Source organism: Planococcus versutus (genome assembly GCF_001186155.3).
Taxonomy (GTDB): Bacteria; Bacillota; Bacilli; order Bacillales_A; family Planococcaceae; genus Planococcus; species Planococcus versutus.
The window spans coordinates 286735-344405 of record NZ_CP016540.2; the positions used below are offsets into that span (position 1 = coordinate 286735).

General features: G+C 38.5%; 57 protein-coding genes, 2 pseudogenes and 1 riboswitch (2 of these 60 only partly in view). Of the genes and pseudogenes, 39 read left to right on the forward strand and 20 right to left on the reverse strand.

Annotated elements, in window-relative coordinates:
• Nucleotides 1-526: the 3' portion of a type II pantothenate kinase gene (gene coaW / locus I858_RS01570; protein ID WP_049694080.1), read on the forward strand. The gene continues 290 nt to the left of window position 1, outside the view; 526 of the gene's 816 nt are visible here — the last part of the coding sequence; its start codon lies beyond the left edge, outside the window; its stop codon occupies nucleotides 524-526.
• A gap of 67 nt (nucleotides 527-593) precedes the next feature.
• Here coaW and I858_RS16870 read toward each other — a convergent pair.
• The 4 genes and pseudogenes from I858_RS16870 to I858_RS01580 form a co-directional block, all read right to left on the reverse strand.
• A pseudogene (locus tag I858_RS16870) lies at nucleotides 594-872 on the reverse strand (MFS transporter); the annotation flags it as partial.
• Nucleotides 873-891: 19 nt separating this feature from the next.
• A pseudogene (locus tag I858_RS16775) lies at nucleotides 892-1089 on the reverse strand (FAD-binding protein); the annotation flags it as partial.
• Nucleotides 1090-1140: 51 nt separating this feature from the next.
• Nucleotides 1141-1302, reverse strand: a complete 162-nt coding sequence (locus I858_RS17305) for a hypothetical protein (protein ID WP_239457202.1) — start codon at nucleotides 1300-1302, stop codon at nucleotides 1141-1143.
• Nucleotides 1303-1417: 115 nt separating this feature from the next.
• Nucleotides 1418-1975 carry a nitroreductase family protein gene (locus I858_RS01580; protein ID WP_049694079.1) on the reverse strand — a complete coding sequence of 186 codons (558 nt, stop codon included), beginning with the start codon at nucleotides 1973-1975 and terminating at the stop codon, nucleotides 1418-1420.
• A gap of 153 nt (nucleotides 1976-2128) precedes the next feature.
• Here I858_RS01580 and I858_RS01585 point away from each other — a divergent pair, with 153 nt between their 5' ends.
• Entirely contained in the window at nucleotides 2129-3532 is a 1404-nt protein-coding gene (locus I858_RS01585) for a protoporphyrinogen oxidase (protein ID WP_049694078.1), read from the forward strand.
• A gap of 99 nt (nucleotides 3533-3631) precedes the next feature.
• Here I858_RS01585 and I858_RS01590 read toward each other — a convergent pair whose 3' ends face one another.
• Nucleotides 3632-5098 carry a catalase gene (locus tag I858_RS01590; protein ID WP_049694077.1) on the reverse strand — a complete coding sequence of 489 codons (1467 nt, stop codon included), beginning with the start codon at nucleotides 5096-5098 and terminating at the stop codon, nucleotides 3632-3634.
• Nucleotides 5099-5295: 197 nt separating this feature from the next.
• The gene (locus I858_RS01595; protein WP_049694076.1) at nucleotides 5296-6336 is read right to left on the reverse strand and encodes a C40 family peptidase; all 1041 of its coding nucleotides are present in this window, start codon (nucleotides 6334-6336) and stop codon (nucleotides 5296-5298) included.
• 358 nt (nucleotides 6337-6694) lie between these two features.
• Here I858_RS01595 and I858_RS01600 point away from each other — a divergent pair, with 358 nt between their 5' ends.
• From I858_RS01600 to I858_RS01645, 10 genes are all read left to right on the forward strand, one after another.
• Nucleotides 6695-8251: a fatty acid--CoA ligase gene (locus tag I858_RS01600; RefSeq protein WP_049694075.1), complete on the forward strand. Its 1557-nt coding sequence runs from the start codon at nucleotides 6695-6697 to the stop codon at nucleotides 8249-8251.
• Nucleotides 8252-8302: 51 nt separating this feature from the next.
• Entirely contained in the window at nucleotides 8303-8698 is a 396-nt protein-coding gene (locus I858_RS01605; protein WP_049694074.1) for a hotdog fold thioesterase, read from the forward strand.
• A gap of 128 nt (nucleotides 8699-8826) precedes the next feature.
• On the forward strand, nucleotides 8827-9807 hold the full coding sequence (locus I858_RS01610; RefSeq protein WP_049694073.1) for a hypothetical protein: 981 nt from the start codon (nucleotides 8827-8829) through the stop codon (nucleotides 9805-9807).
• Nucleotides 9808-9832: 25 nt separating this feature from the next.
• The gene (locus I858_RS01615) at nucleotides 9833-11497 is read left to right on the forward strand and encodes a formate--tetrahydrofolate ligase (protein ID WP_049694072.1); all 1665 of its coding nucleotides are present in this window, start codon (nucleotides 9833-9835) and stop codon (nucleotides 11495-11497) included.
• Between the two features lie 120 nt (nucleotides 11498-11617).
• Nucleotides 11618-11839: a hypothetical protein gene (locus I858_RS01620; protein ID WP_049694071.1), complete on the forward strand. Its 222-nt coding sequence runs from the start codon at nucleotides 11618-11620 to the stop codon at nucleotides 11837-11839.
• Between the two features lie 26 nt (nucleotides 11840-11865).
• Nucleotides 11866-13167: a DUF4139 domain-containing protein gene (locus I858_RS01625; protein ID WP_049694070.1), complete on the forward strand. Its 1302-nt coding sequence runs from the start codon at nucleotides 11866-11868 to the stop codon at nucleotides 13165-13167.
• A gap of 40 nt (nucleotides 13168-13207) precedes the next feature.
• Nucleotides 13208-13822, forward strand: a complete 615-nt coding sequence (locus tag I858_RS01630; protein WP_049694069.1) for a PH domain-containing protein — start codon at nucleotides 13208-13210, stop codon at nucleotides 13820-13822.
• 80 nt (nucleotides 13823-13902) lie between these two features.
• Entirely contained in the window at nucleotides 13903-14304 is a 402-nt protein-coding gene (locus I858_RS01635) for an acyl-CoA thioesterase (protein ID WP_049694068.1), read from the forward strand.
• 84 nt (nucleotides 14305-14388) lie between these two features.
• A riboswitch (purine riboswitch) is annotated at nucleotides 14389-14490 on the forward strand.
• A 142-nt stretch (nucleotides 14491-14632) separates the two neighbouring features.
• Entirely contained in the window at nucleotides 14633-15220 is a 588-nt protein-coding gene (locus I858_RS01640) for a xanthine phosphoribosyltransferase (protein WP_049694067.1), read from the forward strand.
• Nucleotides 15217-16533, forward strand: coding sequence for a nucleobase:cation symporter-2 family protein (locus I858_RS01645; RefSeq protein ID WP_049694066.1), 1317 nt, complete (start codon nucleotides 15217-15219; stop codon nucleotides 16531-16533). The genes I858_RS01640 and I858_RS01645 overlap by 4 nt, the downstream gene beginning before the upstream one ends.
• A 39-nt stretch (nucleotides 16534-16572) precedes the next feature.
• On the opposite strand, the gene I858_RS01650 is transcribed toward I858_RS01645, so the two are convergent.
• Nucleotides 16573-17568 (reverse strand): alpha/beta hydrolase, encoded by a 996-nt coding sequence (locus I858_RS01650; RefSeq protein ID WP_049694065.1) that lies wholly within the window; start codon nucleotides 17566-17568, stop codon nucleotides 16573-16575.
• 252 nt (nucleotides 17569-17820) lie between these two features.
• Here I858_RS01650 and I858_RS01655 point away from each other — a divergent pair, with 252 nt between their 5' ends.
• Nucleotides 17821-18558, forward strand: a complete 738-nt coding sequence (locus I858_RS01655) for a hypothetical protein (RefSeq protein WP_049694064.1) — start codon at nucleotides 17821-17823, stop codon at nucleotides 18556-18558.
• A gap of 105 nt (nucleotides 18559-18663) precedes the next feature.
• Nucleotides 18664-19602: a ring-cleaving dioxygenase gene (locus tag I858_RS01660; RefSeq protein WP_049694063.1), complete on the forward strand. Its 939-nt coding sequence runs from the start codon at nucleotides 18664-18666 to the stop codon at nucleotides 19600-19602.
• A gap of 323 nt (nucleotides 19603-19925) precedes the next feature.
• Here I858_RS01660 and I858_RS01665 read toward each other — a convergent pair whose 3' ends face one another.
• Nucleotides 19926-20834 (reverse strand): proline dehydrogenase family protein, encoded by a 909-nt coding sequence (locus I858_RS01665; RefSeq protein WP_049694062.1) that lies wholly within the window; start codon nucleotides 20832-20834, stop codon nucleotides 19926-19928.
• Between the two features lie 267 nt (nucleotides 20835-21101).
• Here I858_RS01665 and I858_RS01670 point away from each other — a divergent pair, with 267 nt between their 5' ends.
• Both I858_RS01670 and I858_RS01675 read left to right on the forward strand, forming a co-directional pair.
• Nucleotides 21102-22511 (forward strand): hypothetical protein, encoded by a 1410-nt coding sequence (locus I858_RS01670; protein ID WP_049694061.1) that lies wholly within the window; start codon nucleotides 21102-21104, stop codon nucleotides 22509-22511.
• Nucleotides 22512-22634: 123 nt separating this feature from the next.
• Complete coding sequence (locus I858_RS01675) at nucleotides 22635-23954, forward strand: acetamidase/formamidase family protein (RefSeq protein WP_049694060.1); 1320 nt, start codon at nucleotides 22635-22637, stop codon at nucleotides 23952-23954.
• A 62-nt stretch (nucleotides 23955-24016) separates the two neighbouring features.
• Here the strand turns inward: I858_RS01675 and I858_RS01680 are convergent, their stop codons facing one another.
• A complete protein-coding gene (locus tag I858_RS01680; RefSeq protein WP_049694059.1) occupies nucleotides 24017-24577 on the reverse strand; it encodes a shikimate kinase in 561 nt (186 codons plus the stop codon).
• A gap of 131 nt (nucleotides 24578-24708) precedes the next feature.
• Here I858_RS01680 and I858_RS01685 point away from each other — a divergent pair, with 131 nt between their 5' ends.
• Nucleotides 24709-25749, forward strand: coding sequence for a lactonase family protein (locus tag I858_RS01685; protein WP_049694058.1), 1041 nt, complete (start codon nucleotides 24709-24711; stop codon nucleotides 25747-25749).
• 47 nt (nucleotides 25750-25796) lie between these two features.
• On the opposite strand, the gene I858_RS01690 is transcribed toward I858_RS01685, so the two are convergent.
• Nucleotides 25797-26126 (reverse strand): hypothetical protein, encoded by a 330-nt coding sequence (locus tag I858_RS01690; RefSeq protein WP_049694057.1) that lies wholly within the window; start codon nucleotides 26124-26126, stop codon nucleotides 25797-25799.
• Between the two features lie 3 nt (nucleotides 26127-26129).
• Nucleotides 26130-26708 (reverse strand): SCO family protein, encoded by a 579-nt coding sequence (locus tag I858_RS01695; protein WP_049694056.1) that lies wholly within the window; start codon nucleotides 26706-26708, stop codon nucleotides 26130-26132.
• 229 nt (nucleotides 26709-26937) lie between these two features.
• On the opposite strand from I858_RS01695, the gene glgB reads away from it, so the two are divergent.
• The 8 genes from glgB (at nucleotide 26938) to I858_RS01735 (ending at nucleotide 37101) form a co-directional block, all read left to right on the forward strand.
• A complete protein-coding gene (gene glgB, locus I858_RS01700; protein WP_083553642.1) occupies nucleotides 26938-28797 on the forward strand; it encodes a 1,4-alpha-glucan branching protein GlgB in 1860 nt (619 codons plus the stop codon).
• The gene (locus tag I858_RS01705; RefSeq protein ID WP_049694055.1) at nucleotides 28794-29942 is read left to right on the forward strand and encodes a glucose-1-phosphate adenylyltransferase; all 1149 of its coding nucleotides are present in this window, start codon (nucleotides 28794-28796) and stop codon (nucleotides 29940-29942) included. The genes glgB and I858_RS01705 overlap by 4 nt, the downstream gene beginning before the upstream one ends.
• Nucleotides 29939-30961 (forward strand): sugar phosphate nucleotidyltransferase, encoded by a 1023-nt coding sequence (locus I858_RS01710; protein WP_049694054.1) that lies wholly within the window; start codon nucleotides 29939-29941, stop codon nucleotides 30959-30961. The genes I858_RS01705 and I858_RS01710 overlap by 4 nt, the downstream gene beginning before the upstream one ends.
• The gene (glgA, locus tag I858_RS01715) at nucleotides 30958-32385 is read left to right on the forward strand and encodes a glycogen synthase GlgA (RefSeq protein WP_049694053.1); all 1428 of its coding nucleotides are present in this window, start codon (nucleotides 30958-30960) and stop codon (nucleotides 32383-32385) included. Before I858_RS01710 ends, glgA begins: the two co-directional genes overlap by 4 nt.
• Nucleotides 32386-32400: 15 nt before the next feature.
• Nucleotides 32401-34788, forward strand: coding sequence for a glycogen/starch/alpha-glucan family phosphorylase (glgP, locus tag I858_RS01720; RefSeq protein WP_049694052.1), 2388 nt, complete (start codon nucleotides 32401-32403; stop codon nucleotides 34786-34788).
• Nucleotides 34789-34807: 19 nt separating this feature from the next.
• Complete coding sequence (locus tag I858_RS01725; RefSeq protein WP_049694051.1) at nucleotides 34808-35617, forward strand: SDR family oxidoreductase; 810 nt, start codon at nucleotides 34808-34810, stop codon at nucleotides 35615-35617.
• A gap of 85 nt (nucleotides 35618-35702) precedes the next feature.
• Nucleotides 35703-36839, forward strand: a complete 1137-nt coding sequence (locus I858_RS01730; RefSeq protein WP_049694050.1) for an MBL fold metallo-hydrolase — start codon at nucleotides 35703-35705, stop codon at nucleotides 36837-36839.
• Between the two features lies 1 nt (nucleotide 36840).
• Nucleotides 36841-37101, forward strand: a complete 261-nt coding sequence (locus I858_RS01735) for a DUF3006 family protein (RefSeq protein WP_049694049.1) — start codon at nucleotides 36841-36843, stop codon at nucleotides 37099-37101.
• 53 nt (nucleotides 37102-37154) lie between these two features.
• On the opposite strand, the gene I858_RS01740 is transcribed toward I858_RS01735, so the two are convergent.
• From I858_RS01740 to I858_RS01750, 3 genes are all read right to left on the reverse strand, one after another.
• Complete coding sequence (locus I858_RS01740) at nucleotides 37155-37454, reverse strand: DUF3219 family protein (protein WP_049694048.1); 300 nt, start codon at nucleotides 37452-37454, stop codon at nucleotides 37155-37157.
• 24 nt (nucleotides 37455-37478) lie between these two features.
• The gene (locus I858_RS01745; RefSeq protein WP_049694047.1) at nucleotides 37479-38534 is read right to left on the reverse strand and encodes a YkvI family membrane protein; all 1056 of its coding nucleotides are present in this window, start codon (nucleotides 38532-38534) and stop codon (nucleotides 37479-37481) included.
• Nucleotides 38535-38783: 249 nt separating this feature from the next.
• Nucleotides 38784-39113 carry a YflT domain-containing protein gene (locus tag I858_RS01750; protein ID WP_049694046.1) on the reverse strand — a complete coding sequence of 110 codons (330 nt, stop codon included), beginning with the start codon at nucleotides 39111-39113 and terminating at the stop codon, nucleotides 38784-38786.
• Between the two features lie 120 nt (nucleotides 39114-39233).
• Between I858_RS01750 and I858_RS01755 the strand changes: the two genes are divergently transcribed.
• The 4 genes from I858_RS01755 (at nucleotide 39234) to I858_RS01770 (ending at nucleotide 42917) form a co-directional block, all read left to right on the forward strand.
• On the forward strand, nucleotides 39234-39968 hold the full coding sequence (locus I858_RS01755; RefSeq protein ID WP_049694045.1) for an MBL fold metallo-hydrolase: 735 nt from the start codon (nucleotides 39234-39236) through the stop codon (nucleotides 39966-39968).
• A 95-nt stretch (nucleotides 39969-40063) separates the two neighbouring features.
• A complete protein-coding gene (locus I858_RS01760) occupies nucleotides 40064-41086 on the forward strand; it encodes an LLM class flavin-dependent oxidoreductase (protein WP_157886462.1) in 1023 nt (340 codons plus the stop codon).
• A 198-nt stretch (nucleotides 41087-41284) separates the two neighbouring features.
• A complete protein-coding gene (locus I858_RS01765; RefSeq protein WP_049694043.1) occupies nucleotides 41285-41554 on the forward strand; it encodes a hypothetical protein in 270 nt (89 codons plus the stop codon).
• Nucleotides 41555-41636: 82 nt separating this feature from the next.
• Entirely contained in the window at nucleotides 41637-42917 is a 1281-nt protein-coding gene (locus I858_RS01770) for a purine/pyrimidine permease (protein ID WP_049694042.1), read from the forward strand.
• Nucleotides 42918-42969: 52 nt separating this feature from the next.
• On the opposite strand, the gene pepF is transcribed toward I858_RS01770, so the two are convergent.
• Nucleotides 42970-44805 (reverse strand): oligoendopeptidase F, encoded by a 1836-nt coding sequence (gene pepF / locus I858_RS01775; protein WP_049694041.1) that lies wholly within the window; start codon nucleotides 44803-44805, stop codon nucleotides 42970-42972.
• A gap of 688 nt (nucleotides 44806-45493) precedes the next feature.
• Between pepF and I858_RS01780 the strand changes: the two genes are divergently transcribed.
• Together I858_RS01780 and I858_RS01785 are read left to right on the forward strand one after the other, a co-directional pair.
• The gene (locus I858_RS01780; RefSeq protein WP_049694040.1) at nucleotides 45494-45973 is read left to right on the forward strand and encodes a PaaI family thioesterase; all 480 of its coding nucleotides are present in this window, start codon (nucleotides 45494-45496) and stop codon (nucleotides 45971-45973) included.
• A 32-nt stretch (nucleotides 45974-46005) separates the two neighbouring features.
• Complete coding sequence (locus tag I858_RS01785) at nucleotides 46006-46206, forward strand: hypothetical protein (protein ID WP_049694039.1); 201 nt, start codon at nucleotides 46006-46008, stop codon at nucleotides 46204-46206.
• A 28-nt stretch (nucleotides 46207-46234) separates the two neighbouring features.
• Here the strand turns inward: I858_RS01785 and I858_RS01790 are convergent, their stop codons facing one another.
• Complete coding sequence (locus I858_RS01790; RefSeq protein WP_049694038.1) at nucleotides 46235-46531, reverse strand: BTB/POZ domain-containing protein; 297 nt, start codon at nucleotides 46529-46531, stop codon at nucleotides 46235-46237.
• A gap of 129 nt (nucleotides 46532-46660) precedes the next feature.
• Between I858_RS01790 and I858_RS01795 the strand changes: the two genes are divergently transcribed.
• Complete coding sequence (locus I858_RS01795) at nucleotides 46661-47338, forward strand: hypothetical protein (RefSeq protein ID WP_049694037.1); 678 nt, start codon at nucleotides 46661-46663, stop codon at nucleotides 47336-47338.
• Between the two features lie 79 nt (nucleotides 47339-47417).
• Here I858_RS01795 and I858_RS01800 read toward each other — a convergent pair whose 3' ends face one another.
• Nucleotides 47418-47687 (reverse strand): GNAT family N-acetyltransferase, encoded by a 270-nt coding sequence (locus I858_RS01800; protein WP_049694036.1) that lies wholly within the window; start codon nucleotides 47685-47687, stop codon nucleotides 47418-47420.
• A gap of 156 nt (nucleotides 47688-47843) precedes the next feature.
• Between I858_RS01800 and I858_RS01805 the strand changes: the two genes are divergently transcribed.
• Nucleotides 47844-48749, forward strand: coding sequence for a catalase (locus I858_RS01805; protein WP_049694035.1), 906 nt, complete (start codon nucleotides 47844-47846; stop codon nucleotides 48747-48749).
• A gap of 34 nt (nucleotides 48750-48783) precedes the next feature.
• On the opposite strand, the gene I858_RS01810 is transcribed toward I858_RS01805, so the two are convergent.
• From I858_RS01810 to I858_RS01820, 3 genes are all read right to left on the reverse strand, one after another.
• Nucleotides 48784-50157: a Glu/Leu/Phe/Val family dehydrogenase gene (locus I858_RS01810; protein ID WP_049694034.1), complete on the reverse strand. Its 1374-nt coding sequence runs from the start codon at nucleotides 50155-50157 to the stop codon at nucleotides 48784-48786.
• A 107-nt stretch (nucleotides 50158-50264) separates the two neighbouring features.
• Nucleotides 50265-51755, reverse strand: coding sequence for a glycine betaine uptake BCCT transporter (locus tag I858_RS01815; RefSeq protein WP_049694033.1), 1491 nt, complete (start codon nucleotides 51753-51755; stop codon nucleotides 50265-50267).
• Nucleotides 51756-51844: 89 nt separating this feature from the next.
• Nucleotides 51845-52405 (reverse strand): SLOG family protein, encoded by a 561-nt coding sequence (locus I858_RS01820; protein ID WP_049694032.1) that lies wholly within the window; start codon nucleotides 52403-52405, stop codon nucleotides 51845-51847.
• A 177-nt stretch (nucleotides 52406-52582) separates the two neighbouring features.
• Between I858_RS01820 and I858_RS01825 the strand changes: the two genes are divergently transcribed.
• The 6 genes from I858_RS01825 to I858_RS01850 all read left to right on the forward strand — a co-directional run.
• Nucleotides 52583-53533 carry a threonine ammonia-lyase gene (locus I858_RS01825; RefSeq protein WP_049694031.1) on the forward strand — a complete coding sequence of 317 codons (951 nt, stop codon included), beginning with the start codon at nucleotides 52583-52585 and terminating at the stop codon, nucleotides 53531-53533.
• A gap of 336 nt (nucleotides 53534-53869) precedes the next feature.
• A complete protein-coding gene (locus I858_RS01830) occupies nucleotides 53870-54643 on the forward strand; it encodes an SDR family oxidoreductase (protein WP_049694030.1) in 774 nt (257 codons plus the stop codon).
• Between the two features lie 31 nt (nucleotides 54644-54674).
• Nucleotides 54675-55232: a TetR/AcrR family transcriptional regulator gene (locus I858_RS01835; protein ID WP_049694029.1), complete on the forward strand. Its 558-nt coding sequence runs from the start codon at nucleotides 54675-54677 to the stop codon at nucleotides 55230-55232.
• Nucleotides 55233-55253: 21 nt separating this feature from the next.
• Entirely contained in the window at nucleotides 55254-55652 is a 399-nt protein-coding gene (locus tag I858_RS01840) for an acyl-CoA thioesterase (protein WP_049694028.1), read from the forward strand.
• A gap of 76 nt (nucleotides 55653-55728) precedes the next feature.
• The gene (locus I858_RS01845; RefSeq protein ID WP_049694027.1) at nucleotides 55729-56703 is read left to right on the forward strand and encodes a quinone oxidoreductase family protein; all 975 of its coding nucleotides are present in this window, start codon (nucleotides 55729-55731) and stop codon (nucleotides 56701-56703) included.
• Nucleotides 56704-56741: 38 nt separating this feature from the next.
• A protein-coding gene (locus I858_RS01850) for an MBL fold metallo-hydrolase (protein ID WP_049694092.1) crosses the window boundary here: on the forward strand, nucleotides 56742-57671 show its 5' portion. 12 nt of this gene lie beyond the right edge of the window; only the first 930 of its 942 coding nucleotides appear in the window; the start codon lies at nucleotides 56742-56744; its stop codon lies off the right edge, out of view.

The window sequence follows — 57671 nt, forward strand, 5'->3', positions numbered from 1 at the left end:
GGGAACAGGAACTTCTATCCACTGCATTCAAGACAATGCGCAAGAACGATTAGGCGGCACCGGTGTTGGTGGTGGCACGTTAATTGGTTTGAGTCATTTGCTGACAGGCGTTACGCACTACGACGAAATTATCGCATTGGCAAGTCAAGGTTCACGTGACCGAATAGATTTGAAGGTTAAGCATATTTATGAAGGCAAAGAACCACCTATACCAGGTGAGTTAACTGCTAGTAACTTTGGGCAAAATTTTCTAGCGATTTCAGATGAGTTAACAACAGAAGAATTGTTGGCGACCGTTATTGGATTAGTAGGTGAAACAGTCAGTACAGTCAGTGTGCAAGCAGCTCGTCAGTGCAGAAGTTCGACTATTGTTTATATTGGCTCTTCGTTTATCGACAATCCGTTATTAAAAGAAGTGGTAACCAGTTATACAATTTTGCGTGGCTCTGTTCCTGTATTTCCGAAAAATGGAGAATATTCAGGAGCAGTAGGTGCGATGTCTGCTATAACTAAAAAGACGAAATAGTCGTGTCGTTAAAGATGTTTTGCCTGACCAATAAAACGGTCAGGCAAAACATCTTTTTACTTCCACTTTACAAGTGGTTTGTTGTCAATTTCAGTAGTAAGATTCCACTCCCAGCAAAAATTAGTGAAGCTACATAAAAAATGCTAGCAATTGTTAGACAATCGACAAGATAACCAGTAGCAATTACTGCAACTGCTGCGGCAACTGAAGTCCAAATATGATAATGGCCAATTTGTGTTCCAGCAATTTCTTTTGTGACGTAACGCGCCAAAATTGTTTTTTCTGAGTTTTTTTGAACAGCGCCAAGTATTCCCATAAGCACTTGCAAAATGTAAATATGCCACACTTAATGAGCCACCTATAGTAAAGATATTTTGTGATTGACTGACTTTTAAAGACAAGCCGTGTGGATTGATGGCTGTTTGTACATCAGCCCAAGTGGCACCGCTTTGTACAGTAACTGTTTTTGCTTGTAGATCTACTTTGTTAATCTTATTGTAAGGCTTCATATCTATCATAATACCGTTCGGATAAACTGTTTGACCGCCTTGGCTATGTTGCATACCGGCAATCGAGAGAACGTCTCCATTTTTCTTTGCATCGTAGACGATTTTCTAAAGTGCATCATCTGTCATACCGGAGGTAACGGTTTTGATTTCTACAGGGAGAAGTCGCTGATGCAGTTCAGTGTCTGGTCCGTTTACTTGTGTAGCATAAAGGTAAATAGATAAACCGAAAATACATACGTAGACAAGAGCTATCCAAGCCGTTTTCATCGCACTTCACCTCGTTCTTTATTAGACTGAATTTATTCCAACTAGTTCCTTTTATGAGCAATCGATCAACTAAAAAGAGATGCCACGGTATGCGACATCTCTCTTTCAATAGAAGTTATTCATTGATAATCGTTAATTTCTTCCGAATATCAGTGCGTTCTTTTTTTTCTGGGATGTGAGCAGGATAGCCAATCATCATAGTAGCAACAATTTTCTCTCCCGGCTTTACGCCTATTGCTTCACGGAAAACAGGATTAGAAATCCAGTCGTTAGAACGCCAAATCATCCCTATTCCACGTTCCCAAGCAGCCAGCTGGAAGTTTTGCAACATGGAAGAAATAGCGCCATAGTCTTCATCCCATCTTCTTTGCCTTGGATCTTCGGGCATAACAACGACCAAGTGAAGTGGAATGCTACGGAAATAATCTGCTTTATTAAGTACTTTAGTAGGGATTTCGCCATCAGATGTCTTCATAGCATGGAGAAAAGCTTGTACAAATTTTTCTTTTCCAGCTTCTGTATAGAGCAAAAACCGCCAAGGTTCATTAACTTTATGATTAGGTGCCCATTTAGCAATATTCAGAAGTTCGATAATTTCTTCGGTACGGACTGCATCAACCTTGAATTTCTTGATTGAGCGTCTCTCTATGATATTCTTGTCAATAAGATTCATTATTAAACGACTCTCCTTTTCGCTTGGAAATATGGATACTACTGTCTATCCTAACATGACGAAATTAGAAAGCGTATCAAAACAGACAAAAAGAACAATGTAGCGTATCAAAAAAATTGTTAGAATAAAAGCATAAGCAAGGAGTGGATCAAATTGAAAAAAATTGTGGTCATTGGTGGCGGCATCACAGGTCTTTCCACTATGTATTACTTACAAAAGCTAAGTGATCAAGAAAATTTGGGACTCGAGTTAGTATTAATTGAACGTTCGCAGCAGCTAGGTGGGAAGATCAAGACCGTAAAAGATGAAGAATTTATTATGGAAGTGGGAGCTGACTCGATTGTCGCTCGCCATGCAAGTGTAATGCCGTTTATCCAAGACCTAGGCCTAGAAAATCGAATGGTCTATAATGGTACAGGGATTTCTTATTTATATGCGAATAATGTATTACATGCAATACCAAAAGACACTGTTTTTGGTATTCCGATGAGCAAAGAATCATTAGTAAGTTCAACACTCGTTTCTGAAGAAGGAAAGCAAGCGGCATTACAAGATTTGACTAGCAATAACGAAAATTATACGCGAGACAGTTCTATCGGTGAGTTTCTCGAAGCTTTTTTAGGAAAAGAATTAGTTGAAAAACAAATTGCGCCTGTTTTATCTGGCGTTTATTCAGGCAATCTCCATGAACTAACATTGTCATCAACATTGCCTTATTTGGTAGACTATAAAAATAAGTATGGCAGTATCATAAAAGGATTTGAAGCAAACAAGGAATTTTTCCAAGGTGCTGCAAACAAAAAATTCATTTCGTTTGATGGTGGCATGGAAGTACTGATTGATCAATTGGAAAATAAGTTAGATCGTGCTCGAATTATAAAAGGTGTCGAAGCTAAGTCTGTGAATAAACAGCAAGACAGCTACCGCATAGAACTAGAGGGGAGAGAAGTGCTTGAAGCTGATTATGTGATTATGGCAACTCCTCATCAAGTAGCACAAGAGCTGTTGAATCTACCGGAGCTGGATACCGAATTTAATCAGTTTTTAACTTCTTCACTGATTAGTGTTTATCTGGGTTACGACATCCCTGATGAACAGCTCCCTGAAGACGGTACCGGATTTATCGTTTCGCAACAAAGTGATTTGCTTTGTAATGCGTGCACGTGGACAAGTCGAAAGTGGAAACATACTTCAAAAAAACAAAAATTATTGGTTCGATTATTTTATAAGAGCTCACACCCGTTTTATGGCCAGCTGAAAGATTTATCCCAACAAGAACTAGTGAAAATAGCAAGGGCGGACGTTTGTAAGAGTTTGGGAATTGAAGAAGCTCCGTTAACGGTCGAAGTAACAGACTGGAAAAACTTGATGCCTAATTATCACATGGGTCATAAAAACGCAATTACAGAATTGGAACTAAAAATGGACGAATCACTCTCTAGAGTTAAGTTGGCAGGATCGTCTTATTTTGGTGTAGGAATCGGAGCCTGCATCCAAAATGGCGCTGACTTGGCTCGAATTATAGTCAATAACTTAGCTGAAAGAAATGAAGAGTAAAAAGAAATCCGTTTGGGTTTCTTTTTTTATAGAAAAAAGCCTTTTATCCTGAAAGGATAAAAGGCTAATTGAGAAAAAGGTGATTGTGTTATCAAGCAATTATTTTGTTTCCGTAAGATCTGGAACTGAAAGACCAAGACCTTCTGCAACACGTGTACCGAATTCAGGATCTGCTTTGTACAAATGACTGATTTGAAGAAGTTTGATTTCTTCTTTATCAACACCACTTAATCCACCGACGAAAGTTGCAACAAGACGTTCCTGCTCTTCTGCACTTTGCAAGCGGTAAAGATCACCTGGTTGTGTGTAATGATCTTCTTTAAAGTGAGGCACTGAATCAGTTACGCCAGTTACTTCGAGTGGAGCCGGTTTAGCCGCTGTTGTTTCCGTCGGGCCACCGTAGCTATTTGGTTCGTAATAAACCGAACCGCCACCATTGTTGCCAAAGTTCATTTGGCCATCACGTTGGTAGTTATTTACTTGGTTTTTTGCTGCGTTAATCGGTAACATTTGGTGGTTAGCGCCTACGCGATAACGGTGAGCATCATGGTATGCGAACAAACGACCTTGAAGCATTTTGTCTGGTGATACGTCGATACCAGGAACCAAGGTACCTGGAGAGAATGTAGCTTGCTCAACTTCAGCAAAGTAATTCTCGGGGTTACGATTAAGCATCATGCGTCCAACTTCCATCAGTGGATAGTCTTTGTGAGACCATGTTTTTGTTACATCAAATGGATCGAAGCGATACGTGTTCGCATCTTCTAAAGGCATAATTTGAACGTACATTGTCCAAGATGGAAAGTCGCCTTCTTCAATTGAATTAAACAGATCTTCTGTATGGTAATCAGGGTTTTCGCCAGCAATTTTATCTGCTACTTCTTGAGTGATATTTTTAATGCCTTGATCTGTTAACATATGGTATTTTACCCACACAGATTCGCCTTCAGCGTTTGTCCATTTGAAAGTATGGCTTCCGAATCCGTGCATGTGACGCCATGTAGCAGGGATTCCACGGTCACCCATCAAATACGTAACTTGGTGCAATGATTCTGGCGACAATGACCAGAAGTCCCACACTGCGTTAGGGTTTTTCAAATGTGTACGCGGATCACGCTTTTGTGTGTGAATAAAGTCAGGGAATTTAAGCGCATCTTGGATAAAGAAGATAGGTGTGTTGTTGCCTACTAAATCGTAGTTTCCTTCTTCAGTATAAAATTTTAAAGAAAAACCGCGTGGGTCGCGAAGTGTATCCGCAGATCCAAGCTCGCCAGCCACTGTAGAAAAACGTGCGAACATATCAGTTTTTTTGCCGACTTCTGATAAGAAAGCAGCTTTTGTGTATTTAGAAACATCTTGAGTGACTTCGAAATAACCGTGAGCACCGCCACCTTTGGCATGTACAACACGTTCAGGAATACGTTCTCTGTTAAAATGAGCAAGCTTTTCAAGAAGATGGACATCTTGTAAAAGAACAGGGCCACGTTGTCCGGCCGTTTGGGAGTTTTGGTTGTCGCCAACTGGTGAGCCCCAGCTAGTTGTTAAACCTGTTTTGTTTGTACTCATAAATCGAACACCTCGTTTTTTTTATTTTGAATCAAACATTCCATATTCAATTATACCACTTTTTATATTAAAATCAATCCTAATTGATAATGATTATAATTAATTGAAAATTCTATCGTTAAGTAATTTATATAAAACCAAAAAACAGCCGCGACGATTTGATCGTCATAGCTGTTTTTTATACTTAAGAGTTAACCTTAACGCATTGCATTCAAACGTTGATACCCATCAAAATGTTTGCTCCAGTAGCTATCGTTCAAGCTAGTAATTTGAACACGGTCACCACCGGCGTGAATAAAGCTATTGTTTCCAATAAAAATGCCCATGTGTGAGATGCCTGCACGATATGTGTTTTTAAAGAATACTAAGTCGCCAATTTGGGGAGAACTGACAGGTGAAGAAATTGCATCAAAGCCTGTCGTATTGGTTCTAGGTACATTAATGCCAACTTTATTGTAAACATAATAAATGTATCCACTGCAGTCAAAGCCTCCAGGTGCCGCTCCTCCCCATACATATGGAGTACCTAGCACAGACTTGGCTACATCGACAAGTAGAGTCAAGTTTCCAGAAGTAGAAGGTACAGAAACAATTGGATTTGAAACAGTAATCACAGTTTCTGATAAAGATTTAACATCAACTTTTAGTACTTGACCAACGCGAATCGTAGTCGTTTTCAAGTTGTTAGCACTCATTAACTTTGTCACGGTTGTATTATGCTTTTTAGCAATCTTACTTAAGGTATCTCCGCCAACTACACGATAAGTTGTCGTAGTTGAAGCTACTGGAGTTGTTGCTGGCGCAGAAACTTGAGGCTTGCCATTGACGACTAGCTTTTGACCAGGGTAAATGTTTGTGCCTGATAACCGATTTAATTGCTGCACCGAACTGACACTAGTATTATGCACTCGTGCAATTTTAGATAAAGTATCACCAGCTTTTACTGTGTATGTATTCGTACTAGTAGAACTTATAGGGGCTTTTGCTGTTGTTGTTTTTTGTGGAACGGCAACTGTCGCTGAAGTAGCAGCGACTTTAATTGTCTGGTTTGGATAAATTGAATTTGATGCTAGTTTATTCCATGTAAGTAATTGATCTACTGAAACTTTATTGCTTGAAGCAATTTCCCATAAAGTATCTCCCGGTTTAACTGTATAACTACTCGCTTCTGTATCAGAAGTTCCAATAGCAAGTGATAGTGCCGTAGCTGCAAATAACGTGAAAATAATCTTTCTCATCCTCAAGCCCCTTTTTCATTATCTTATTCACCAATAATTCAATCTTTTTTAACAACTGTTTTAATTCTATATAAACAATGATATATAGGCAATAAGCTTTATATTACAGTTGTGTTACAAAGATGATAGTCCTGAAAAAAAGATAAAATATGTTTTATAAGAAAAATAATGATTTTTTTTCAATAGTTTATGGTCTTTGTATAAACTATATCGGTAGTTTTGGTCAAATGTTAATAGCTATTTGCAAATAGCTAGTCAATGCACAATCGTATTGGCTTTTATGGTTATTGCAATATTTAATTTTTTCTGACATTATTGAGTCATATGAAAATAGTTCCATGAAGAGGAGGAGTCGAACATGTACGCAACAATTGGGAAAATTTTTGATCAGACAGTAAGCATGTATCCAAATAAAGAAGCACTAGTTGATATGAGAAGAGATAAGAGGTGGACTTATTCCGAATGGAGTGATGATGTTTACCGGTTAGCCAATGCGTTTGTCGCTGCAGGTATTAGCAAAGGAGATCGTGTTTCGAGCTTTTTGTTTAATAATAGTGAACTGCCTACTGCTTTGTTTGCATGTGCAAAAATCGGAGCTATTTTCAATCCAATCAATTTTCGCTTAAAACCAGAAGAGTTGGCCTATATTCTAGATGATGCGACTCCTGAGATTGTGCTCTTTGAAGAAGCATTACGAGAGACTGTCGAAAAGGTAGCACCCCAATTTCCGAGTATTCAATTTTGGTTTATAGATGATGAAGTGCCAGAATATGCTGTGAGCTATCAGGATCAAATCAAGTGCGCACCGACGTCAGACCCACTTGTTCATGTAGATGAAATGGATATTTATGCCATCATGTATACGAGTGGAACGACAGGACGACCAAAAGGAGTTATTCATCTCCATCGCAACATGGCTGAACAGAGTATGACGTGCATCGCAATGCTCAACTACACGAAAAACGATGTAGGGCTTGTGATTGCACCGATGTTTCATTGTGCAGAATTGCATTGCAACATCATTCCACGTGTCCAAGCTGGAGCTTCAAGCATCATCATGCACCAGTTCGATCCTCAAGTAGCGGTAGATACCGTTGAAAACGAGAAAGTTTCAGTTATGTTCGGCGTGCCTACAATGTGGAGTATGATGACCACGATAAATGATGCCAATGAAAAAGTTAAAACGTTAAAACGCGGCTTGTATGGTGCAGCACCAATGGCACCTGTACTGGTTAAACGAGTAAAAGAGATATTGGGTATCGAGTTGATTCAAGCATATGGTCAAACAGAGATGGGTCCAGCCATTACGTTTCTTAGTGAAGACGAACAATTGATAAAAGCAGGATCTGCTGGAAAACCTGCCTTTAATCATGAAATTCGAATTGTCCGACCTCAAGATAGCGGTCCTGCAGAACCAGATGATCAAGTAGGTCCCTTTGAAGTAGGAGAAATCATTGTTCAAGGACCAAGTATGATGGCTGGTTATTTTCATAGGCCACAAGCAACAGCACGTGTAATGTACAAAGGATGGTATCATACGAGTGACTTAGGTTATATGGATGAAGATGGTTATTTATATGTATCTGATCGAGTGGATGACATGATCATTAGTGGTGGCGAAAATATTTATCCACGTGAAGTAGAAGATGCTCTTCATGAACACGAACTCATTCAAGACGTTGCTGTTTTAGGAATTCCCGATGAAAAATGGGGTGAGTCAGTGATGGCGTTCATTGTTGTAAAAGACGTATTGCTAACTGAAAAGCATTTAGAAGAGTACTGTCTCAACCATGAAAACCTTGCCCGTTTTAAACGGCCTAGAAAATATTGTTTTGTTGATGAGTTACCACGCAATGCGAGTGGAAAGATTCAAAAGTTCTTATTGCGCGAGCTTTATACTGAGCAAAATGAGTAAGATATAACTGAGAAATAAAGAGACTTACAAGTCAAAAAGGAGAATGCTACCGTGGAGATGAAACCGCTAGAAGATACGATTATAGGTGTATTGGGAATTGAGTTAGGTGAAATTACTCCAGAAAAAGTCATAGCTACAATGCCTGTACACGGTGCTACTCATCAATTGTTCGGACAACTTCACGGAGGAGCATCAGTGGTTTTGGCTGAAACTGTAGCAAGTGTTGGTACATGGCATTTAATCGATCAAGAAAACGAGCTCGCAGTAGGGTTAGAAATCAATGCCAATCACATGCGAGGTAAACAAGATGGCATCGTAACAGCTATTGGCACACCACTTCACAAAGGACGAACAACGATGGTGTGGGATATTAAAATCGTTGATGAGGCTGAAAAACTTATCTGCGTGTCGAGATGTACAGTAGCCATCGTCAAAAAGAAAAAGTAACAACTCCGAGCAAACTTAACCCCTTACTCTATTGTTCGAGTGAGGGGTTTTACTGTATTGATTATGGGATTTTCGTCAAAAGACATGTTAGTATAGGCATAACAAAATGCAAAGAGAGAGTGGTTACTATGTTCAATTCTTTAACAGAATTAATGGATAAAAAAGGTTTGAAAGACAAGCGTTCAGTCTCTTGGAATCAGATTTGTCAGGAAGAACGTCTATCAGAGAAGTTTATTAAAGAAAATCTGGATCAAGTAAATTGGAAATTAATCTCGGGTTATCAAGAATTATCAGAAGGCTTTATCCAAAAGTATATAAATCGATTGTTCTGGGATGACATTATTAAAACACAGGAACTTTCTGAAGATTTTATTGAAAGATATGCAGATAAAAAGAAATGGCATCCAATTGATGCATATGAACTGAGTAAAAAGCAACAAAAAATATTCGAAAAAGAAGGCACACCATTTGATGCGGCAGATTATTGGAAGTTTGTTTCAACAAGGCAAAACTTAGCGAATGCTAAAGGGTTATCCCCTGCATTTATCGAAAAACACCAAGACCAATTAGGCTGGACAGAACTTAGTCGCTATCAGTATTTGCCAATGCCGTTAATTCATCGTCATGCACGCCAAGTTGATTGGCTTCTCGTCACACGTCATCAAGTATTATCCGAGCGTTTTATCGAAAAGTACAGCAACGACGTCGAGTGGGAAAAAATTACGTTTTATCAATCTTTATCTGAACGTTTTATCAACCGTCATCAAGCAAAAATGAGTTGTATTTCAGCGGAAGAAAAACGGTCGGAGGCTTTTCTTTATACTCATTTTGATAAGTTGGATGCAGCCTCGGTTTTAGCACATCAAAAATTGCTTGAAGTGAAAAAATACAAACCTTTTGATGTCTACGTAGTAACAAAAGATGCTGGGAAAAAATACATTCTAAACTTTCATGAAGATGCGCTAGGTTTGGAGAAAACGCGCAAAGTAAATGGAGAAGAGCTGCATGAGTATTTGGAAGAAAATCATTTACTTGCAACAATTGAAGAAGATTTTCCAGAATTAATAGTCGTTAAAGATTTTTCAGAAGAAACAGAGTATACTAAATAAAAAATTGAAAGTTGGGATTACCTTCATGGCTTTTACAGACTTATCGATTGCGAGCGAAGCGACAATCTTGCCGATTCTAGAAATTGCAGAGAAAGCAGGTATTTCAAAAGATGCGTTGGAATTATATGGGAACTTTAAAGCGAAAATCAATGTAGATCAACTGCGTCCGGTTCAAAAAATGGGTCAAGTGGTGTTAGTAACGGCGATCAGTCCTACTCCAGCAGGAGAAGGTAAGTCTACAGTAACGGTTGGGCTTGCCGATGCGCTTAAACAATTAAAAGAATCAGTAGCGGTGGCCCTTCGTGAACCTTCATTAGGTCCAGTTATGGGCATGAAGGGCGGAGCTACTGGTGGTGGGTTTGCGCAAGTTTTACCAATGGAAGATATTAATTTGCATTTCACAGGTGATATCCATGCCATTACTTCAGCCAATAATGCGTTAGCTGCATTAATCGATAATCATTTACATCAAAAAAATGTTCTCCATATCGATCCACGCCGTATTACGTGGAAGCGAGTATTGGATATTAATGATCGATCGCTACGCCAAGTTACAATTGGATTAGGTGGACCAGGTCAAGGAATACCACGTCAAGATGGTTTCGATATTACAGTGGCCTCGGAAATTATGGCTGTGTTATGTTTGGCTACTTCACTAGCTGACTTAAAAGAGCGATTAGCTCAAATGGTCATTGGTTATACGTATGACAAAGCGCCAGTGACTGTTAGAGATCTTGGTGCAGAAGGTGCTTTAACCTTATTGTTGAAAGAAGCATTTAAACCGAACTTGGTTCAAACAATTGAAGGAACACCTGCAATCGTACATGGCGGACCTTTTGCAAATATTGCACATGGCTGTAACTCGCTGATTGCCACAAATACAGCACGACAACTAGCAGATATCGTAGTAACAGAAGCGGGATTTGGTGCGGATTTAGGTGCCGAGAAATTTATGCACATTAAGTCAAGAAAAGGTGGATTTAATCCAGATGCTGTTGTGATTGTTGCCACTATTCGTGCGCTTAAAATGCATGGCGGTGTGACAAAAGACAGTTTGTCTGCAGAAAATGTAGATGCTGTTGGACATGGCATGGTCAATTTAGCGAAGCATGTGGACACCATTCGACAATTTGGCATTGAGCCAGTTATAGCACTCAATCGCTTTTCTGGAGACAGCGACGAAGAGCTATCAAATGTACTAGCGTGGGCTAAAAAAGAAGGTATTGCAATTGCTTTGACAGAAGTGTGGGAAAAAGGCGGCAAAGGTGGAATTGCACTAGCTAAACTAGTAAAACAAGAACTCCAGCGCCCAACAAATTTCAATTTTCTTTATAAAGAAGAAGATTCTTTTGAAGAAAAACTTCGCACAATTGTTCAAAAAGTTTATGGAGGAGCAGATGTACAGTTATCTGATGTTGCACAAAAACAACTGGTAGAATTGAAAAACTTCGGTTGGGATTCATTACCTATTTGTATGGCAAAAACACAGTATTCCTTATCTGATCAACCCAAACTAATGGGACGTCCAGAAGGATTCACTATCACAATTCGTGAAATTATTCCAAAATTAGGCGCGGGCTTTTTAGTGTGCTTAACAGGTGATATCATGACGATGCCAGGTCTACCTAAGAAACCAGCTGCCTTGAGTATGGACGTAACTGCTGATGGAAATGCAATCGGTTTATTCTGAACAATAAAGACTTGGGCAGCAGCTCCAAGTCTTTTTTAGTTACATAAATGGTGGAATGTAGAGAGTTATTTTAGTCAAAACAAATAAAATGACTTTGCTGAAAATGTAGGAGGAACGACTATGAAATGCCACATCACCGTCACTGACTTTGTAGAAAAAAACACAGCCATTTACGTGCAAGTTACTGTTTACGATGAGCAAAAAAATCAATGGTATCAAGAAGAATTGCGATTTTTGGATGAACGATTATATGGGGATTTAGTGCACGTAAAAAAATCTCCACTGACTGAGCAATGTCGACTAGAAACTATTACGTATTTAAAAAAATATTTTAATCGGTAAAATGTGCACGTAAAGGAGAGAATAGCGTGAGGTTTCAATCAAAACGTCAACAACTACTAACTCAAGGGTTAACCATTTACCAAGATGGATTTGGATCGGTTAAAGAAACACGCTGCATTCCCGCAAACGAGGACGTAACTGAAATTGAATTCATGGATGTCTCTCCAAAAGTGGAGGTAGCTTCTATTTTGTTAGAAGGTATACACGTACTAGAGCAAAGTTACAATACCAACTTAATCAGCAAAAAAAGCCTTCTAGAAAAGTATTTGGGTAAAATAATTGTCGTGGGGAACGAAGAATTGAGTCAAAAACGAGAAGTACGCTTAGTAAGCGCCTCTGCTGAAATTATTGTCGAGCGAGTAGATACAAAACAAGTAATTATCAATCCAGAAGGGCAACTCATTTTACCTTCCTTACCAGACGGCTTGTTAACAACACCAACATTGGTATGCAAAATAAAACCTATCCCAAAAGACGTAGAAGCAAAAATTTCTTATTTAACGAGTGGATTAGAATGGCAAGTAAACTACGTAGCAAAAATAAGTGATTCGAAATTAGATTTCATAGGCTGGATTCAACTTTCCAATAATACTGGCATGGATTTTTTAACTAGTCGACTAAAATTAGCTTCTGGAAAAATTTATCGGCAAAAGGATGTGCACTCGCTAATTCCGCAAACTCGAATGCTTTCTATAGCAGATCAAGGTGATTCGGTTTTTGAAGCGCATGAATTTGCAGATACTCACATATACACTATAGATCGGCAGGTTGATCTCCCACAGGGGCAGATGAAACAGATTAGTTTTCTACAACTAAAAGATGTCACTTTCCGTAAAGTATATAAACTAGAAGCGCATAGTGAACGAGCAAAAGTAGTCGTTGAATTCGATAACACAGAAGCCAATCAACTTGGCATACCATTGCCAATGGGAACCTTGAAAGTATATGAGCAAGATCAAGATGGCGAAATGGAGTTTATCGGCGAAAATACAATTAATAGTACAGCCAAACAACAAAAAATATCGATAGGGATAGGTGAAGTATTCGATATTATCAGTCAAAATCGGGAAAAAAAGCGCGAAAGAAAAGAACGGTTTGACTATGTCACACATGTCTACACCTTGGAAAACCGGAAATCAGATTATGCACGTGTTGTCGTTAATCACCAAATTTTTGAACAGGTTTGGAAAATGGAATCATCCAGTCATGACTATGAGATGAAAAGATCGAATGAACTAGAGTTTCGCGTTCATATCGCTGCAGAGAAAAAAACAGAAGTGGAGTTTACTTACAAAGTAGACAACAGTGCTAGAATAAATGGTCACTAAATAAAAACTAGTATTTTATATGTAAAGGGGAATGAGTTGTATGTTTAAAAAAATGGCTTCAGAAGCACTTGGTTTATCAGATATTGGAAAAATAATCGATCCACAAGACTTTGACAAGACAGACTCAGATGACTATGTCATGCATGAAGATGACGAGAAAATCTATTTTCTAATTAAGACAAAAGCGGATGAATACTGCTTTACAAACCTTGCGATCATTCATGTTGATGGTGAAAGTGCGATCTCGTCTAAACGGACATTAAAACGTTTTCCGTATTCTCAGCATACTATTTCAAATGTTGTACTCGAAACTGCTGGAAAAATAGACTTGGATATTGAACTTGCCTTTACTGTAGGAATAATACCTTTTAAAATTGATGTTCAAAAACAACAAGCAAACCGTTTAACTGATCTTTATAAATCTTTATTGAGGATTGCAGAAAGTACGCATGAAAATGAGATTGTGATTAATATGGCAACTGATAGCTTGAACAAAGCTGTGACAATTTTGCAAAACTCACGAGTTGGCGATGTGTCATTAGGTGATGAATACTCGAAACTGACTGATTTTGGTTTTACTTGGATGACTTCTGTACGAAATCAGTATCATGTAAAAGATTTTGGCGATGTATTTGAAAAGTATATCAATAATTAAAATGCTACTTGATAAAGATGGACGCTTTGTTGGCGCCGTTTTTTTCTTTTATTTAAAACAAATTGGGAAGGGGAAGGACTATGTATAAAACGACTTTAACGCCGAGAGTGTCAGAAACAGACGCAGTTGGTCATATTAACAACACAACGTTGCCTGTATGGTTCGAAGCTGCTAGAAATCCATTATTCGACTTGTTTACACCAGATCATGATTTTGCAAACTGGAAACTGGTAATTGTGAAAACTACACTAGAATTTATCGGTCAACTTTATTTTGGTGAAGATGTTGAGATGCGTATTTGGGTTGAGAAAATTGGGAAAGGCAGTTTAGAGTTGCATGAAGAACTGCACCAAGCCGGAAACCTTTGCGCTCGAAATAAAGCCGTGTATGTAAACTACAATTTAGAGAAACAGCAGTCTGAAAAAATTCCAGAAGCAATCCGTCAAGAGTTGTCGAAACATTTATGGGAAACAAGCAACTAGTGAAATCAATAACTATCTGAATAAGTAGAATACTTTTTTAACTTTTAGCTCTCTTGAAAAAGTGAGACAGCGTGCTATAATTAGACCATTCAAATACGATTCACTCATATAATAGCGAGAATAAGGCTCGCAAGTTTCTACCGGTTTACCGTAAATAAACTGACTATGAGAAGCAACGAAGCAGAGAAAGCGCGCTATTTAGCGTCCGTTTTCTGTTTCCTTTCGAATTCAAGCTCGAAGGACATTGCTCCACTCATGGTATGAATGGACGCACGTTCTGAAGGCTTTTTTTATTGCCTTCAGTCGTGACAGAAGAGGGGCTGACAGCATGAAAAAGTTACAAGATAAAATTTTATCGGACGGCAAGGTCTTGTCGGAATCGGTATTAAAAGTAGATTCATTTTTAAATCATCAAATCGATCCACCGTTAATGCAAGCGATTGGAGAAGAATTTGCATCGCGCTTTAAAAACGCGGGCATCACTAAAATTCTAACACTCGAATCATCAGGAATTGCGCCAGCCATGATGACAGGTCTTGTTCTAGGCGTTCCGGCTGTATTTGCAAGAAAACGTAAATCACTGACATTAGTTGATCATATGTATACAGCGAGTGTTTATTCGTTTACTAAAAATGAAACAAATGATATCTCGGTATCAAAAGATTTTATTCAACAAAACGATGTTGTATTGGTTATGGATGATTTTCTCGCGAATGGACAAGCAGCACTTGGATTACTCGACATAGTCGAACAGTCAGAAGCCAAGTTAGCAGGTATTGGCATCGTTATTGAAAAAGGATTTCAACCAGGTGGCAGCTTGCTTCGCAAACAAGGCATTCGTGTAGAAACACTGGCAAACATTGCGTCTTTAGAAAATGGGCAAGTGACATTTTTGGAGGAGGCTGACACGCAATGAAAAAGATGTTAGGTGAAACGGCTTTAGGATTTCAACATGTACTAGCAATGTATGCAGGAGCTGTATTGGTACCGTTAATCGTAGGCGACGCACTTGGGTTAACGGCAGAGCAATTAACGTATCTTGTAGCGATTGATATTTTGCTTTGCGGTGTAGCAACAATTCTCCAAATTGTCAGCAACCGTTTTTTCGGTATCGGACTTCCCGTTGTGCTGGGCTGTACATTTACTGCTGTTGGACCAATGATTGCCATTGGTGGGCAATATGGAATATCTGCTATTTATGGCGCTATTCTTGTTTCAGGATTATTTGTCGTGTTAATTAGCGGGTTTTTTGGTAGTTTGGTTCGTTTTTTCCCTCCTGTCGTTACCGGCACGGTTGTTACAATTATCGGAATCACGTTGATTCCTGTTGCAATTAACAATATGGGCGGAGGACAAGGAGCCAGTGATTTTGGTTCACTTAGCAACATTGGCCTGTCTTTTGGGACTTTGCTGTTTATCGTTTTTGTATTTAGATTTTCTAGCGGTTTTATGAGAGCTATTGCAATATTACTCGGATTAGTTGGTGGAACAGTAGTAGCAACTTTTCTAGGAAAAGTAGATTTTTCTCCTATCGCGGATGCATCTTATTTCCATATGGTTGAGCCTTTTTATTTCGGCATGCCAACATTTGAATTACCTGCAATTTTAACGATGATTTTAGTGGCCATGGTATCATTAGTTGAATCTACAGGTGTTTACTTTGCGCTTGGAGATATCACAAAAAAGAAAATCGCAGAAAAAGATTTGGCTAAAGGATATCGTGCAGAAGGCTTAGCCATTTTGCTTGGCGGTATTTTCAACTCTTTTCCATACACTGCTTTTTCGCAAAACGTTGGTTTGATTCAGATGTCTGGTGTGAAATCACGCAAAATTATATTTATCGCTGGAGTAATGTTGATTACTCTTGGGTTTGTTCCGAAAATCGCTGCTGTAACAACCATTATCCCACCTTCAGTTCTTGGGGGAGCCATGATTGCAATGTTCGGTATGGTTATCGCACAAGGCATTAAAATGTTAAGTACTGTTATTACCGACTCGCAAGACAACTCGATGATTATTGCTTGTTCTGTAGGTATTGGACTTGGTGTTACAGTGGTGCCTGAATTGTTTGTTCAGTTGCCATCGAGTATTCAAATTTTAACCAGTAATGGAATCGTTGCTGGTAGTGTTACAGCTATCGTATTAAATATCTTGTTTAATATGTTGCCTTCTAGAAAGCGCAAGCACAGTTTAGCTTCGATAAAAGAAAGTGTAATAAACGAAGGATAACCAAAACGAGCAAGTCGCATATGCGACTTGCTCGTTTTTTTAGTTGCTATGAATTGAAAGGAAATCGAGCGTTTTTTGAAGTGTTTCACGTGCATCATCCGTACTTAGATCATATTGATATTGATGTTTGAGATTTTTTTGAGTGTCTTCAAAAAAGACAGAATTGACTTGTACGTTATTAGCTTTCAATACCGTGACCAATTCAGCAGATTGCGACACAAAAGGGTCAGCATCTCCAACTGTGATGAAAGCAGGCGGAAAGTCAGCGTTGATGTGTTGGACTGTAGAAAGTTCATCAATTTCTGAAAAAGATTCGAACGGTTTAGCACCAGTATAGGCAGTTAAGAAAAGTTCGATGTTTGGAAAAGCTGTCGCTCTCACTGAGTCCATATTATATAGGCCGCAAAACAATAAAGCGCCTTGAAGTTGATCGCTAGAAATCGCAGGTTGAATCGCCATAGATTCAGCTAGTTCTGTGTTCGTTATGAGTGCTGCAACTTGACTAGCGATTTGTGCTCCCGCTGAGTCGCCACCAATGAATACACGGTTCATATCATTTCCGTACTTGCTAGCGTGAAGTTGCATATAAGCAAGCGCCTCGTTTGCTTGCGATATCGGACCGGGATACAACGATTCTGGAGCTAATGAATAATTTATATTCGCGACTACGTAACCTGCGTCTGCAAGCGCCATTGCGTAATCTTGGCGACTGTCTTTAGAGCCGCCGATATAGCCCCCACCATGAATCCATAAAATCAAGGGCATAGATGCAGTAGCTTTTCGAGGAGTATAAATATCTAAAAGGCTATTATCAGTCTGGCTATAAGATAAATTCTTAACAACAGCCACTCGTTCTTTAATTTCATGAATTGTCGGAGGTGGACTAAATGCTGCAGAACCTGAGATTTGTATAGAGGCTGATACATCAGGAGAAGTTGCAGTTTCTTCGAAAATGACAATAGCGCCGAAGAGCATGATAAAAAAAGTTGAAATTATCCACTTTTTTTGAGTCTGTATTTTTGTTTTTACTCTCATCCTGTTCATCCTTTAAAGTGAATTCTCATCTACAAAAGGTTATTAAAACTCTGTCTATTAGGGTATAGATGGATTGAACAACACTATATCTACTTTTTTATGTTTAATAGCTATGCTAACACGAATTATCTCATTGACCAATAGATGAACTCATCAAATTGAAATATATTTGTAACAAACAAAGTATGAGATTGCAATACAAGTCGGGTACACCAAGAGGTAGACTTTAAGCGATAGAATGGGAGTGGAGAAATGTTCGGACTAGCCGATTTGATTTCGTTAGTCATTTCAGCATTTATTATTTTGCCTGTCGTTGTATTTTTACGAGAATCGGGTTATTTGTTGATGAGTTTGATTTTAGGCGTTAAGAACCCAAGAATGACTATTGGGTCAGGTGGCAGAATTATTAAAATCGGAATGTTCGATATCCGTAAATACTATCACTTGTATAGTTGGTTTTCATACGATTCGTTAAAACGAGAAGGCAAGTTTGCTTATATCTCTCTTTACGCAGGCCCAATTTTGGTGAATATAGCAGTAGCATTCACGTTAAATGCGATGATTGCAAACGGTATGTTTGAAGACAATGCGACGTTTTGGAATCGCTTTGTGTTTTATGCATTCTACTATGTATTATTTGATGTTATTCCAATGAAAACAGCAAACGGCATGCCGAATAATGGACTGATTATCTATGAAATGCTGCGTTATGGAAAAAGAACGGATTTTAACAACGAACCGTTTCTTCCTTCTACCACAGAAGTAGAAGAGCAATATCATGAAGACATAGAGAAAATAGAAGAACATAAAGAAAATCAAAAAGATCAAATAGAAGAAGAACGAGAAAAAGAAAATATCTCTAAAACTCAAGAAAAAGAAATAAAAAAAGAAATCGAAAAAGATAAACAAGAAAGTAAGGAAGATCTAGAGGACATCAAAAATCAGAAACAAGACCAGTTAGAAAAACACGAAGACAATATGCCAAAATGAAATACGTGCACCAATAGGACGTAAGTTTGTGGTAAATATCTTTAGTTCGAGATAATGACATGCTAAGATAGTCGAGCAGATCAACAACAAAAGGAGTGCTGTAAAATGTCGAAGAAATCAATGGGAATCCACCACATCACTGCAATTGTCGCAGATCCTCAAGAAAACGTGGACTTTTATGCAGGAGTACTCGGACTGCGTTTAGTAAAGAAAACGGTAAATTTCGACGATCCAGAAACCTATCATTTGTATTTTGGAGACGAGACGGCAAAACCAGGCACAATTATCACGTTCTTTCCATGGGGAGATGCATATAAAGGAAAAATTGGAGATGGCCAAGTAGGGGTCACAACTTATGTAGTTCCGGTTGGAGCGCTGGCTTTCTGGGAAAAAAGATTAGAGAGATTCAACATTTCTTTTTCAAAAACAACTCGTTTTGAAGAACAGTCTTTAACATTCGATGATCCACATGGTTTGCATTTGGAGCTCGTGGAAAGAGAGCAAGGCGAAGCAAATACATGGGAAAAAGGAGAAATCACACCAAATCGTGCTATTAAAGGATTAGGCGGAGCTACTTTATACACAACCAATGCAGAAAAAACAGCCCAATTATTACAAACGGTCATGGGATTTGAAAAAGTTGGCGAAGAAGGAGATTTATTGCGTTTACGTGCAGCAGGAGAACTCGGCAATATAATTGATGTAAAGTTGACTCCGGTGGGAATTGGTCAAATGGGTGTTGGAACGGTTCATCATATTGCTTGGCGTGCAGAAAATGATGCTGATCAACTTGATTGGAAACAACAAGTGGAAACTTATGGACTCGGCGTAACACCCGTTCAAAATCGCAACTACTTTAACGCTATCTACTTCCGTGAATATGGAGATATCTTATTTGAAATCGCAACAGATCCACCAGGATTCGCAATAGACGAATCTTTTGAATCTTTAGGGCAAGCATTGATGCTTCCAGAACAATACGAACAACACAGAAAAAATATTCAACGTGCACTGCCACCCGTACACGTAAGAAACTTGGATTGAGTATAGAAAAGCGGAAGCGACCGTGTAGATTCGACGGGCATAAGACGCACTGGCGAAGTGGCGTACTTTGCCACACAGCCAGAGCGGCGTATGACCCTAGAATCTGGTCGCTGGAGTCTGGACAAAGAAAAGCGGAAGCGACCGTGTAGATTCGACGGGCATAAGACGCACTGGCGAAGTGGCGTACTTTGCCACACAGCCAGAGCGGCGTATGACCCTAGAATCTGGTCGCTGGAGTCTGGACAAAGAAAAGCAGAAGCGCCTATCCATTTCTAACAAGCATAAAAAAGCAACTCTGAATTTTTCAGAGTTGCTTTTTTTCTTTATTTAGAAATCATACTCTGCAACGCCAAAATAATGTTTTGAGGACGTTCCGCTAACCTTCTCATATAATATGCGTACCAGTCCTTGCCAAAAGGCACATACGTAGTGAAGCTAAATCCTTCTTTCGCTAAGTCTTTTTGCATTTCTGAGCGGAAACCATAGAGCATTTGGAACTCGAAACAGTCTCGTGAGATCTTTTTCTCTTGTACAAATGCTTTTACTTGTTCAATAATATGATGATCGTGTGTAGCAATGGATGTATAGCCAGGTGATTGAAGGTGAATCTTGATGAGTTTTAAGTAATTATCGTCAATTTCTTTTTTCTCTTGATAAGAAACTTCTACGCTTTCTTTGTAAGCACCTTTAACAAGACGGAGTCGAACATGTTGTAGGTTTTCTAAATCTTTTTCAGATCGATATAAATAAGCTTGAATAACAGTACCTACGTTTTCATAATCTTTAAGTAAAACATCTAAAATATCAAGTGTCTGTTGCAAGTGGTCATAGTCTTCCATATCTAAATTTACAAACGTATTGTAGTTGGCAGCAGCTGCAACAATTTCCTGAATGTTTTTTAAACAAAACTTAGGATCTACATCTAATCCGATTTGTGTTAATTTGACAGACATATGTCCGTGAACATCATGAGATTGTATAGCTTGGAGTGTTTGTAATATAGCCTCTTTAGCTTTTGTCGCTTCTTCTTTTGTATGAACAAACTCGCCAAGACTATCAATTGTTGCACTAATTCCATCGGCATTCAGTTGTTCTACTGTCTGCATCATGCTTTCAATATCAGTTCCAGCAACCATTTTTCCAGCGCCCAATTTTAATCCCCATTTTTTAGCAGCACTGTTTAGAGGTTGATTTTTGGACAATGCAATAAAGAAATTTCTTGTTATACTCACTTTAATTCCCTCCCATACGGTTAAACCCCTTATACAAAAAACGAATATAGAATAAGTGTTATTTTACGAAATATAGACTATATCATTCATTATTCAATCAGAGCATATCATATATAGACAGAAAACAAAAAAAATTAAAACAAGTAAAAGCATTCCAGCTTTTCTTACAGTCACTGAGAAAGCTAAGTAGAAAAAGATAGCAAAGTATATTAGGATACAAAAGAGTGTAGAATAGAACAGATAACAAAGATTGTCAGGAGGACTAGAATGAATCGGAAAGTCGCTGTAGCATTTACTTTTTCAGTTTCATCATACGCCTCGCTGCATTTTATTACTTATTTTTATCATGCGAGTGTGTTATCTGCGATGCTTTCGATTACGGGTGTTTTAACATTGCTGTCAGCCTTGCTTTTACTACCCATTAAAAAAATTCAATTGCAATTATGTTTAATCATTACAGCTTTAAGTGTGTTGTTTTTTACAAGCCATTCTTTTGGAACAGATCTCATTCAAGCTTTGCAGCAAATGAGAAGTTTAATAGGTTTGCTATTGATTGTGCCAATCATTAGTTGGGTTTTAAAAGAAGAACCTTATATAGAAGAAATCATGAGTTTTGCACACAATTTTTTAAACAAAAGTCAAAAATTTTATTTGGGATTAATGGCAATGACTCAAGTGATTTCTCATTTCCTATTGTTTGGTGTTGTTCCGATGATGTATCAGTTTATCGAAACTTTTTTAAAAGACCATAAAGGAGAAGCTTGGGAAAATTTTAAAGGAACAGCTATTTTGCGTGGCTTTGGCTTGTCTACTTTGTGGGTTATTAGTATCCCGAGTTTCATTTTTGCTGTAGAGGCACTAGACGCAACTCTTTGGAAGTCAATCACACTTGGTTTTGTTTTTGCTTTTGCGGGAACTCTACTTTCTGTAGTTTTTTCGTATTACCAAGAAAAGAAATACGATGTGGATTTTTCATCCATTTTAAGACAAGAAGTTGAAAAAGCGATGATGAATTCACGTAACCAAGGAAAGTGGAATAAAGATGTAGCAGAGTTCTTTTTTTTGTTTCTTTCTTTATTTGGAACGATTTTCCTAGTTCACGAACTAACAGGGCTAGAATTTCTATTGACCATTCCACTTGTAATACTTGTTTGGACATTTTTTTACTTCCTACTTAAAAGAAGAACGGCTAGTTTGGCTGTCGAAACTCGTTTTTATTTTTCTGCAGGGATCGCTAAACAAGCACAGCAATTTAGTATTTTAATGTCTGCAGGTTTACTGATTTACGCACTCAATCAATCGAGTGTAGGCGGCTACGTTATTAACGCAATGAATTTTTTAACAGGAATTGTTCCGTTCTTGAATATTTTATTCTTAATTCCGTTCATTGTTATTTTGTTAGGATTTATCGGGTTGGGACCTTTGCCGGTAATTGTACTAGTGACCGGCGTCTTAGAAGGTATTTCTTTTCCTTACCCACCCGAATTGGTTGTTTTGGCAATAACATCAGGAAGTGTCATTTCGATTATTTTATCTCCGTTTGTCATGCCGGTCATTATTTTAAGTAGTATCAATGGCTTGAGTGGAATTCGAAATGGCCTTCAATTTAATTTGAAGTACGCGATTGCTTTTTATATCATGGTTCAACTTTTTATTCAAACAATTATTCTGTTATAGTAACGTTTTAAAGTGTGTGCAAAACTTGTACACGCTTTTTTAGTTAGTACGAAGAAATTGAAAGTAGTGAACACGTAGCGTATAATTATAAATAACTGAATATTAAAAATGGGAGGAACTATAATGACTAAAAAGATCCAGACGGAAAAAGTAGCAGTGGATACGCTGATGGTTAACCGCTATGTAAATGGTGTTCTAGATCCTGGAAAAGAAATGCTTGGACCTGTCAAAGATGGAGGGCATATTATTGCGCATACTGCTCCTGGATGTTGGGGTCCCATGATCACACCATGTATTCGAGGAGGACACGAAGTGACGCAACCGGTTTATGTGGAAGGTGCAGAACCAGGAGACGGAATTGTCATTAAAATCAAATCTGTTGAAGTCACGTCGCACGCTACTTCTTCAGGAAATGATAGTCCAGTTGAAGGTCGTTTTCTGGGAGATCCTTTTATTGCAGTAAAATGTCCTGGTTGTGGAACGATGTATCCAGATACCGTAATTAAAGGAGTTGGCAGCGAGGCCATTCGTTGCGCTAACTGTGATGCAGATGTCACACCTTTTGTGTTTACCAATGGTTATACTATGTTTTTTAGTGATAAGGGAGACGTAGGGATTACACTTTCCAAAGAAGCAGCAGAGACAATTGCAGAAGACGGGCGTGGGTATATGAAAACGCCCGAGAACTCTGTTCAAAATCCAATTGTCACATTTGCACCTCATGATTTAATCGGCACCATCGCACGCATGCGTCCTTTTTTAGGGCAATTAGGAACAACACCTTCACGTCCAACTCCAGACTCGCACAATGCAGGAGATTTTGGATCGTTTCTTGTAGGTGCTCCGCATGAATATGCGAGCACACAAGAAGAATTAGACACTCACCGAACAGATGGTCATATGGATATTAGCCGTGTGCGCGCAGGATCTGTATTGATTTGTCCAGTGAAAGTTCCAGGCGGTGGTATTTATTTAGGAGATATGCACGCGATGCAAGGAGATGGAGAAATTGCGGGACATACTGCAGATGTTTCGGGTATTGTTCATTTGGAAGTCCATGTGATTAAAGGATTAAATAACGCTGGACCTATTCTTTTACCGACTATTGAAGATTTACCATACACAGCTAAACCCTTTACAGAAAAAGAAAAAGAAACGGCTCTGCAACTCGCGAAAAAATGGAATATCGATAAACTGGAAGAATCGCTACCCGTTTCTTTTGTTGGGACAGGTCCAACTTTGAATGGTGCAACTGACAATGGGTTGCAGCGTGCAGCTGATTTGTTCGGAGTGACAGTACCAGAAATTATGAATCGAGCAACTATTACAGGATCTATCGAAATTGGACGACACCCGGGTGTCGTAACAATTACTTTCCTTGCACCAGAACATTACTTAAAAAAAGCAGGGCTTCTGGAATTAGTTAAAGACCAATATTCTTGAAACAGAGCTAGGAAGATGTAGATACAAAAAAACCGTCGCAGCAATTGGACGGTTTCCTTTTTTTAAGTTGATTGTGGAGCGTGAATTTCCCAAGATAACTTTAAGGCACCCGCTAAATAGTCAGCAGCTTCTTGAGCTTTGAAATCGTCGACGATAAATGCAGAATGATTTAATGAATAAATACTTTGTCTTTCGAGAAATAAGGTTTTAATATCTTCAAGAGAACGATCTTTTAGTAAAGGTCGATTATCCGCGAGAAGCTGAACGCGTTCTTTCCAGGACTCCCATGAAATATCAAGAAATAAAACAATACAATTTGTCATGCAAATATCTTGAATTTCTTTTTGCAAAAAAGCACCCCCGCCAACAGAAATAACGTTGAGTGGTTGTTGACTGTATTTTACAATCAAATCTTTTTCTTTGGCTCGAAAAGTTGGTTCACCATAGAGTCTAAAAATTTGAGAAATCGGCATGGCAAATTCTTTTTCAATTTCCACGTCGATATCAACAAAGTTACGATAAAGTCTTTGCGCCAGCAATTGACCGACAGTTGTTTTTCCAGCTCCCATAAAGCCAATGCAGACGATGCTTTTTTCACGGATAGATAAACCGAAGTTCCTCATGGACAGCCTCTTTTCTTTAGTAAGGGTTAATGGGGTCTATCGTTTACTTTACCTTAACCATATTGAAAATTCACGGAGATTATTGAAGAGATAAAAGTATCAAAAAATAAAATCCATTCAGGGGTGATTTAATGGTAGCCAGCTATTTGCTAACAGGTTCATATGCATCTAAATCAGAACCAGGAATTAAACTATGGGAACTGGATAATATCACGGGAGAATTAACAGAACTAATCGGCATAGCGGGCATCGAACGACCCTCTTTTATTGCTGTTCATCCCAATGGCACAAGCTTTGTAGCTACGAGTGAAGTAGGAAACGGTGAATTAGTGAGTTATTGGGTTCATCCTGTTGCTAAAAAAATGGTTGAAATCAATCGCCAACGTTCAAATGGAGACCATCCGGCGCACGTTACAATCGATGAAACGGGTCAATGGTTGTTATCGACGACGTATTCAGGAGCCACGATTAATGTTTACCCGCTTCATGCAGATGGCGCAATTGGAGAAATAGCGTTTTCAGTAAAGCATCACGGCTCTGGTCCAAACCAGGATCGGCAAGATGCAGCACATCCGCATTCAATTATCCAAGTTCCGGGTAAAAACTTGTTTTTAGTATCCGATTTAGGAAATGATACCATTTCTACGTACAAACTAAATTCTGATACGGGTGAGCTAACGCTACAATATACGGCATATACCGAAGCGGGAGCAGGACCGCGCCATTTGAGCTTTCATCCATCTGAACCAGTTGTTTACTCGGTCAATGAACTCAACTCGACATTAATGGTTTATAAAATCAGTCGAGAAGGTCGACTGGAATTTTTTCAATTATTACCTTTAGTGCCAGATAGCTATAATGGAGAAAACACGAGTGCAGAAGTGGCGGTATCGAGTGATGGTCTTTTCGTCTACGCATCAAATCGTGGTCACGATAGTATTGCCTCTTTTTCTGTACAAGCTAATGGTACATTAGAGAATTTGGGACTAGCAGGATCAGGTGGAGAAGGCCCAAGACATTTTGCTCTAGTGCCTGGTAACGATAGATTGATTGTAGCGAACGAAAATTCGCATACCTTAACAACTTTGAAAATAGGTCATTCCGGCACACCTTGTATTATTGAATATTTCATCGAAACGACTGCGCCTGTTTGCGTTAAAGTAATTAAATAAAAAAACTCAATAAAAAACAGGCAAAGAAAGTCTCTGTCTGTTTTTTATTACCAATCTGGCGAGTTTTTCTCAGTAAGTCCAAGTTCTTTCATCAAGCGAGTAAAACCGCTGTCTCGGTTTCCTTCGAATGCTTTTTCTGTACAGTCGGAATGAGGTGGATAATTGAGATCTTTAGCTTCTCCCAATGTTGCTTCTTCTAGAAAATTAGTAGCATCAGCTTGTTCAAAGCAAGAAGGTGCAATATACGTTCTGAAAGAGTGTTCCAGTACTACGCGACTCTCAGGTGCCGGTTCATTTTCTCGTGGTAAAAAGAACCAGAAGATTAATGCAGCCACTAGAAGCAATAAGACCGTCATCCAAATTTTTTTGAGCTTCATAAATTATTCCTCCGTCAACAAAATTTTTGCATCTGACAGAATGTCTTCTACTGGTGGATTTAATCCGTTATAAGACTTCATGATGACACCTTCTTGGTTAACCAAGAAGAAATAAGTACCATGAATCACTTGATCATCATTTTCAGGCTTTCGAGCTAAAGTTTTAAAATTATTCATCGCAAAATCATCGATTTCTTGCGGTGTATAGCCCGTCAATAAATTCCAAGACGACAAATCAGCTCCGTAATTCTCTGCATAAGATTTCAAAATTTCGGGTTTATCAAACGCAGGATCTACACTAAAGGAGACAAGTTGAACATCTAGCCCCTTTTCTTTTAACTGCTCTTGAATATTTGTCATGTTCGCCATCATTGGCAGGCAAACAGTTGTGCAATTAGTAAATACAAAATCAGCAAGCCATACTTCGCCTTCCAAATCTGCTAAACCAAAATCTTCGTTATTATGATTTGTAAACGTAAAGTTTTCTATTTCTAATTCGAGCGGGTCTTCAATGCCTTGATTGCAGGCAACTAGAAAAATGCTGAAAAACACAGCTAGTACTAACCCTCTATATTTCCGCAAACATACCAGCCTCTCTTTCGTTAAACAGTCTCCCATAAGCGTAGTGGAAATTTTACTTTCTAACAAGAGCGTAAGTAGAAAGAAATGTGTAGACATTTTGAACGATATGCTTGTTTGTTTTTTAATTTAACTAAATTTTTGAATAATTTAGTGCTTTAACAAGGTATTCATGAGACCTGTGTAGAATTTAGAGAAGATATAGAGCTGGCAAAATTAAGGGGGGATGTAAATGAAAAACCTGAAAAGCCTCTTGACTCAAGCCAAACTGGAGGCTTTCCATATGGGGTTGATGAAAGATGCTTATCTTTACTTTGGGGCACATGTAACCAACGATCAAACCAAATTTACTTTATGGGTTCCAAATGTCAATAAAGTAGCGGTAGCATGCACATATCCAACTAGTTTAATAGAAGAGGTTTTTCAAATGAAACAACATCCGCTTGATGAAACAATTTGGCAAGTAGAAATCCCACAAAAGCTAACTGACTGTGCATATGAATATATTATTGAAACCACAAGTGGAAAAACTATAAAAAAGTCGGATCCTTACGCACGTGCAAGTGAACTCAGACCGAATACAAAATCAATAGTCGCTACACAAGCAAACCACAAGTGGTCAAAAGCAGTGTTGCAACAAAAGAAAGTTCAAAATTATCATCATTTTGAGAAACCAATGGTGATTTACGAACTGCACATTGGCACATGGAAACGCGACGAACAAGGTGACTTTTTAACTTATCGTGAGCTAGCCGATATATTGATTCCCTATGTAATGGAAATGGAGTTTACACACATAGAAGTGATGCCAATTACAGAACATCCACTTGATGAATCGTGGGGTTATCAGGCGACTGGTTACTTTTCTCCAACGAGTCGCTACGGAACGAGCGAAGACTTGAAATATTTTGTTGCGAAATGTGCAGAACATAAAATAGGAGTGATTTTAGATTGGATTCCTGGACATTTTTGTGTAGATGAACATGCATTGGCGAATTTTAATGGCAGTCCTTTATATGAATACACACAGGAAGAACGACGCAACAATCCAGAATGGGGCACGCTGAATTTTGATATTCAAAAAGGAGAAATCGTTAGCTTTCTTTTATCCAGCAGTCATTACTGGATTCAAGAATTTAAATTTGATGGCTTTCGAATGGATGCATTAATTTCGTTGCTGTTTATTCCAAATAGTAAAGAGCGTCTGGTCAATCAGCAAGGAATAGAATTTCTACAAAAACTGACGAGTCGTTTGAAAGAAAACTTTCCAGGCATCTTATTAATTGCTGAAGATGCATGGAACTTTCCAAAAGTGACGCATGAGGTGGCAGATGGGGGCGTTGGTTTTCACTATAAATGGAATTTTGGATGGATGCGTGACACGCTAGATTACATGGAAACGCAGCCTCCAAAGCGTTCAACAGTCCATGGCAAAATGAATTTTTCGCTAATGTATCAATACGAAGAGCGGTATCTTTTGGCTCTTTCGCACGATGAAGTGGTAAACGGACAAAACTCATTGTTAAACAAACTTCCAGGGACTTTGGATGAACGATTTTCTCAACTAAGATTACTTTTAGGATTTTGGATTGCGCATCCAGGAAAAAAATTATTGTTTATGGGACAAGAATTTGGTCATTTTGAGGAATGGACCTTTAAGCCTTCGCTCGATTGGTCTTCATTAGAAGTAGAAAATCATAAAAAAATGGCGAATTTTACAAAAAAACTACTAGCTTTTTATAAGTCAGAACCTGCGCTTTTTGAATTAGATGATCATCCTGACGGTTTCTCGTGGATTGACGCAGATAATTATGAACAAAGCATTGCTACCTTTATTCGAAGAGGGCATTTGCCGAAAGATGATTGCATCGTCATCTGCAACTTTTCTGAAAACGATCATAAAAAAATCGCGGTAGGAGTTCCAACAAACACGGTTTACGAAAAAGTATTTACAACAACGACGGATCAGCAAAAACCAATTATTTATGCTATAAACCATCCAAGTAATAACTTGCCTTACTCGATCCTACTGGATTTACCTGCATTTACAATGAGTATATGGAAAAAAAAGAAAGGAAGTGAAGCACAATGAACAAAAAAGTAGTTGCGATGCTTTTAGCAGGCGGACAAGGAAGTCGGTTAAAATCATTAACTTATACAATAGCTAAACCTGCACTTCCGTTTGGAGGAAAATACCGAATTATCGATTTCCCTTTATCCAATTGCACCAATTCCGGAATCGATACGGTCGGTGTCTTGACTCAATATCAACCACATGTCTTGCATGCATATATCGGACTCGGAACCCCGTGGGACTTAGACCGACATAATGGCGGGGTGACTATGTTACCACCTTATGCTGAAATTGATGGGAACAAATGGTATGCAGGGACAGCCAGTGCCATCTATCAAAACATGTCTTTTCTTCAAACCTGTGAACCCGAGTATGTTCTTATTTTGTCAGGAGATCATATATATAAAATGGATTACGAACTGTTGATTGATTATCATAAAGAGCATGACGCAGACGTAACCATTTCTGTGTTAGAAGTTCCTTGGGAAGAAGCAAGTCGATTTGGTGTTATTCATGTGGATGACAAAATGGGCGTTAATGAGTTTGATGAAAAGCCAGAAAAGCCGAAAAGTAACTTAGCTTCCATGGGCGTTTATGTCTTCACTTGGAAGAAACTAAAAGAATATTTAGAATCAGATAATAGAAGTACAGCGTCTTCTCATGATTTTGGAAAAGATATTTTACCGGCCATGCTAAGCAATGGTGAAAAAATGGTGGCTTATCCATTTAAGGGGTACTGGAAAGACGTTGGAACGGTTGAAAGCTTATGGGAAGCTAATATGGACTTACTTGACTTAAACTCGGGTTTAAATTTACATGATCCAGATTGGCGGATATATTCTTCAAACCCACAATTACCACCTCAAGTCATTAATGAAACGGGAACAGTGGTGGGGTCTATGGTAAACGAAGGTTGTGTTATTTCGGGAGAGGTTGTAAAATCGATTATTTTTCAAAACGTCACCATCAAAAAAGATGCGTCAGTCTCAGAAAGTGTCGTTATGAGTGGTGCAATCATCAACAAAGGAGCGAAGCTTCATCGCGTAATTGTGCCACCAAAATTAGTAGTTCCTGAGGGATTTGAAATTTGTAACCAGCAAGGTGAAGTGATTCTCTTAACACAAGAACAGCTGGATGAGTGGAAGGAGAGTGTCCGTAAATGAACTTACTTGCAGTAGTAGATGCCTCTGTTAAAAAAGAAGGATTGCAAGATTTAACCATGCAACGGACGGTGTCGTCTGTCCCATTTGCTGGAAGATACCGGTTGATTGATTTTACTTTATCAAATCTAGTGAATTCGGGTGTAAGTACGGTTGGCATATTTCCTTCTTACCCACTAGCATCATTATTGGATCACATTGGTGTCGGAAAGAGTTGGGATTTAGATCGAAGAAAAAACGGGCTGTATTTCTTACCGGTTACTCAAAGAGATGGTGGGTTATCGAGTGTAGGTGCGTTTGCTGCTTTAGAAGAACATATTCAATTTTTTACTAAAAGTAACCAGCCCCATGTGGTGGTAACGAATAGTTTCGTTATTACTCAACTAGACTTCAAAGATATGCTAGAACAACACATTGACTCAGGTGCGGATATCACAGAAGCTGTCAGTCAAGGTGTGTCACTAAAAAATTATATTTTATCCAGAGAGCTATTATTGGAATTGATCCAGACACATCAAGATAAAAAAGTAGTGAGTGTAGAAGATGTCGTTAACTTGAAGAAAAGTCCACATGTATTCAATGAGTATGACTATAAGGGTTATTTCGCTGTGATTGATTCAATTCAAAGCTATTTTGAAGCTTCCTTTGCTTTACTAGACGAGGAAAATAGAGAGCAATTATTTCTTAAAGATCGTCCGATTTATACAAAGGTAAAAGATGAACCACCTACTCGTTACATGAATGGTTCTAAAGTGAAACGAGCTCTAATTGCCAACGGAAGCACCATTATGGGGGAAGTAATTGACAGTACGATTAGCCGAGGAGTTTATATTAAAAAAGGTGCACGCATTGAAAAGTGCATTATTATGCAAAAGTCCAGTGTCGAAGAAAACTGTGATTTAAAATATGTGATAGCTGACAAAGACGTATTTATTGGTGAAGGCGTCGTTCTACACGGAACTGCAGAACACCCCATCGTTTTGCGTAAAGGAGAAACAGTTAGAAAGGAGGATTTGCGATGAAGATTGTAATGGCAGCAGCAGAATGTGCGCCTTTTGCAAAAGCTGGCGGACTAGCAGATGTAATGGGAGCTCTGCCTAAAGAACTCAGCAGACTGGGCCATGAAATCATAGTAATTATCCCGAAATACAGTATCATTTCGTCTGAATATACAGCAGAATTCATCTTAAAAGAAACGATTGAAATGTCCTTTAAAGGACAGCGACATTCCTTTCGGGTTTTTGAATTCGAACAAGCGGGCGTAACTTATCTTTTTGTTGAAAAAGACGACTATTTTAAAAGAGATCACATATATGGTCAATCAGATGATGCGGAACGTTATGCGTTCTTCAATCGCTCCGTGTTAGAGATTATTCAGCAACAACAGCAACAACCAGATGTCATTCATGTACATGATTGGCATACGGCAGCTATTCTTTTTTTACTAAAAGAAGACTCACGCTATGCTTCTATAAAAGAAATGAAGAGCGTATTGACCATTCACAATTTGCAATTCCAAGGGCAATTTTCGAAAAAGACATTTCTAGAAAATTTTGAAGTCGATGAACGTTTTTATGACGATGGCTTTGTTGAATGGAATGGAAACTATAACTCATTAAAGACAGGGCTTTCTTATGCTGATGCAATAACAACAGTAAGCCCAACGTATAGAGATGAAATTTTAACAGATATCTATGGTGAAAAACTGAATCGCTTTTTGCAGAAAAAAGAGCAAGATTTAGTGGGCATTTTAAATGGTATTGATACAGAAGTTTACAATCCTGCAACTGACTTGTTTATCGAACGAGAATTTGATGCATTAAGCATAGAAGGAAAACAAATTAATAAACGGGCAATTCAGCAAAAAGTCGGGTTGCCAGATCGTGGAGATGCCCCATTGCTGACGATGATTTCCAGACTTGCAGGACAAAAGGGAGTAGACGTTCTACAAAAAATACTGCCAAAATTATTGACAGAAGAAGATGTTCAGTTTGTCTTATTGGGTTCCGGAGAAACACAATATGAACTGTTTTTTAAAAAGTTAGCTGAGGATTTTCCTGAAAAAGTAGCGGTCTATATTGGATTTGATGAAAAATTTGCTCATTTGTTATATGCCGGAGCTGATATTTTTCTTATGCCGTCGCATTTTGAACCTTGTGGCTTAAGTCAATTGATTTCAATGCAGTACGGGACTGTGCCAGTCGCTAATAAGACAGGTGGACTAAAAGACACCGTCATCGAATACAATGAACAAGACAAGTCTGGAAATGGCTTTCTAAGTAATTTTTTAACAAATCAACCTTTTGATTTAGCGCTACAGCGTGCTTTAAGTTTTTACCAACAGCCTGAGCATTGGAAAACTATTAAGAAAAATGGAATGGAAGGCAATTATTCCTGGTCGCGTTCTGCGGCAGAATACGCCAAACTTTATGAAAAGCTAAGCTAAAGGGGCGTGCCGATAATGTTTTCATCAAAAGAAGAGTTTAAAAAATTTTTCATGAATCGTATAGCAGATAAAAGATCACAAAAAAGTCTAGAGATGGCTTTTGAAACGCTTTGGGAAATGACGCATGAATGGATTCAAGAAAATTGGAATCGAACAAATCAATTATATGAAAAAGAGCCTGAGAAACAATTGTATTATTTCTCTATTGAGTTTCTTATTGGCCGTGTATTAGGACAAAACCTCGTCAATTTAAATTTTTACGATGTCGTCAAAGAAGGTCTAGATGAACTAGGCCTTAAACTATCCGAAATTGAAGAACTTGAAGACGAACCAGGTCTTGGTAACGGCGGTTTAGGAAGACTTGCTGCTTGTTTTATGGATTCTTTAGCTTCACTTGCATTGCCAGGACACGGTTATGGATTACGGTATAAAGGTGGACTTTTCACACAGCATTTCGTCAATGGCAATCAAACCGAACAACCCACAAAATGGATTAAAGAAAAAAACAATGCAGATGCCCGACAAAAAGATTTGGCGGTTGAAGTTGCTTATTATGGAGATGTTCAATTGGTAGTAGGGACAGCAGGAGTAAAAAGAACAATAGAAAATCCTGTATGGGTCAAAGCGGTGCCTTATGATTTGCCAATTGTTGGAGCAAACGGTGGTACCATCAATACGCTTCGTCTTTGGCAGGCAGAAGTATCAGAACGTCCATTTCCTAGCACTAAGGACCATACCGTATATGAGCACGAAACGGCTAAAATCACAGATCGTCTTTATCCAGACGATTCGCTCGAGAGTGGAAAAATTCTTCGTTTGAAACAGCAATATTTGCTTTGCAGTGCATCGCTCCAGGATTTATTAAGAAATCCTAGTTTTCCCGTAGAAGAAATACCAGAGAATATTGCCATTCAAATCAACGATACACATCCTGCACTCGCGATCCCAGAATTAATGCGGATCCTCATAGATGACCACTCTCTTGGATGGGAACAAGCATGGGACATTACCACGCGCACTATTTCCTATACAAATCATACAATTTTAACAGAGGCTATGGAGAAATGGGACTGTCATTTGATTCAATCCTTGCTTCCGAGAATTTATTTAATTATTGAGGAAATTGATTTGCGTTTTAAAGAAAGTTTGCAAAATCAAGGGAAAACCGTGGATGTCCTCCGTAAATTATCGATTATTGAAGAAGGTGTCATTAAGATGGCTGTCTTAGCGGTAGTTGGTAGTTATAAAGTTAATGGCGTTGCCAAATTGCATACAAACATATTGAAAAAACGAGAAATGAAAGAGCTAAATGAACAATTTCCGAATAAGTTTCATAATAAAACCAACGGCATTACACACCGAAGATGGTTGATCAAAGCCAATCCCGAGTTATCGGAATTGATTACGGAAACAATTGGTGCGCGCTGGGTAAAAGAGCCTGAACGGTTAGATGAATTGCATAGTTTTGCGCAAAATCCATCATTTCTTCAAGATTTTCAAGCCGTAAAAAAGTTGAAAAAAGAGCAGTTGATTTATCATTTGCAGCGAGATCAAAATATTGTTGTGGATTCGGCTTCTATTTTTGATATTCACATCAAGCGTTTTCATGGCTACAAGCGACAGTTGATGAATATTTTACACATTCAAATGTTATACAACCGGATTAAACACGATTCAACTTATCGTCCTTATCCTAGAACATTCTTTTTTGGAGGCAAAGCAGCACCGACTTACCATTTTGCAAAACAAGTGATTAAAATGATCAATACAATCGCATCAAAAGTGAATAATGATCCTTTAGTAAGAGAGCATTTGCACATTGTATTTGTTGAAAATTACAATGTGACGCAAGCGGAATACTTAATCCCGGCAGCTGAAGTAAGCGAACAAATATCTACTGCTTCAAAAGAAGCTTCAGGTACGGGTAATATGAAGTTGATGATGAATGGAGCATTGACCATTGGGACATTTGATGGGGCGAATGTTGAGATGTTTGAACAAGTGGGAGAAGAAAACGCATTTGTTTTTGGGATGCGCGCTGAAGAAATCATGCAATATGAAAAAGAAAAATCTTATAATCCGAAAGAAATAATTGAAGGAGATCCAGAAATTGCAAAAATGATGCGACAACTAGCAACAGGAAAGTTTACAGATGGAAAAATAAATGCTGATTTTATTGTAGAACAATTATTGGAAGATAAGGATCCTTATTTTGTGTTAAAAGATATTCATAGCTACGCAAAAGCTCACGAAAAAATATTGAAAGCGTACGACAACCCAATGAAATGGGCAGAGATGAGCGTTAAAAATATGGCTGCTTCAGGTATTTTCTCGAGTGATCGTACGATTCAGCAATATTCAGATGATGTTTGGCATTTAAGCAAAGTTCCCAGTATTCACTAATTGCTGAAGGAGTGAAGATATGGCAGAAAATGCATTTGATAATACGGATTTAAAAGCTTATAAAGCTAGTGGAGTACTCGCTGACAAAGTAGCGATTGTTACAGGAGCTAGTAGCGGAATCGGCCAAGCTGTAGCAATTGCTTATGCTAAGGAAGGTGCAAAAATAGTCATCGGATATCTGGAAGATGAACCAGGCGCTCAAAAAACCATTTCGTTAATTGAGTCTTATGGCGGGCAAGCTAAAGCTTTGGCTGGCGATTTAGGCAAATCGGAGAATTGTGATAAACTTGTACAATTTACTTTAGCTGAATTTGGTCAAATCGATATTTTGGTTAATAATGCGGGGTATCAATACCCACAAACCTCACCACTCGATATCACGGATGAACAATTACTCAAAACGTTTGAAATCAAAGCATTTGCTATGTTTTATTTAACGAGAGCGGCTCTTCCTCATTTAAAAAAAGGGGCTCGCATTATTAACACAGCATCGATCAATGCTTATCGAGGTCATTCGGATTTGATCGATTACTCTGGTGCAAATGGTGCGATGGTAGCTATGACACGAGCGCTTGCCCGTCGATTAGTACGGGAGGAAATTGCAGTAAACGGCATCGCCCCTGGACCGATTTGGACACCGCTTATTACCAAAACGTTTGGTGAGTTAAATCCAAACGTAGCGGACGATTTTGGTGAAGATGTGCCAGCAGGACGACCGGGTCAACCTTATGAGTTAGTAAAGGCGTATGTGTTTTTAGCAGACTCGCAAAATTCCTATATGACAGGTCAATTTTTGCATATGAATGGCGGAGACTACATGTCTACTTAACGTGCAGACCAAGGGAATTTCCTTGGTCTGCTTTTTCATCAGTGCTGACCTATGGTAAAATTCACTGAAGAATAGGAGTGAGTTTTTGAAAAAGAGCATAGTGTTCTTACTGCTAGCCATCATGGCATTTGTTGTGGTAGTAGTTTTTTACATGGGAGATGAACAATCATCAAAAGAAAAGACTGTTAATCAAATCAATCAACAACAAAATCAAAAAAAATCTGAACAGTCGACTATCGTTAAAGACGATGAAGATGAAATGCGTGTGCATTACATTGATGTTGGACAAGGAGACGCCACCTTGCTAGAAGTTGACGGGTTTTCGATTTTAATTGATGCAGGGAATTGGAAGTCAAAAGAAGTAGTGGATTATTTAAAAGAACAAAATATAAAAGATATCGATATTGTCGTCGGAACGCATCCAGATGCCGATCATATTGGACAGCTGGCGCAAGTTATTGGTGAGTTTGAAGTTGGCGAAGCATGGATGTCTGGTAATTCAAGTTCTTCTGCCACATTTACGAATGCTTTACAAGCAATCGAAGCCAGTGGAACAGAATATGTTGAGCCGAGAACGGGAGACGTTTACGATGTAGGTCCTCTTGAAATTAAAGTGCTCCATCCAAAAGAAATTACGGGTGACGCGAACGAAGAATCTGTGTCATTGAAAATCACTTATGGAGATATTGACTTTATTTTTACAGGAGATGCAGGTGTTAAAGAAGAGCAAGAAATGATTGATACAGGAATTGACTTGGATGCGGAAATCTTACATTTAGGACATCATGGTTCGAACACTTCGACAAGTTCAGCCTTTTTACATGCAGTAACTCCGGAAGTTGCTATTTATAGTGCGGGCATTGACAATTCATATGGTCATCCGCATGCAGAAGTTATTGCAACCGTTGAAAACACAGGAGCAGAAATTTATGGAACAGACGTTAATGGAACGATTATTGTGGAAACAGATGGAGCAGTTTACAGTGTGAAGATGCAGCAAACAGGAGTTCCAATTGAAGGGCAAAATCGGTGTATTGATTTGAATATAGCTTCCTCTTCAGAGTTACAGGAAATCTCAGGGATCGGCGAGACTTACGCTAAAGCAATAGTGGAACAACGACCATTTAAAAAAATAGAAGAACTCACTGCCATTAAAGGAATTGGTCTAGGAACAATAGAGGTTATTCAAGAACAAGGATTGGTTTGTATAGGAGGGGAATAAGATGAAAGGGATTTTAGACAGGATCGAAGATTGCAGACTCGCAGTCATTTTAGTAGAAGACGAAGAGCTTGAATTGATTTTGCCTGCTGATCGATTGCCTGAAGGAAGCCAGATCCATTCTTGGTTTATCATTGGTTTAGAAAACGACCAATTAGCCATAACGTTAGATACAGAAACCTCTTTTATCAAGGCTAAACAAACGCAAGAATTAATGACACAGCTGAGAACAAAGAAAAAAAAGAGTCGCTTTAAGCGAAATTAAAAAGGCCTGGAATCTTTTAAGGATTTCAGACTTTTTTAATTATAGACGTAGAGCTAGTTTTGTTCGATCAATTCTAAATGATAATCAGCTACTTGATTGGGTTTGTACAAATCTGTAATGGATGTAGAATAATCAACGATTGAAGCATCAAATTCTGCCTCTAGAGTAGGTATGCGTATGTGGAAATGTATTTTATAGAGCAATGTTGCTATGTCGTAATAATCTTCGCTTGTCACTTTAAAGTCAAAAATAATTTTTCGTTTTTTCTGTTGAGTATCAGATGCCTCAAGCCATTGTTCTTTAAAGTTTAAAGCATGTATTTGCGTGTCATTAATCCAAATGTGCATTGCCATTCTCTCATTCACCTCTGTTTTTGATTATTGAGTAAGGCGTAAAGGATTTTTTCGGATGTCGGCTACGATTAAAGCCCCAACTAGGAATAAGCCAAGAAAGCCAATAGTTGGATACAAGAGACTGACAAGTTTAGTAAAACCAACAAAGCTTAATATGTAAGCGACACTAACTGTTATGATAATAAAAATGCGCGATTTTACTGTACCCATTACAATAAACCGTGCCGAAAATGAGTAAAGCATGCTAACCGCTGTGTTGAAAATCATTCCAAAAAGAATGAGTGACATGATAATGCCAAGCACAGGTGAAAGGTTGTCAGCAATCTGTAGTAAAGGCATTTCTGCAGTCCGTACAACATCTACTTTAGAGAAAATGGCTAAATGACTTAAAATAATCAATCCACCTAGAATAAGGCCGCCAATAAGTCCGCCGCGTGCAGCTACTTTCTCATCTTTTTCAGTACCTCCCATTACGATAGCCATTGAAGCTCCCACCGCAATATTAAAGGAAACGTAATTGATAGCAGACAAAAACCAATTTGATAAAGCCGAATCTTGTTTGTTAGCAATAGAATCTAATGCTGTAAAAGTAGTATCCATTGTCATTAAGCTATAAACAGCTAATACAACAACGGCAATGATTAAAAATGGTGTTATGCTTCCAATGATTGAAATTACTTTGTCTACATTTAGCATAATCGTCAAGATGACTAAAATTGCCATAACGGTACTGCCAAGAGGTGCAGGTAAATTAAACTGTTGAGAGAAGATAGAACCTGCTCCAGCAATCATCACAACGCCTACGCCAAACAACGTTAAGATAATAATGTAGTCAACGATGGTTCCAATTATTTTCCCGCTAATACCGAAAATGGCTTCTTTATGTGATGTTGTTTTCATTCGACTTCCAAGTCGTGTTAAACTCATTCCCAAATATGCGAATAAGGCGGTAGCAATGATAGCGGCGATAGTCCCCATAGACCCGTGACTAGTAAAGTACTGGAGAACTTCTTGTCCAGAAGCAAATCCTGCACCTACAATAATACCAACAAAAGCACTTCCCATTTTTAAGCTTTTCATGTTGTTCCTCCTTGATGCAAATTGTTTCTGTGATGAGTTTTTTAAAAATTTAAAATACCTTATGTGAATATAACAAAAAATAGAGTAGCACTCAATCGAAATCAATGCGACTGCGTATAGTTCACTCTATATACCTATAAGTAAGAGACAGAGTAATCAAGATAGGAAAAGAAGGTCAATTACATTGTCTAGTATACTATTAATACAAAAAAGCATCACCGAAAAAATCGGTGATGCTAGTGTGATCAATTACTTTATATCTTTGTTTGCGATAATAACCAATTTGCCTTTGTCAAGTTCTTCTTCATACTGTTCTGCTTCTTGGTCAGATAAACCAGCTGCAGCCATTTTAGCACGCAACTCGTCTCCTCTTGAGATAGTCATGTTTTTCATGCTATCCAAGAATCCCTGTTCTTTAATCCCAACATCTTCCGTGTCTAATGCTTTCGTGATATCTTTGCCACGTTTTTTATCGTGTGCAAATATATAAATATCATCGTGTGTAAATCCTTGTGTTTCTAATTTTTCGATTTCTGCTTTAGCTTGTAGTGCATTTTCGACTGTCATTTTTAAAGTCAATGTAATCCCTCCAAGTAATTTCGTTCTTGTTATATATATACCACAACGAATAGGAGCTTAAACAAAAAAGCCAAGAACAATCCGTTATACTAAAAGAAAAGGGAGAGAAGGAGTGATTTTTTGAGGGTTATACCGATTGGTATTTGGGGAGGATATCCCAATAAAAACGAAGCGACATCAGCATTTTTAATTGAACAAGATGGCTTCCGCTGTTTGGTCGATTGTGGCAGTGGCGTATTAGCAGCTGTTCAAAATTATGTAGAGTTGCGTAATTTAGATGCAGTCGTCATTAGTCATTATCATCCTGATCACATAGCAGATATCGGCGTGCTTCAACATGCAGCGATGGTCGGCATGCAACTAAAAGAATGGAACACACCGTTGATTATTTACGCCCACGACAAAGATTTAGAAGAATTTAAGAAGTTATCTTATAAAGGCGTCACCGAAGGTCGTGCAATACGAGCAGCAGAAACGCTAGAGCTGGGTCCGTGGCAAGTTTCTTTTTGTGAGACGATTCACCCGGTCTATTGTTTAGCTATGAAATTTACTGCGGACGGAAAGACTGTGGTATTTACAGCAGATACTAGTTGGAAAAAAGAACTAATCGACTTTTCTCGAGAGAGCGATCTTTTAGTGGCAGAAGCAAATCTTTACGAAAAACACCTTGGTATCATCCAAGGACATATGAGCGGTAGTCAAGCTGGCAAACTTGCTGAACTCGCGAGTGCGAAGCAATTACTGTTGACCCACTTACCGCAATACGGAGAACTTGAAGAAGTTTTAGAAGCCGCCAAGTCTCGTTACACCGGTCAAGTTGAATTTGCTGTTATCGGAAAAACGTATGAAGTTTGACGCGTGACAGCTATGACGTAACAGGCAGATAGTTTGTATATCAACTATTTTCCTTTTATTCTTAAAGCTGTATATAGAATGAAAGGAAGATGAAAATGTTACAACCCATAGATACATTTCCAGTTTCAGTTCTAGATCTTGTGCCGGTTCGCGAAGGAGGAACAACTAAAGACGCCTTGGAAGAGATGATCGCGATTGCACAGCATGTGGAAAAGCTTGGCTATAAAAGATTTTGGCTTTCAGAGCATCACAACACAGCCACTCTAGCAAGTTCTGCTACAGCAATCTTAATTTCAAAAGTACTTGACCATACAGAAACAATTCAAGTAGGGTCAGGTGGCATTATGTTGCCCAACCATACACCGCTTGTTGTTGCAGAACAATTTGGTACGTTGGAAACCATGCATCCTGGTCGCTTAAATCTAGGTCTTGGGCGAGCTCCAGGAACGGACATGCAAACAGCGCATGCACTTCGCAGAACCACTCAAGAAACAGCCTTTGCATTTCCACAAGACGTAGTAGAATTGCAAAATTATTTAAAGCCAATTGGAGAACAAGGACCTGTAAGAGCGCATCCAGGTGTGGGAACTTCAGTGCCTGTTTATATCCTAGGGTCTAGTACATCTAGTGCTCAGCTTGCTGCGCGTATGGGACTGCCCTACGTATTTGCTGCCCATTTTGCACCGCAACAAGTAGAGCAAGCGCTACAAATTTACCGAAGCGAGTTCCAGCCTTCTGAATATTTAAGTGAACCATATGTGATGGTTTGCGTAAACGTCATTGGGGCAATGACCAATGAAGAAGCGGGAAAATTAGCTACTTCTAGTGACCAGTTCTATTTAAACGTCATAAGAGGAAGTAAAGAGTTATTAAAAGCACCGATTGAGACGATGGATGGACAATGGAGCTATCGTGAAGAAATGATGGTACGCGGCATGTCGCAATATACATTCACCGGTACTGAAGAATTAATTAGCGAACGCTTGGGAAAATTTGTTTCTCGATTACAGATTGACGAAATTGTTGCAGTTTCTTATATTTACGACCAAGAAAAAAGAAAGCGTTCATTTGAAATTCTAAAACAAGCGACCGCTCATTTCAAAGTGGCAACTCGTTAATTGTCTTTCGACTAAGGTTTCTCTTAATGCATTTAGAAAGTAGAAGCTGGTCCTTTACAGAACTAGCTTTTTTACTCATGTGTCGTTGTAGATAGTAGAAAAGAATTGCCATGAAATGTTCACCTTCCATAAAAGTATAGAAGCTTGAATGATGTATAATGAAATGAAACTTGAGGTTTAAAGGTGGGAACTAACGAAATGGATTTTTTATATTTTCCTGAAGACAAGTCAGAGTATATCCCTGGGATTATTTCTGTCGTTATTATATTTATTTTGTCCATACTGATTGTGCGGTTATTAACTAAAGCTTCCCGCAAGCAAGTGAAGAAGTTAGAAGAGCAAGGATATCCAGTTGTTTACAAAGATGGTTTGGATGTTAAAAATGTAGATGATAACAGTTCAGAACTAAAAAAAACACAAGCTAATGCAGATGAGCAAAAACGGATGCACGATAACAAAGAGACCTGACAACTGTTGGGTCTCTTTTTATGTTGTCAAAAGGTATATACTTAAACCAATTGATAAGAACAAAAGAGTGGAGACTGGGCTTATGAAAAATATTTTCGGTGGTTTGCAATGGGCCGTTTTTTTAATCGCTTCTTCTATTGCAGCACCAATCGCAATTGCTAGTATCTTTGAAATGGGCACAACAGATACAGCTTTATTTTTACAACGAACGATGTTTGTATTAGGGATTGCTTGTTTAGTACAAGCATTTATTGGACACCGCATGCCAATCAATGAAGGACCTGCTGGTTTATGGTGGGGAATTTTTATTGTTTACGCAGGGTTAGTTGGAGTTATGTATTCAACTATGGAAGAATCTCTTCAAGCATTGCAAAGCGGTTTGGTGTACAGTGGTATTTTATTTATTGTCTTTGCTTACACGGGATTGGTGGACAAACTAAAAACACTGTTTACTCCTACGATTACTTTTGTTTACTTGTTGCTCTTGGTGCTTCAAATTTGTGAGTCGATTATTGCTGGGTTACTGGGCATTGTTTCAGAAGGAGACCCGGTAGACGTAACCATCTTATTTGGCAGTTTGCTCGTCATCTTATTGACGTTCTTTTTTATGAGCCACCAAGTGCCCTGGATCAGCCGGTATTCAGTCTTATTTGCAATCGCTGCAGGTTGGTTTATTTTCTGGGTTCTTGGTAAATCATCGAAACCCGCAATTGTTAGCGAGTCATTAATATCGTTTCCAAAAATACTTGTCTTTGGACCACTAACTTGGGATACTGGCATGTTTGTCACTGCATTGTTTTTAACCGTTTTGTTGCTGGCTAACATGATGGCATCGATTCGAGTAATGGAAAGTTTGTTGAAAAACGCGTTTTCGATAAAAGTACCTGATCGTGTCAAGCAAGCATCTGCGGCATCTGGCATTAATCATATTCTTGCAGGCTTATTTTCTTCAATCGGCCCTGTACCTATTTCAGGAGCAGCAGGATTTGTCAGCGCGACTAAAACGCCTGCGCTTAGACCTTTTATTTTGGGGGGACTGATTATTGTACTAATTAGCTTTTTTCCTACGCTTATGGCAATTCTTGCTTCATTACCAGTTGCAGTTGCGTATGCTGTTATTTTTGCATTGTTTACAAAAATGGTGGAAATGGCTTTTGTTGAACTTGAAAATGAAAAAAATCGACAACATTCCTATAAAGTAGCTGCATTTGGATTAATGACTGGTATCGGAATTATGTTTATTTCTCCAAAAAGCATGGCGAACTTACCTTCCGTAGTGGCAGCTACTTTATCAAATGGATTAATTACTGGAACAATTCTAGCGATTATTGTAGAACAAGTATTATATATCCGTAAAAGGTAAAGTAAAAAGTCGAGTGCATTCATATGCACTCGACTTTTTAGATAGAAAGATGTTAGGATTGTGAAATTTCAACGCCATCGGCTTTTTCTATTTCGTCCGTTAAGTAAACCAGTTCGTCAATAAGTTCACCGATATAGCTAATCGTATCACGCAAAGGCTGTTCTGTTGTGATATCAACTCCAGCCATTTGCGCGAGTTCTGTTGGCGATTGGGTGCCTCCGGCTTTTAATACTTCGAGCCATTCATCTACAGCGGGCTGTCCTTCTGATAGAATTCGTTTGGATACTTGAGTTGAGATAGTCAGTCCTGCACTATACGTGTACGGATATAAGCCCATATAGTAATGAGGTTGACGCATCCATGTTAACTCAGCACCATCATTTATATCTACAGCATCTCCCCAAAAATCTTCTAAAACGCCTCGCTTAAGCTCATTTAAAATACCAGCATTAACGCTTTGTCCAGCATCGATTCGTTTATATACTTTTCGCTGATAAGCGGCTTCAAGTAAGTGGGTGACAAAGTTATGGTAGTAAGTTCTAGCGACAATTGATGAAATTACCCATCGTCTGAATTTCAAATCACTCGAATCTTTTAATAAATGATTCGCTACGAGCATCTCATTCATGGTCGAAGGAGCCTCAATAAAATAAAGAGAGGGTCTGCCGTTAAAGATGTTCTGTTCTTGGTGAGCGTGGTAAAAATGTCCGGCATGTCCAAGCTCGTGGGCTAATACAAAAACTTCATTCATTCGACCCGTCCAAGAAATTAAAATATAAGGGTGGTCTCCATAAGGACTTGAGCAAAAAGCCCCTGTGGATTTTCCTTTGTTTTGCGCAAAATCAATCCATCTTTCAGAATAAGAACGATCGACCATTTTAATGTAATCAGGTCCCATAATTGCAAGAGCATCATCTATATATTGTTTGGACTGGGCTACTGTAATTTCTGGTTCATAGCTTGGATCTAAAGAAATTTTCAAATCAGCAAAAGTCATTTGATCAAGTCCGTGAACTCTTTGTAAAAGTTTCGCATATTTTTGCATATGTGGCGCAAGTTCACTTGTGATCAAATCAATTTGGCGATCGTAAAGAGAGCGATCTACTTCTTGGTCGAATAATAGATAGTCGAAAATACTAGCATAGCCGCGTAGGTCAGCAGTGGTTTTTTCTGTTTGTAATTGCATATCATAAGTTTTAGCGGTTGTTTGCTGATATTCTTTGAGTTTCGTTGAAAATGCATCAAAGGCTGCACGTCGGAGTTTTGTATTGGTTTCTACTTCCCAATCGCCTTCAAAAGAACCGTAGCTCAGCGGATATTTTTGACCATTTACTTCAAAATCTCCGAAGTTGATATCAGCCATTTTGGTGGTGTTATAGAGGCTGTAAGGTGCGTTAAAAGTCGATGAAAAGGCTGCTAAACTTTTTTCTGCTTCTGGATGCAGTTGATAGGGTTTTTGGCGAAGTAAGTTTTTCAAAAATACTCGAAATTCCGTGGATTCTTCCATTGCTTGCTCCAGAGTTTCTGTAGATAAAGAAAGCAGTTCACTAGTGATGAAGGATAATTGACTACCAATTTTTGCTGCAGTAGCTCCAAATTTACTCGCTTGTAATTGTGCTTTGTCGTTGGTTTGATCCGTGCTTGCTGTTAAATTAGCATGAGTACTTACTAAAACTAGTTTTTCAGTAAAAAGCATATAATCTGTTAAAACTAAAATGACCATTTTTGAATCATTGATTGTTCCTTTAAATTTTTTATTTAAAGCCAGCGCTTGCTTTTCTAGGTTAGTTAACTCTTCATTAAAATCAGTAGAACCATTAAGTAGACTTGATAAATCCCATGTTTCTTCGACAGGAACAGCTGAACGTGCGGGTAAAATATGGACCAATTTTATCTCTCCTCTATGTATTACGGATTTTGAACTAATTACCAGTATAATAGGCAAATATGAAAATGTAAAAATAAACTATCAGAATTTATTAAAAAATTTTAAAAATAGGTTTATTTGTATGGCAAAGGTGGGTACTCTATAAATACAAGGCGGAATCACCGTCAGAAGAATACGACTGGATTTAATCCAGAATCGCCTTCCGACGAGAAACTGCACAGCCTTGGCGGGAAATTTGCTTTACTGACGATATTTACTCTTGTCAGGAACCATCGTTATTCGGGTTTCTATCCGGTAAGTGTTTTAAACAGTAAGTCGTAAGTTTTTTGTGGAAGTGCATTTGAAAGCCTGGCTGCAGAACCAAAAACTCACAGAGAAGTAGATGTGAACAGAAGTGCCTTACAGGCAAGTGACAGTCAGCGTAACTAAACTGCAATGACGAGAGTTTCGTATTCGTCAGAAATGTACAGTTTGTAGAAAGAATTTAATAAGATTTTCCGCGTGCAAAAGATCTCTCGGAATTTTCGAGAGAAGGAAAAAGGAAAAGCATAATCCGATGAAAAGGATTATGCTTTTCCTTTTCGGTTTTGAAAAATCAGTTTTTTTAGTGTAGGCTACAAGTATAGACTTTCATAAAAAATGGAGTTTATGTAACATATGAAATAAAACAACCAAAGGGGAATGGGCTATGAAAAACCAATCGGAAATCGCAATACAAGATGAATATGCGGATAGTTTTGCTTGGTGTTATGGTTGTGGTCGATTAAATAAAGAAGGACATCATTTCCGTACCATGTGGAATGGAGAAAAAACAGTTACGTTATATAAACCAAAAGAAGCACACACCGCTATTCCAGGATTTGTTTATGGTGGACTGATCGCTTCGTTTGTTGATTGTCATGGAACGGGTTCAGCGTCTTTAGCGCTTCACCGAAAAAACGGTTTCGAACCAGGTAGTGGGAAAGAGCCACCGCGATTTGTAACAGCTTCTTTGCATGTGGATTATGTAAAACCTACACCTCAAGGTATTGCATTAAAAGCAATAGGTGTTATTGAAGAAATTCATCCGAAGAAATTCAAAGTAAAGACAGAAGTCTACGCGGGTGATACGCTGTGTGCAACAGGTGAAGTAGTGGCAGTAGTTATGCCAGCTTCTTTTGCTAAATAACTAGTATGAGCTTATAGAAGGAGTGCTTGAAGATGGTGGAAGATAAAAAAAAACAAGAACAGGTTGAGCAGCCAAAAATTGTAGATACAGATGAAGTTGAAAAAGGTGAGTCTGTAGAAACGGAGTCAAAGTTCGATAAAATTTATAGCAATGTGGCATCTAATCGATATGAAAATCTTCGGACGAGTTACATTGAAATTAAAGCAAAAGAATTACGAAAGCGTAAAAAATAAGAGCACCAGTGCTTATGCACTTGCGCTCTTATTTTTTTGGGAGTTTTTCGATTGCCTGTGAAACCACAAACGCTAACTCGTCATTTCCAAAAGATTGAAGGATATCCAATAATGTATCGTGATCAATATCGAGTATTTCTGTATCTGCTTGTTCAATCGCATCGATTAAGACAGCACTTTGCAATTGATCGGGATATGCTCGTTGATAAAGAATAGCAGGATCTAATTGATGGTTTGTGCACCATTGAACAAAAAGTTGAATCATAATTTGTTCATCCTGTTGATACTTTTTAATGATGTACTCATCTCTATTTTCGTTATCCATAGATAAACGCCTCCTGCAGTAATAGTTTGGTGGTAGTAGCATACCAAAAAAATGGGGTACTTGCATGGACTTCTGGTTGTTTTTCCTCTAGAATAAAGGCAAGGCAATGACAGTATCGGAGGGTAAATGATGAAATTATTACAAGTACGAAAAGGACAGTTTGTTTATTACAAAAATGAGTTACACAAAGTATATTCTGTAAAACCATTGGCTAAAAAGTCGGTATTGATGTTCCGTGTGAAAGATATGGAGCAAGTAGATGCTAAAGCTGAGGAAATTACCTTCTACAAACCCAAGCACATGGATTGCTTCTTGTTTTTCGGATCTAAGTATACTTTACTTGAGAAACAACCAGCCGAAGAAGGCGGGTATATTCTGATTACTAAACCAGATCCAGACTATATGGACCATTACTCATTGAACGAATTCGAAAAAGTGGAGTCTGTTGAAGGTAATAATGTAATTACAACACGTCAAAACACTGTTAAATCAAAAGAGTTTCTAGTAATGGCACCAGGTGAAATATCAGGTAGCAACGACATTGCTTACTTTAAAATAGCGGATGTTCCAGCAGAACAGCTGGAAGAAGATGCTAAGTTGGAAGAAGTACTGCGTGAGAAAAACGCAATCCGCCCTTCAATTGGCGATGTTTACTTAAACTTAGATAATACAGGAACAGCAATGGTAGTAGCGATTTTTGGTGAAGAAGTGACTTTAGGTACAGGAGACCGACTTACTTTCCACCAGCTCTATAAAGCAGATAACTGGAGCTACTTATACAATGTTGCTGACGGTGATTTCAGATAATCATGAAAAAGACGACCTATGGGTCGTCTTTTTTGATTCCATTTCTTAAAAGATGCTGCTTTTACGAATTTCACATGACTCATGTGTTTAATACATCGTGTAATTCAGGTGTTTTGTTAATAATGCTAGCTGCAAAAGGACATTCAGGGTTAATTTTTTTGTTTTCGCTACGTGCATATTCAACAATTTGCTCGACTAATTTTTTGCCGATGCCTTGCCCTTCAAGTTTTGAAGAAACTTCAGTATGGTCGACAGTTAATACATCATCGTTTGATGTATAGCTAAGAAATGCTAGCTCTTCAGCATTTTCTGAAACTGAGATTTTATTGTCTTTATGTGTGAAATCCATTTTGAATCCCCTCTCTAATTTGAGTTACTTTGTCTTTTCTTGTATTCCCATTATTACTATAGCTAGTCAACCATTCACAAAGTTTTTAGTTATTTGTTACCGCAGAGTAGTTAAAAGTGAAAAATGGGGTATGACAAAGAACAAGAGGTGATGATAATGGAACAATTAGCAAAAAAAACGATTGATCAGATTGAAAAAGTATTTGATATTCCTTCTGGATACCGGAGAGCACATGCGAGAGGAAAGAGTTATAAAGCAAAGTTTACCGCTACCGGTTCAGCTGAACAGTTTACCATCGCTTCGCATTTTCAAAAAGGAGAGACTAGAGCGTTTGTACGGTTTTCACATTTTTCTCCAGACCCGATGTGGACCGATGCAATGTCTCCAGTTAAAGGAATGGCTGTCCAATTTCATTTATCAGACGGTAGAACGACGAACATTGTTGGAGTTACTTCTCCGATTTTCTTTGCTAAAACACCTGAAATCTTTAGTGAGATGATTGGCGTTGTGAAATCGTTTAAAAAAGGCAAACCGAATTTAAAAGAATTAGGTAGTTTGTTAATGGATTATCCTGAAAGCGGTGCAATGATAAAAAATATCCGAAAAATGCAAGCTCCTTCTAGTTTTACGACAGGACAGTATCATGCGATTCATGTTTTTTATTTTATAAATCAACAAGGACAGAGACAACCGATTAAATATGTGTGGGAACCCGAAACAGTCGCTACTTTATCTCCTTTAGATGTGGTTAAACTGCCTATTGGATCTTTTGAAGCAGATTTGGAAGACAGAATGGCAGAAGGATCGGTGAATTTCAGGCTAGATGTCATCTTGGGACAACCTAATGACCCTACAGATGATCCGACAGTAGAGTGGCCACAAGATCGTGAACGACTCACAATAGGCTCTTTAACGCTTACAGAAGAAGCTGCAGAAATAGATAAAATTGTTTTTGATCCAACATGTGTAACTCAAGGAATTGAGTGCTCAGAAGATCGAATTTTAAACTTTCGTCATCATGCATACCAAATTTCTCATCAACGACGAATGTTAGAAAGTTAAAAAACACAGCTCCGAAAAAAAGAGCTGTGTTTTTTTAATAAAGTTTTCCTTGACGATACAATACGGTTGATAAGCGTTGAACAGCGTGTATAAAACAATTTTGACGCAGTGCAAATGGATCTCCGTAATATTGCGGCAACATCATGTCCATTGTTTCCTTCATTTTGTCTATCAATAAACGATAAACTTCGGCTTCATCATAAAATTGGGTTTCACGACCCTGTAACCATTCAAAGTAAGAAACAATAACGCCACCAGCATTTGCTAGAATGTCGGGAATGATAACTACCCCTTGTTCACTCAAGTATTGATCAGCTTCTGGTGCGGTAGGTGCATTTGCGCCTTCAATGATAATGCGGGCCTGGACGTCTTTCATATTATCTTCTCGAATTTGATTTTCTAGCGCTGCAAGAAGTAGAACGTCGACAGGCAACGTAACGAGACTGTCTCGTTCTTTAACATCAGCCTTAATAGTGGCATTTTGCAGTTGCTCTTCAGTTGAAGGTAAATCCCCTCGATGTGTTTTGGCAAATTCGGCTAGTGCGGGTATATCCAATCCGTCTTCGTTATATAGAGTGACGTTACGGTCACTGACAGCCACAATTTTGTGATTGATCAAATGACAATGGAAGGCTTCAAGAGCTGCAACGGAGCCCACATTTCCGAATCCTTGGACAGCCATTTTCAGTGGACGGTCGTACAGCTCTAGTGTCGTTTTTGCAAAAGGATTGTCGCTATTGGCAAGCATTTGCTTGTTAGCCTTCACATAATCATAAAGCAAGTAGCGAAAAGTAAAGTATACACCTTTACCGGTTGCTTCGCGTCTGCCAAGAGAGCCACCATTTACAACACTTTTACCAGTAAAACTTCCTAAGTATGGGGTGCCGTCATTGATTTCCTTGTATGCTGCCATCATCCAATCCATTTCTCGTTCTCCTGAACCCATATCCGGTGCAGGAATGTCTTTATCAGGACCGATAACATCCGCAAAATAACGAACATACTCTCTAGAAATAAGATGTAATTCTTTTTCTGAGTAATTCCGTGGATTGATAACGATCCCACCTTTGCCCCCACCAAATGGTACTTGGTGAAGTGCATTTTTTAAAGTCATCAAAAAAGCAAGGTTGATGATTTCATCTTCATTGACGCTTTCGTGAAAACGAATTCCCCCTTTATAAGGACCCATTGCATTATTGTGTTGTGCACGGTAAGAAGGGATTCGCACCACACTTCCATCATCCAAAGGAATTCTCAGAAATGACTTATGGATATTGTCGGGTGTGGAAAGAATGGCACTTAGTGAAGTAAATGCCTGTCTGCGATTTTCTAGGTCGGGTAAAAAAGAGTCATTTTCTAGTAAGGCATCTAATGATTCCTGTATGACTTTTTGAGTTTCTGTCTGCATGACTAGAACACCTCCGAATATATAGTTTATTATCCTATACCCCAACCTTCTTGATTTAATCAATAAAAAAAGTCGTCTTCGAGAGTGTTTCTCAAAGACGACTTTTCTTATTTTTTGTTTTTTATCATGTCCATTTCAGAGTTTAACGCTTTGAATAAAGAAATGACCATTAAAATAATGACGAAAGAGAAAGGCAATGCCGCAACGATTATGGTGTTTTGCACTGCAGTTAAACCACCTACAGATAATAGAATTGCAGCTACCGTAGATTGAGCAATTCCCCATAAAATTTTGATTTGATTGCTTGGTAGTAGCGAGCCGCGTGTTGATTGCATTCCCAACACAAAAGTAGCTGAATCCGCTGATGTGATAAAGAATGTGCTGACCAGTAAAATGGCGACGATTGACATGATAAACCCGAGAGGCATCTCATTGAACATCGCAAACAAAGTTTGTTCAGCTGGGAAAGAAGCTAAATCTATACCACTTTTTTGAAAGTTGATTGCTGTTGTTCCAAAAGTGGCGAACCAGATCGATCCAAAAATCGTTGGCGCAAGTACGACACCCGTCAGAAACTCGCGAATGGTACGGCCTTTAGAGACCCGCGCGATAAACATACTGACAAATGGTGCCCATGAAATCCACCATGCCCAGTAGAAAATAGTCCAGCCGTCCAACCAGCTACGGTTTTCCGCATCTAATGGAGCAGATTTGAAACTTGTACTAATTAGATTTTGAATATATTCTCCGAAATTTTCCGTGAACATGTTCAAGATTAACAAAGTTGGACCTAATATTAACACCATTACTAGAAGAACGACGGCTAAAACCATATTGGTATTAGACAAATACTTGATGCCTTTGTTAAGTCCTGACCATGCTGAAATGATGAACAGAATGGTGACCACGCCGATAATCGCCATCTGTACCCAATAAGTTTGAGGTGCGCCAAATAAATAAGCGAGTCCACCATTAATTTGAGCAGCACCAAAGCCAAGCGAAGTTGCTACACCAAATACTGTAGCAAAAACAGCAAGTACATCAACAAGCGTTCCTAAAGGACCGTTCATTTTATCACCAAAAATGGGCTTTAACGTTGATGAAATTAATGCAGGTTGGCCTTTTCTAAATTGGAAAAAGGCTAAAGACAACGCAACCATTCCGTACATCGTCCAAACGTGAATTCCCCAATGATAAAAAGTTCGTTGCAAGGATTCCTTGAATGCCTCATCCGTTCCTGGAACAGCAGTTGCCGGTTGAACGGCAAAATGAGACAAAGGTTCAGAAGCCCCATAAAAGACTAGACCAATCCCCATTCCTGCAGAGAATAACATAGAAATCCAAGTGAATGTTGAGAATTCTGGTCGATCTGAATCTTTTCCAAGCCGGATCTTACCATATGGACTAACAATGATGATAACAACAAAAATCATTAGAATAGCCATAATCAATAAATAATACCAACCAAATGCTGTATTGATAAAATTGCGGATGTTTCCAGTAGCAGACTCAAAGGCTTCAGGCGCGATAACGCCAAAAGCAACAGTTAAAATAACTAGTGCAAATGTGATATAAAAGACTTTCGAAGCTTTTTTCATAAATCCTCCTTTAAAATGTTTTTAACATAGTTACTAAGGTTACCTAAAAGCTTCAAAGTAGTCAACTAGAGAAGTAGTCATATGGGTGCTTAGTTGTCCCAATTCTCCATTTGTTCTTCTTCTGTTACAACTCTTAAATCGTCGCCAGTTATGGTTAATACTTCATAATTCGATTTTTCTGCATAACGTTCTGCTTCTTTTTTTATAAATTTAGGCGAGCCATCTGTTTCTTCATCGTAAAGGATTAAAATGCCATCTGAATTACGTAAGAAAAACTTGTTTTTCTCGATAAACTGCCAAGGGGCTTCGTAAGGTTTGCTCGTTAAACTACGATAAAAATCAGCCTTCTCGACAATCAGTCGATAGTTTTCTTGCTTTGTTTCGTTCCACCTTTTTTCTTGATCAAGAAATGGAGGTAACAAAGCATATTTCAATTGAGGAAATTCTTCTTTTAACTCTAGAACTACTTCCGCAGCCCAGGTTTCCACTCCTAGCTGACCACTTAAAATAACCCATTCTAATCCTTCATCTAACAACGTACGAAAGCGATTTTCTAAGGTTTTTTTAATAAAACGAATGCCTGGGTTTTTTTCGTCAAATATACCGAGTTCGTGTTGTTTATAGCCTGTAACAACTAATCGTTTCAACAATAGCGACACTCCTTTTAGTTAGTCACTCCTTAGTTTACAGGAGAAGAGATAAATTGAATACGTTCATAAAGTGTTAAAAATCTATTCTTATTTATTTGAATAATTAAATTTCAATGGCTATTCATGATAAGATGAGAAGCATCTAGTAAAGCAATAAACAACAAAGGAGGGCATCATATGATTAGCTTAAACGAAATGAAAAAAGCACTTCAAGAAATACGCAGTAGCATTCACTTAACGCCAATATTGACTTCTTCTCAATTGGATAAGCAGTGTGGAATGAACGTTTTTTTAAAAGCAGAGCATCTTCAAAAAACAGGGTCTTTTAAAATACGCGGAGCTACTAACGCTGTCAAGCAGGCATTTGCGAAAGGAGCGCGTTTTGTTACAGCTGCGTCGTCGGGAAATCATGGACAAGCTGTTGCTTACGTTGCCAATCAGCTAGGTATACCAGCAGTAATTGTAGTGCCGGAAGATGCCAATCGTGTAAAAATTGCCGCTATTAAAGCATACGGCGCAGAAGTTGAGTATTGTGGACTAACATCTGCAGATCGAATACCAAGAGCCAAACAGTGTGCACAAGAAAACAACGGGGTATATATACCGCCCTACGATTATCCTGCAATTATCGCTGGGCAAGGAACAGTAGGGCTTGAAATTTTAGAGCAAGTAACGAATATTGACGTAATTGTCGTACCAGTGGGGGGAGGGGGATTGATTGGTGGCATTTTATGCGCAATCAAAAACATAAAGCCAGAAATTAAGGTAATTGGTGTAGAACCCGAAACTGCAAACGATACGTTTCTATCCCTTCAAAACGGGAAAATCACTGCAATTTCTGGAACCTCAACCATTGCAGACGGACTCCGCACCTCACAGCCTGGAGATTTGACTTTTCCAATTTTAAAAGAACACTTGGACGAACTGGTTTTAGTGACAGAAGTCGAAATAAAAAAAGCATGTCAATTTCTCTTAGAACGCACGAAGCAACTTGTAGAACCATCAGGTGCAACTGCTCTCGCTGCAGTCATGTCGGGCAAAGCCGGCAAGAAAAATGATAAAGTCGTAGTTATATTGTCTGGTGGGAATATCGATTTACAGCAGATTTCAAGTATTATTGAAAACTGAACGATTAGACAAATTTAAAGCGTAAACTAGCGATAACAAAATAGCGTGCAATAGATAAAGAAGATGAAAGTATAAATACAGAAAAAAGACCGCATGAAAAATTAGCTGATAAAAAACTAGATGTAACTTCAGCGCAAAAAGTTCACTAAAGGAATGACTTTAAAAAAGCTAACGAAATTTAAAAAACAGGCTGACCATTATTTTATGGTCAGCCTGTTTTTTTTATGAAAAATGCATCCTTGCAATCCAAAATTAGAAGCTGTAACATTAAATTTAATTATTCTGAACATACCGACTAGTTAGTGTAAAGTTTATCATGAGTCAGGAGGATGAAAAATGAATGTAATGGATTTGTTTGCATTAAACGGTAAGACAGCCATTATCACAGGTGGTGGAAGAGGATTAGGGGCAATAATGGCTGAAGCTTTTGCAGAAGCAGGAGCCAATGTAGTCGTGTGCTCCCGAAAAGTTGAAGCGTGCCGAGAAACAGCAAAAAAATTAGAAGAAATGGGTGTAAAGACGTTAGCGTTGGCGTGTGATGTAACCGATGAAGAAGACGTAAGAAATGTCATTCAAAAAACACTCGAAAAATTTGGATCGATAGATATTTTAGTCAATAACTCGGGAGCCACATGGGGGGCGCCTGTTGTGGATATGCCTCTTGAAGCATGGAAAAAAGTGATGGATGTTAATGTGACGGGCACATTTTTAATGAGCCGTGAAGTTGGAAAAACAATGATTGAGCAAAAGAGCGGGAAAATCATTAACATTGCATCAGTTGCAGGACTAGGTGGAATCGATCCAATGTTAATGGATACCATCGGCTACAATACGAGCAAAGGTGCGGTGATTACATTTACAAAAGACTTAGCTGCAAAATGGGGGCAACACAATATCAATGTAAATGCAATCGCCCCTGGATTCTTTCCGACAAAAATGTCAAAAACGGTGATGGAAAAAGGACAGCAAGGATTGTTATCTAAAACGCCTTTAAATCGTTTTGGAACAGAAGAAGATTTGAAAGGAACTGCTTTGTTTTTAGGATCTAGGGCATCGGACTATATAACTGGAGATGTCGTTATCGTCGATGGTGGCATGCACGTCCTTTAACTTCAAGGACAATGAATGGCGGTGGAAAATTATGAAAAATGATATCAAACAAACGAGCATTCTACTATTTGAAAAGAAAGGTTTTAGTGATACCTCCATACAAGACATTGTTGAAACTGTAGGGGTTACTAAAGGGACTTTTTACTATTATTTCATAAGTAAAGAGCAATTACTGATGGACATACATATGGGCTATATCGATGATTTGCTAGAGCGTCAAGGGAGAATTCGTCAAAATCAGCTTAGCAATCGTCAAAAAGTAGAAGAGCTTGTTGCGTTATTGATCACAGATATAGCAGACTATGGACCGAATGGCAAAGTGTTTTTTAGAGAAATGCGCCACCTTCGCGAAGATCATGTGATACAAGTAAAGCAAAAGCGTGAAAAATTTCGAAAAAATCTAGAAGATATTATAAGTAAAGGCATCGCTCAACAGGAATTTCGAAAAGAACTTCAACCTGAAATAATCGCGTTTGCCATTTTAGGCGTTACCAATTGGAGTTATCAATGGTTTAATCCATCAGGAGAAATTTCAGCAGACCAACTAGCACATGTATATTGTGACTTAATTTTTAATGGCATTGTTTGAGACGTGAAAGGAGAAACCGAAATGGTATATGAAATTCCAGTAAAAGTACGGTTTTGTGAAACAGATGCATTGGGGCATATTAGCAACATTAGCTATTTTATATACTTAGAAGAAGTGCGTACTGATTTTTTTGCGGAATTGGGTTTTGGACGCGACCTTAATAATTGGAAAATTATACTCGCTTCAATTTCCTGTGATTTTATCAGTCAAGGGTATTACGACCAAAAATTGATCGTTCTAACAGAAGTTAGTAGAATTGGGAATTCGAGTTTTCAGTTAGTGCATAAAATTAAAGACGTGGAAAGTGGACAATTGATTGCAAAAGGACAAGCAGATGCGGTCCACTTTAACTTCGATACGCAAAAAAGTGAAGATTTGCCTGAAGACAAACGTCAGCAACTTGAAAGGTATTTGATTTAAATGGACTCGATAAAGGAAAGCGACACGGTACAAAAGCGTATTAAAAGCAAAAAATATTTTTTTAGGAGGAGCAAGAATGAAAATTATCAAATTTGAAGAATATGGCGGTCCTGAAGTTTTACAATTTGTTGAAGCTGAGAAACCTGATTTTTCCGATAGAGAAGTCATCGTTGAAGTAAAGGCGATTGGTATTAATTATGCAGATACAGCAAGGCGCGAAGGAAAGTATGTCGTACCAACGGAACTGCCTTATGTTCCAGGATCTGAAGTAGCTGGAGTCATTGTAGAAGTAGGGCGAGATGTAACGAAGTTTCAAAAAGGAGATCGAATTGTCGCCTTAATTGGTTCGTCAGGCTACGCTGAATATGCAGCAGTTAATGAAAATGTACTAACAAAAATTCCAGAAGGTGTCGACTTTGACCAGGCGGTAGCGTTGCCACTTCAAGGCTTAAGTGCATATCATATATTAAAAACAATGGGACGCATTGAAAAAGGAGAAACAGTGTTGATTCATGCAGCAGCCGGTGGGGTAGGTGCTATTGCTGTGCAATTGGCACGGATTTTTGGAGCTGAAAAAATTATTGCTACAGCCAGTACAGAAGAAAAACTTTTTCATGCACAGAAAATGGGTGCTACTCACCTAGTCAATTACACAGAAGAAGGGTGGGTCGAAAAAATAAAAACGCTAACTGACGGAAAAGGCGTTGATTTAGCACTCGAAATGGTTGGTGGAGAAGTATTCAATCAAACCTTAAAGTGTTTAGCTCCATTCGGTCGTCTCGTTGTATTTGGGGCTGCTAGTGGTGAACAATCTTCTTTTAATCCAGGACAATTGATGCGTAAAAACCAGTCAATCATTGGGTTTTTCCTACCACAAATTATGCGTTATCCAGAGTTGTTTCAAAAGAGTTTTGGTGAATTGCTGGCTTATATGAAGAGTGGAGAACTCGTGCTAACGATTGGTGGGATTTATCCGTTGTCAGAAGCTGCAAAAGCACATGAATCGCTTCAAGGAAGAAAAACCATTGGCAAGTTGGTTTTAAAACCATGATGCGAGCTCCGTCCAATGAAAATCTCGCCGCTAACGCGATGTTAGAAAAACTAGGCGTTGAACGGGTTCGGATTGATTTACCATTTCGTTTAAATCATGTCAACTGCTTTATGGCAGAAAAAGAAGAAGGATGGACCATCATTGATGCTGGGTTGAATAATAAGGTTACAAGAAACTTATGGGGCAAAAAATTGATTGATAAAAAAGTTGCCGATATATTAGTTACTCATTATCATCCAGATCATTTTGGCTATGCTGGGGGCTTACAAGAAAAAACAGGCGCTAAAGTATGGATGTCAGAAATTGATACGCAATTAGGGATGAATGCTTGGGAAACTTCTTTTTTAGAAACGATTCCTGCTAATTATCGTGCATCTGGAATACCTGAAGAACAGATATTGAAGATGACAAAAAACGTAGAGGAGTTTCAGGCGCTTGTTTCTCCATTACCCGTGATTGGTCAGTACTTAACAGAAGTAGACACTGTGCAAATAGGAGAGTTCGAATACCAAGTGATTCGTACACCAGGTCATTCAGACGGGATGGTTTGCTTTTACAGTGAAGAACAAAGTACTTTGTTTGCCGCTGATCATATTTTACCGAAAATCACGCCGAACATTTCATATTGGTTTCACGGAGATTCAAATCCTTTAGCATCTTATATCAAATCTTTGAAAAATATACGAAAGTTAAATGCAGAATTTGTTATTCCGTCTCACGGAGACCCATTTTATGGATCGAATCAGCGGATTGATGAACTACTGGCTCACCATGATGAACGGTTAAATGAGACGGTAAAAGTCATCAAAGAGCCACTTACGGTTTATCAAGCATGCCAAGAGTTATTTAAACGACCTTTAACAGTGCATGAACTGCGTTTTGCTGTTGGTGAAACACTATCTCACTTAGAATATTTGCGATACGAAAATGAATGTACGCGTGAACGAGTCAATGGCATTTGGCAGTAT

Excerpts from the sequence above, each read along its gene's own strand:
- I858_RS17305 (WP_239457202.1), bottom strand. The coding sequence starts at position 1,302 with ATGAAAACGGCTTGGATAGCTCTTGTCTACGTATGTATTTTCGGTTTA.
- I858_RS01580 (WP_049694079.1), bottom strand. The coding sequence starts at position 1,975 with ATGAATCTTATTGACAAGAATATCATAGAGAGACGCTCAATCAAGAAA.
- I858_RS01590 (WP_049694077.1), bottom strand. The coding sequence starts at position 5,098 with ATGAGTACAAACAAAACAGGTTTAACAACTAGCTGGGGCTCACCAGTT.
- I858_RS01595 (WP_049694076.1), bottom strand. The coding sequence starts at position 6,336 with ATGAGAAAGATTATTTTCACGTTATTTGCAGCTACGGCACTATCACTT.
- I858_RS01600 (WP_049694075.1), top strand. The coding sequence starts at position 6,695 with ATGTACGCAACAATTGGGAAAATTTTTGATCAGACAGTAAGCATGTAT.
- I858_RS01610 (WP_049694073.1), top strand. The coding sequence starts at position 8,827 with ATGTTCAATTCTTTAACAGAATTAATGGATAAAAAAGGTTTGAAAGAC.
- I858_RS01615 (WP_049694072.1), top strand. The coding sequence starts at position 9,833 with ATGGCTTTTACAGACTTATCGATTGCGAGCGAAGCGACAATCTTGCCG.
- I858_RS01620 (WP_049694071.1), top strand. The coding sequence starts at position 11,618 with ATGAAATGCCACATCACCGTCACTGACTTTGTAGAAAAAAACACAGCC.
- I858_RS01630 (WP_049694069.1), top strand. The coding sequence starts at position 13,208 with ATGTTTAAAAAAATGGCTTCAGAAGCACTTGGTTTATCAGATATTGGA.
- I858_RS01635 (WP_049694068.1), top strand. The coding sequence starts at position 13,903 with ATGTATAAAACGACTTTAACGCCGAGAGTGTCAGAAACAGACGCAGTT.
- I858_RS01640 (WP_049694067.1), top strand. The coding sequence starts at position 14,633 with ATGAAAAAGTTACAAGATAAAATTTTATCGGACGGCAAGGTCTTGTCG.
- I858_RS01645 (WP_049694066.1), top strand. The coding sequence starts at position 15,217 with ATGAAAAAGATGTTAGGTGAAACGGCTTTAGGATTTCAACATGTACTA.
- I858_RS01650 (WP_049694065.1), bottom strand. The coding sequence starts at position 17,568 with ATGAGAGTAAAAACAAAAATACAGACTCAAAAAAAGTGGATAATTTCA.
- I858_RS01655 (WP_049694064.1), top strand. The coding sequence starts at position 17,821 with ATGTTCGGACTAGCCGATTTGATTTCGTTAGTCATTTCAGCATTTATT.
- I858_RS01660 (WP_049694063.1), top strand. The coding sequence starts at position 18,664 with ATGTCGAAGAAATCAATGGGAATCCACCACATCACTGCAATTGTCGCA.
- I858_RS01670 (WP_049694061.1), top strand. The coding sequence starts at position 21,102 with ATGAATCGGAAAGTCGCTGTAGCATTTACTTTTTCAGTTTCATCATAC.
- I858_RS01675 (WP_049694060.1), top strand. The coding sequence starts at position 22,635 with ATGACTAAAAAGATCCAGACGGAAAAAGTAGCAGTGGATACGCTGATG.
- I858_RS01680 (WP_049694059.1), bottom strand. The coding sequence starts at position 24,577 with ATGAGGAACTTCGGTTTATCTATCCGTGAAAAAAGCATCGTCTGCATT.
- I858_RS01685 (WP_049694058.1), top strand. The coding sequence starts at position 24,709 with ATGGTAGCCAGCTATTTGCTAACAGGTTCATATGCATCTAAATCAGAA.
- I858_RS01690 (WP_049694057.1), bottom strand. The coding sequence starts at position 26,126 with ATGAAGCTCAAAAAAATTTGGATGACGGTCTTATTGCTTCTAGTGGCT.
- glgB (WP_083553642.1), top strand. The coding sequence starts at position 26,938 with ATGAAAAACCTGAAAAGCCTCTTGACTCAAGCCAAACTGGAGGCTTTC.
- I858_RS01705 (WP_049694055.1), top strand. The coding sequence starts at position 28,794 with ATGAACAAAAAAGTAGTTGCGATGCTTTTAGCAGGCGGACAAGGAAGT.
- I858_RS01710 (WP_049694054.1), top strand. The coding sequence starts at position 29,939 with ATGAACTTACTTGCAGTAGTAGATGCCTCTGTTAAAAAAGAAGGATTG.
- glgA (WP_049694053.1), top strand. The coding sequence starts at position 30,958 with ATGAAGATTGTAATGGCAGCAGCAGAATGTGCGCCTTTTGCAAAAGCT.
- glgP (WP_049694052.1), top strand. The coding sequence starts at position 32,401 with ATGTTTTCATCAAAAGAAGAGTTTAAAAAATTTTTCATGAATCGTATA.
- I858_RS01725 (WP_049694051.1), top strand. The coding sequence starts at position 34,808 with ATGGCAGAAAATGCATTTGATAATACGGATTTAAAAGCTTATAAAGCT.
- I858_RS01735 (WP_049694049.1), top strand. The coding sequence starts at position 36,841 with ATGAAAGGGATTTTAGACAGGATCGAAGATTGCAGACTCGCAGTCATT.
- I858_RS01740 (WP_049694048.1), bottom strand. The coding sequence starts at position 37,454 with ATGGCAATGCACATTTGGATTAATGACACGCAAATACATGCTTTAAAC.
- I858_RS01745 (WP_049694047.1), bottom strand. The coding sequence starts at position 38,534 with ATGAAAAGCTTAAAAATGGGAAGTGCTTTTGTTGGTATTATTGTAGGT.
- I858_RS01760 (WP_157886462.1), top strand. The coding sequence starts at position 40,064 with ATGTTACAACCCATAGATACATTTCCAGTTTCAGTTCTAGATCTTGTG.
- I858_RS01765 (WP_049694043.1), top strand. The coding sequence starts at position 41,285 with ATGGATTTTTTATATTTTCCTGAAGACAAGTCAGAGTATATCCCTGGG.
- I858_RS01770 (WP_049694042.1), top strand. The coding sequence starts at position 41,637 with ATGAAAAATATTTTCGGTGGTTTGCAATGGGCCGTTTTTTTAATCGCT.
- I858_RS01780 (WP_049694040.1), top strand. The coding sequence starts at position 45,494 with ATGAAAAACCAATCGGAAATCGCAATACAAGATGAATATGCGGATAGT.
- I858_RS01785 (WP_049694039.1), top strand. The coding sequence starts at position 46,006 with ATGGTGGAAGATAAAAAAAAACAAGAACAGGTTGAGCAGCCAAAAATT.
- I858_RS01790 (WP_049694038.1), bottom strand. The coding sequence starts at position 46,531 with ATGGATAACGAAAATAGAGATGAGTACATCATTAAAAAGTATCAACAG.
- I858_RS01795 (WP_049694037.1), top strand. The coding sequence starts at position 46,661 with ATGAAATTATTACAAGTACGAAAAGGACAGTTTGTTTATTACAAAAAT.
- I858_RS01800 (WP_049694036.1), bottom strand. The coding sequence starts at position 47,687 with ATGGATTTCACACATAAAGACAATAAAATCTCAGTTTCAGAAAATGCT.
- I858_RS01805 (WP_049694035.1), top strand. The coding sequence starts at position 47,844 with ATGGAACAATTAGCAAAAAAAACGATTGATCAGATTGAAAAAGTATTT.
- I858_RS01810 (WP_049694034.1), bottom strand. The coding sequence starts at position 50,157 with ATGCAGACAGAAACTCAAAAAGTCATACAGGAATCATTAGATGCCTTA.
- I858_RS01815 (WP_049694033.1), bottom strand. The coding sequence starts at position 51,755 with ATGAAAAAAGCTTCGAAAGTCTTTTATATCACATTTGCACTAGTTATT.
- I858_RS01825 (WP_049694031.1), top strand. The coding sequence starts at position 52,583 with ATGATTAGCTTAAACGAAATGAAAAAAGCACTTCAAGAAATACGCAGT.
- I858_RS01830 (WP_049694030.1), top strand. The coding sequence starts at position 53,870 with ATGAATGTAATGGATTTGTTTGCATTAAACGGTAAGACAGCCATTATC.
- I858_RS01835 (WP_049694029.1), top strand. The coding sequence starts at position 54,675 with ATGAAAAATGATATCAAACAAACGAGCATTCTACTATTTGAAAAGAAA.
- I858_RS01840 (WP_049694028.1), top strand. The coding sequence starts at position 55,254 with ATGGTATATGAAATTCCAGTAAAAGTACGGTTTTGTGAAACAGATGCA.
- I858_RS01845 (WP_049694027.1), top strand. The coding sequence starts at position 55,729 with ATGAAAATTATCAAATTTGAAGAATATGGCGGTCCTGAAGTTTTACAA.